The organism is Bradyrhizobium sp. UFLA05-108 (assembly GCF_059803455.1).
Genome location: NZ_JBANAZ010000047.1, coordinates 1 through 53,771 on the forward strand (window position 1 = coordinate 1; position 53,771 = coordinate 53,771).

60 protein-coding genes and 1 pseudogene (1 of these 61 running past the window's edge) are annotated in these 53,771 nt (G+C 64.0%); 25 read left to right on the top strand and 36 right to left on the bottom strand.

All coding sequences use genetic code 11. The features are described 5' to 3' along the window. Nucleotides 1-261: 261 nt before the first annotated feature. Both SO140_RS29255 and SO140_RS29260 read right to left on the bottom strand, forming a co-directional pair. Nucleotides 262-1,635: a PleD family two-component system response regulator gene (locus tag SO140_RS29255; RefSeq protein WP_449379986.1), complete on the bottom strand. Its 1,374-nt coding sequence runs from the start codon at nt 1,633-1,635 to the stop codon at nt 262-264. Nucleotides 1,636-1,647: 12 nt separating this feature from the next. Then, nucleotides 1,648-2,013 (bottom strand): response regulator, encoded by a 366-nt coding sequence (locus tag SO140_RS29260; protein ID WP_027523000.1) that lies wholly within the window; start codon nt 2,011-2,013, stop codon nt 1,648-1,650. A 231-nt stretch (nt 2,014-2,244) separates the two neighbouring features. Between SO140_RS29260 and SO140_RS29265 the strand changes: the two genes are divergently transcribed. Then, nucleotides 2,245-2,556: a DUF3572 domain-containing protein gene (locus tag SO140_RS29265; RefSeq protein ID WP_449379985.1), complete on the top strand. Its 312-nt coding sequence runs from the start codon at nt 2,245-2,247 to the stop codon at nt 2,554-2,556. Beyond that, on the top strand, nt 2,553-3,845 hold the full coding sequence (locus SO140_RS29270; RefSeq protein ID WP_449379984.1) for a DNA polymerase IV: 1,293 nt from the start codon (nt 2,553-2,555) through the stop codon (nt 3,843-3,845). Before SO140_RS29265 ends, SO140_RS29270 begins: the two co-directional genes overlap by 4 nt. 124 nt (nt 3,846-3,969) lie before the next feature. Here SO140_RS29270 and SO140_RS29275 read toward each other — a convergent pair whose 3' ends face one another. Together SO140_RS29275 and SO140_RS29280 are read right to left on the bottom strand one after the other, a co-directional pair. After that, nucleotides 3,970-4,371, bottom strand: coding sequence for a RidA family protein (locus SO140_RS29275; protein WP_449379983.1), 402 nt, complete (start codon nt 4,369-4,371; stop codon nt 3,970-3,972). 250 nt (nt 4,372-4,621) lie between these two features. Next, on the bottom strand, nt 4,622-5,470 hold the full coding sequence (locus SO140_RS29280; RefSeq protein WP_449379982.1) for a cell envelope integrity EipB family protein: 849 nt from the start codon (nt 5,468-5,470) through the stop codon (nt 4,622-4,624). On the opposite strand from SO140_RS29280, the gene SO140_RS29285 reads away from it, so the two are divergent. From SO140_RS29285 to SO140_RS29305, 5 genes are all read left to right on the top strand, one after another. After that, entirely contained in the window at nt 5,469-5,678 is a 210-nt protein-coding gene (locus tag SO140_RS29285) for a hypothetical protein (protein WP_449379981.1), read from the top strand. The two genes, SO140_RS29280 and SO140_RS29285, sit on opposite strands and share 2 nt — an antisense overlap. A 38-nt stretch (nt 5,679-5,716) precedes the next feature. Next, complete coding sequence (locus tag SO140_RS29290; RefSeq protein WP_449379980.1) at nt 5,717-6,184, top strand: RidA family protein; 468 nt, start codon at nt 5,717-5,719, stop codon at nt 6,182-6,184. Between the two features lie 16 nt (nt 6,185-6,200). After that, nucleotides 6,201-6,947, top strand: coding sequence for a glycerophosphodiester phosphodiesterase (locus tag SO140_RS29295; protein WP_449379979.1), 747 nt, complete (start codon nt 6,201-6,203; stop codon nt 6,945-6,947). A gap of 178 nt (nt 6,948-7,125) precedes the next feature. Continuing rightward, nucleotides 7,126-8,367 carry a GNAT family N-acetyltransferase gene (locus SO140_RS29300; protein WP_498543518.1) on the top strand — a complete coding sequence of 414 codons (1,242 nt, stop codon included), beginning with the start codon at nt 7,126-7,128 and terminating at the stop codon, nt 8,365-8,367. Nucleotides 8,368-8,417: 50 nt separating this feature from the next. Further along, nucleotides 8,418-8,843 (top strand): HIT family protein, encoded by a 426-nt coding sequence (locus tag SO140_RS29305; RefSeq protein ID WP_449379977.1) that lies wholly within the window; start codon nt 8,418-8,420, stop codon nt 8,841-8,843. A 34-nt stretch (nt 8,844-8,877) separates the two neighbouring features. Here the strand turns inward: SO140_RS29305 and tsaA are convergent, their stop codons facing one another. The 4 genes from tsaA to SO140_RS29325 form a co-directional block, all read right to left on the bottom strand. Further along, on the bottom strand, nt 8,878-9,369 hold the full coding sequence (tsaA, locus tag SO140_RS29310; RefSeq protein WP_449379976.1) for a tRNA (N6-threonylcarbamoyladenosine(37)-N6)-methyltransferase TrmO: 492 nt from the start codon (nt 9,367-9,369) through the stop codon (nt 8,878-8,880). Between the two features lie 178 nt (nt 9,370-9,547). Then, nucleotides 9,548-9,892, bottom strand: coding sequence for an AzlD domain-containing protein (locus tag SO140_RS29315; RefSeq protein ID WP_449379975.1), 345 nt, complete (start codon nt 9,890-9,892; stop codon nt 9,548-9,550). Continuing rightward, the gene (locus SO140_RS29320) at nt 9,889-10,629 is read right to left on the bottom strand and encodes an AzlC family ABC transporter permease (protein WP_449379974.1); all 741 of its coding nucleotides are present in this window, start codon (nt 10,627-10,629) and stop codon (nt 9,889-9,891) included. Before SO140_RS29320 ends, SO140_RS29315 begins: the two co-directional genes overlap by 4 nt. 133 nt (nt 10,630-10,762) lie before the next feature. After that, nucleotides 10,763-11,734 carry a transglycosylase SLT domain-containing protein gene (locus tag SO140_RS29325; RefSeq protein ID WP_449379973.1) on the bottom strand — a complete coding sequence of 324 codons (972 nt, stop codon included), beginning with the start codon at nt 11,732-11,734 and terminating at the stop codon, nt 10,763-10,765. Between the two features lie 141 nt (nt 11,735-11,875). On the opposite strand from SO140_RS29325, the gene SO140_RS29330 reads away from it, so the two are divergent. Then, nucleotides 11,876-12,523: an HAD family hydrolase gene (locus SO140_RS29330; protein ID WP_449379972.1), complete on the top strand. Its 648-nt coding sequence runs from the start codon at nt 11,876-11,878 to the stop codon at nt 12,521-12,523. 31 nt (nt 12,524-12,554) lie between these two features. On the opposite strand, the gene SO140_RS29335 is transcribed toward SO140_RS29330, so the two are convergent. Next, nucleotides 12,555-13,571 carry a carbon-nitrogen hydrolase family protein gene (locus SO140_RS29335; protein WP_449379971.1) on the bottom strand — a complete coding sequence of 339 codons (1,017 nt, stop codon included), beginning with the start codon at nt 13,569-13,571 and terminating at the stop codon, nt 12,555-12,557. Nucleotides 13,572-13,745: 174 nt separating this feature from the next. On the opposite strand from SO140_RS29335, the gene SO140_RS29340 reads away from it, so the two are divergent. The 4 genes from SO140_RS29340 to SO140_RS29355 all read left to right on the top strand — a co-directional run bounded on the left by SO140_RS29340 (nt 13,746) and on the right by SO140_RS29355 (nt 16,564). Further along, on the top strand, nt 13,746-14,699 hold the full coding sequence (locus SO140_RS29340; protein ID WP_449379970.1) for an AraC-like ligand-binding domain-containing protein: 954 nt from the start codon (nt 13,746-13,748) through the stop codon (nt 14,697-14,699). 15 nt (nt 14,700-14,714) lie between these two features. Further along, nucleotides 14,715-15,866, top strand: a complete 1,152-nt coding sequence (locus tag SO140_RS29345) for a transporter substrate-binding domain-containing protein (RefSeq protein ID WP_449379969.1) — start codon at nt 14,715-14,717, stop codon at nt 15,864-15,866. Between the two features lie 195 nt (nt 15,867-16,061). Further along, nucleotides 16,062-16,295 carry a hypothetical protein gene (locus tag SO140_RS29350; protein WP_449379968.1) on the top strand — a complete coding sequence of 78 codons (234 nt, stop codon included), beginning with the start codon at nt 16,062-16,064 and terminating at the stop codon, nt 16,293-16,295. A 107-nt stretch (nt 16,296-16,402) separates the two neighbouring features. After that, the gene (locus SO140_RS29355; RefSeq protein WP_449379967.1) at nt 16,403-16,564 is read left to right on the top strand and encodes a hypothetical protein; all 162 of its coding nucleotides are present in this window, start codon (nt 16,403-16,405) and stop codon (nt 16,562-16,564) included. A gap of 18 nt (nt 16,565-16,582) precedes the next feature. Here the strand turns inward: SO140_RS29355 and SO140_RS29360 are convergent, their stop codons facing one another. Further along, nucleotides 16,583-17,470: a helix-turn-helix transcriptional regulator gene (locus SO140_RS29360; RefSeq protein ID WP_449379966.1), complete on the bottom strand. Its 888-nt coding sequence runs from the start codon at nt 17,468-17,470 to the stop codon at nt 16,583-16,585. Between the two features lie 180 nt (nt 17,471-17,650). Between SO140_RS29360 and SO140_RS29365 the strand changes: the two genes are divergently transcribed. Both SO140_RS29365 and SO140_RS29370 read left to right on the top strand, forming a co-directional pair. After that, entirely contained in the window at nt 17,651-18,562 is a 912-nt protein-coding gene (locus SO140_RS29365; protein ID WP_449379965.1) for a DMT family transporter, read from the top strand. Nucleotides 18,563-18,730: 168 nt separating this feature from the next. Then, complete coding sequence (locus tag SO140_RS29370; protein ID WP_449379964.1) at nt 18,731-19,186, top strand: PEGA domain-containing protein; 456 nt, start codon at nt 18,731-18,733, stop codon at nt 19,184-19,186. A gap of 69 nt (nt 19,187-19,255) precedes the next feature. Here SO140_RS29370 and clpA read toward each other — a convergent pair whose 3' ends face one another. The 3 genes from clpA to SO140_RS29385 form a co-directional block, all read right to left on the bottom strand. Then, complete coding sequence (clpA, locus tag SO140_RS29375) at nt 19,256-21,670, bottom strand: ATP-dependent Clp protease ATP-binding subunit ClpA (RefSeq protein WP_449379963.1); 2,415 nt, start codon at nt 21,668-21,670, stop codon at nt 19,256-19,258. A gap of 188 nt (nt 21,671-21,858) precedes the next feature. Beyond that, nucleotides 21,859-22,191, bottom strand: coding sequence for an ATP-dependent Clp protease adapter ClpS (gene clpS, locus SO140_RS29380; RefSeq protein ID WP_027523020.1), 333 nt, complete (start codon nt 22,189-22,191; stop codon nt 21,859-21,861). A 726-nt stretch (nt 22,192-22,917) separates the two neighbouring features. Then, on the bottom strand, nt 22,918-23,256 hold the full coding sequence (locus SO140_RS29385) for a phasin family protein (RefSeq protein ID WP_027523022.1): 339 nt from the start codon (nt 23,254-23,256) through the stop codon (nt 22,918-22,920). Between the two features lie 437 nt (nt 23,257-23,693). On the opposite strand from SO140_RS29385, the gene SO140_RS29390 reads away from it, so the two are divergent. Further along, nucleotides 23,694-25,514, top strand: coding sequence for a serine hydrolase (locus tag SO140_RS29390; protein ID WP_449379962.1), 1,821 nt, complete (start codon nt 23,694-23,696; stop codon nt 25,512-25,514). 241 nt (nt 25,515-25,755) lie between these two features. Here the strand turns inward: SO140_RS29390 and SO140_RS29395 are convergent, their stop codons facing one another. From SO140_RS29395 to SO140_RS29410, 4 genes are all read right to left on the bottom strand, one after another. Next, entirely contained in the window at nt 25,756-26,481 is a 726-nt protein-coding gene (locus SO140_RS29395) for a DnaJ domain-containing protein (RefSeq protein WP_449379961.1), read from the bottom strand. A gap of 67 nt (nt 26,482-26,548) precedes the next feature. After that, the gene (locus tag SO140_RS29400; protein WP_449379960.1) at nt 26,549-27,304 is read right to left on the bottom strand and encodes a vWA domain-containing protein; all 756 of its coding nucleotides are present in this window, start codon (nt 27,302-27,304) and stop codon (nt 26,549-26,551) included. Between the two features lie 130 nt (nt 27,305-27,434). Next, on the bottom strand, nt 27,435-28,295 hold the full coding sequence (locus SO140_RS29405) for an alpha/beta fold hydrolase (protein WP_449379959.1): 861 nt from the start codon (nt 28,293-28,295) through the stop codon (nt 27,435-27,437). A 333-nt stretch (nt 28,296-28,628) separates the two neighbouring features. After that, entirely contained in the window at nt 28,629-29,552 is a 924-nt protein-coding gene (locus tag SO140_RS29410) for a division plane positioning ATPase MipZ (protein ID WP_449379958.1), read from the bottom strand. A 311-nt stretch (nt 29,553-29,863) separates the two neighbouring features. Here SO140_RS29410 and panC point away from each other — a divergent pair, with 311 nt between their 5' ends. Beyond that, nucleotides 29,864-30,715, top strand: coding sequence for a pantoate--beta-alanine ligase (gene panC / locus SO140_RS29415; protein ID WP_449379957.1), 852 nt, complete (start codon nt 29,864-29,866; stop codon nt 30,713-30,715). Between the two features lie 19 nt (nt 30,716-30,734). Here the strand turns inward: panC and SO140_RS29420 are convergent, their stop codons facing one another. From SO140_RS29420 to SO140_RS29440, 5 genes are all read right to left on the bottom strand, one after another. Continuing rightward, a complete protein-coding gene (locus SO140_RS29420; RefSeq protein WP_449379956.1) occupies nt 30,735-31,175 on the bottom strand; it encodes a DUF1489 family protein in 441 nt (146 codons plus the stop codon). 41 nt (nt 31,176-31,216) lie between these two features. Beyond that, a complete protein-coding gene (locus SO140_RS29425; protein ID WP_449379955.1) occupies nt 31,217-32,194 on the bottom strand; it encodes a hypothetical protein in 978 nt (325 codons plus the stop codon). Between the two features lie 147 nt (nt 32,195-32,341). Continuing rightward, nucleotides 32,342-32,545, bottom strand: a complete 204-nt coding sequence (locus SO140_RS29430) for a hypothetical protein (RefSeq protein WP_156944292.1) — start codon at nt 32,543-32,545, stop codon at nt 32,342-32,344. Between the two features lie 196 nt (nt 32,546-32,741). Next, complete coding sequence (locus SO140_RS29435; protein ID WP_449379954.1) at nt 32,742-33,110, bottom strand: YidB family protein; 369 nt, start codon at nt 33,108-33,110, stop codon at nt 32,742-32,744. A gap of 117 nt (nt 33,111-33,227) precedes the next feature. Further along, the gene (locus tag SO140_RS29440; protein WP_449379953.1) at nt 33,228-33,887 is read right to left on the bottom strand and encodes a glutathione S-transferase family protein; all 660 of its coding nucleotides are present in this window, start codon (nt 33,885-33,887) and stop codon (nt 33,228-33,230) included. Nucleotides 33,888-34,012: 125 nt separating this feature from the next. Between SO140_RS29440 and SO140_RS29445 the strand changes: the two genes are divergently transcribed. Further along, nucleotides 34,013-34,711 (top strand): DUF599 domain-containing protein, encoded by a 699-nt coding sequence (locus tag SO140_RS29445; RefSeq protein WP_449379992.1) that lies wholly within the window; start codon nt 34,013-34,015, stop codon nt 34,709-34,711. Between the two features lie 8 nt (nt 34,712-34,719). On the opposite strand, the gene SO140_RS29450 is transcribed toward SO140_RS29445, so the two are convergent. Beyond that, nucleotides 34,720-34,929: a hypothetical protein gene (locus SO140_RS29450; RefSeq protein ID WP_449379952.1), complete on the bottom strand. Its 210-nt coding sequence runs from the start codon at nt 34,927-34,929 to the stop codon at nt 34,720-34,722. A 283-nt stretch (nt 34,930-35,212) separates the two neighbouring features. Between SO140_RS29450 and SO140_RS29455 the strand changes: the two genes are divergently transcribed. Continuing rightward, nucleotides 35,213-36,730, top strand: coding sequence for a hypothetical protein (locus SO140_RS29455; RefSeq protein WP_449379951.1), 1,518 nt, complete (start codon nt 35,213-35,215; stop codon nt 36,728-36,730). Nucleotides 36,731-36,736: 6 nt separating this feature from the next. Here the strand turns inward: SO140_RS29455 and SO140_RS29460 are convergent, their stop codons facing one another. The 6 genes from SO140_RS29460 to SO140_RS29485 all read right to left on the bottom strand — a co-directional run bounded on the left by SO140_RS29460 (nt 36,737) and on the right by SO140_RS29485 (nt 41,330). Further along, complete coding sequence (locus SO140_RS29460; protein ID WP_449379950.1) at nt 36,737-37,462, bottom strand: amino acid ABC transporter ATP-binding protein; 726 nt, start codon at nt 37,460-37,462, stop codon at nt 36,737-36,739. Beyond that, the gene (locus SO140_RS29465; protein ID WP_449379949.1) at nt 37,459-38,208 is read right to left on the bottom strand and encodes an amino acid ABC transporter permease; all 750 of its coding nucleotides are present in this window, start codon (nt 38,206-38,208) and stop codon (nt 37,459-37,461) included. Before SO140_RS29465 ends, SO140_RS29460 begins: the two co-directional genes overlap by 4 nt. Then, the gene (locus SO140_RS29470; protein ID WP_449379948.1) at nt 38,205-38,918 is read right to left on the bottom strand and encodes an amino acid ABC transporter permease; all 714 of its coding nucleotides are present in this window, start codon (nt 38,916-38,918) and stop codon (nt 38,205-38,207) included. The genes SO140_RS29465 and SO140_RS29470 overlap by 4 nt, the downstream gene beginning before the upstream one ends. A 30-nt stretch (nt 38,919-38,948) precedes the next feature. Beyond that, a complete protein-coding gene (locus SO140_RS29475) occupies nt 38,949-39,779 on the bottom strand; it encodes an ABC transporter substrate-binding protein (RefSeq protein WP_449379947.1) in 831 nt (276 codons plus the stop codon). A gap of 169 nt (nt 39,780-39,948) precedes the next feature. Further along, complete coding sequence (locus SO140_RS29480; RefSeq protein WP_449379946.1) at nt 39,949-40,632, bottom strand: RraA family protein; 684 nt, start codon at nt 40,630-40,632, stop codon at nt 39,949-39,951. Nucleotides 40,633-40,670: 38 nt separating this feature from the next. Next, nucleotides 40,671-41,330 (bottom strand): RraA family protein, encoded by a 660-nt coding sequence (locus SO140_RS29485; RefSeq protein WP_449379945.1) that lies wholly within the window; start codon nt 41,328-41,330, stop codon nt 40,671-40,673. Nucleotides 41,331-41,512: 182 nt separating this feature from the next. Between SO140_RS29485 and SO140_RS29490 the strand changes: the two genes are divergently transcribed. Further along, nucleotides 41,513-42,412, top strand: coding sequence for a LysR family transcriptional regulator (locus SO140_RS29490; protein ID WP_449379944.1), 900 nt, complete (start codon nt 41,513-41,515; stop codon nt 42,410-42,412). Between the two features lie 187 nt (nt 42,413-42,599). Here the strand turns inward: SO140_RS29490 and tolA are convergent, their stop codons facing one another. The 4 genes from tolA to mgtE all read right to left on the bottom strand — a co-directional run bounded on the left by tolA (nt 42,600) and on the right by mgtE (nt 46,182). Continuing rightward, nucleotides 42,600-43,424, bottom strand: a complete 825-nt coding sequence (gene tolA, locus SO140_RS29495; protein ID WP_449379943.1) for a cell envelope integrity protein TolA — start codon at nt 43,422-43,424, stop codon at nt 42,600-42,602. A 49-nt stretch (nt 43,425-43,473) separates the two neighbouring features. Continuing rightward, a complete protein-coding gene (locus tag SO140_RS29500) occupies nt 43,474-44,292 on the bottom strand; it encodes an aldo/keto reductase (RefSeq protein WP_449379942.1) in 819 nt (272 codons plus the stop codon). A 108-nt stretch (nt 44,293-44,400) separates the two neighbouring features. Beyond that, a complete protein-coding gene (locus SO140_RS29505) occupies nt 44,401-44,697 on the bottom strand; it encodes a helix-turn-helix domain-containing protein (RefSeq protein ID WP_449379941.1) in 297 nt (98 codons plus the stop codon). A 63-nt stretch (nt 44,698-44,760) separates the two neighbouring features. Then, complete coding sequence (gene mgtE, locus SO140_RS29510; RefSeq protein WP_449379940.1) at nt 44,761-46,182, bottom strand: magnesium transporter; 1,422 nt, start codon at nt 46,180-46,182, stop codon at nt 44,761-44,763. Between the two features lie 82 nt (nt 46,183-46,264). Between mgtE and SO140_RS29515 the strand changes: the two genes are divergently transcribed. Together SO140_RS29515 and SO140_RS29520 are read left to right on the top strand one after the other, a co-directional pair. After that, nucleotides 46,265-47,065, top strand: a complete 801-nt coding sequence (locus SO140_RS29515; protein WP_449379939.1) for a polysaccharide deacetylase family protein — start codon at nt 46,265-46,267, stop codon at nt 47,063-47,065. 181 nt (nt 47,066-47,246) lie between these two features. Continuing rightward, entirely contained in the window at nt 47,247-48,512 is a 1,266-nt protein-coding gene (locus SO140_RS29520; protein WP_449379938.1) for a polysaccharide deacetylase family protein, read from the top strand. A 14-nt stretch (nt 48,513-48,526) separates the two neighbouring features. On the opposite strand, the gene SO140_RS29525 is transcribed toward SO140_RS29520, so the two are convergent. Beyond that, the gene (locus tag SO140_RS29525; protein WP_449379937.1) at nt 48,527-48,901 is read right to left on the bottom strand and encodes a hypothetical protein; all 375 of its coding nucleotides are present in this window, start codon (nt 48,899-48,901) and stop codon (nt 48,527-48,529) included. Between the two features lie 342 nt (nt 48,902-49,243). Between SO140_RS29525 and SO140_RS29530 the strand changes: the two genes are divergently transcribed. Continuing rightward, nucleotides 49,244-49,501 (top strand): hypothetical protein, encoded by a 258-nt coding sequence (locus SO140_RS29530; RefSeq protein ID WP_449379936.1) that lies wholly within the window; start codon nt 49,244-49,246, stop codon nt 49,499-49,501. 130 nt (nt 49,502-49,631) lie between these two features. On the opposite strand, the gene SO140_RS29535 is transcribed toward SO140_RS29530, so the two are convergent. Continuing rightward, on the bottom strand, nt 49,632-50,057 hold the full coding sequence (locus SO140_RS29535) for an Lrp/AsnC family transcriptional regulator (RefSeq protein WP_449379991.1): 426 nt from the start codon (nt 50,055-50,057) through the stop codon (nt 49,632-49,634). A gap of 120 nt (nt 50,058-50,177) precedes the next feature. On the opposite strand from SO140_RS29535, the pseudogene ocd reads away from it, so the two are divergent. Next, nucleotides 50,178-51,188: pseudogene (gene ocd / locus SO140_RS29540) on the top strand (ornithine cyclodeaminase); the annotation flags it as partial. A 244-nt stretch (nt 51,189-51,432) separates the two neighbouring features. Here ocd and SO140_RS29545 read toward each other — a convergent pair. After that, entirely contained in the window at nt 51,433-52,251 is an 819-nt protein-coding gene (locus SO140_RS29545) for an IclR family transcriptional regulator (RefSeq protein ID WP_449379935.1), read from the bottom strand. A 152-nt stretch (nt 52,252-52,403) separates the two neighbouring features. On the opposite strand from SO140_RS29545, the gene SO140_RS29550 reads away from it, so the two are divergent. Then, nucleotides 52,404-53,399 carry an ABC transporter ATP-binding protein gene (locus SO140_RS29550; protein WP_449379934.1) on the top strand — a complete coding sequence of 332 codons (996 nt, stop codon included), beginning with the start codon at nt 52,404-52,406 and terminating at the stop codon, nt 53,397-53,399. Next, on the top strand, nt 53,392-53,771 hold the 5' portion of the coding sequence (locus SO140_RS29555) for an SDR family NAD(P)-dependent oxidoreductase (protein ID WP_449379933.1). The gene runs 316 nt beyond the window's last position; only the first 380 of its 696 coding nucleotides appear in the window; the start codon lies at nt 53,392-53,394; the stop codon falls past the right edge of the window. The genes SO140_RS29550 and SO140_RS29555 overlap by 8 nt, the downstream gene beginning before the upstream one ends.

Consider the following 53,771-nt stretch of genomic DNA (forward strand, 5'->3'; position numbering starts at 1 on the left):
CCTTGACGCCCGCCGCACCACAGGCGGCCAGCCGTCTTGAGGTCAGGACCAGCAGACGTCCGCCTCCTTCGAACAAGCAGATGATCTGAAATGATCTAACAACCACTCATCCTTGACCAAGCCCATACAAGTATTCCAGAGACGGTTGTTGGATACTGATAGGCTGCGGCGTACTGGATTCCCCGCTTTCGCGGGGAATGACGGCGGAGTGGACGGCAAGAACAACGCGCCCCTCACCCGCCCTGAATCACGCCTTCAGCCTCACGCCGCCTGGGCCACCACGCGATTGCGGCCGTCGTGCTTGGCGCGATAGAGCGCGGTGTCGGCGCGCTTGAGCACATCGGCCACTGCTTCGCCCTTCGTCTCCAGCGTGGTGAGGCCGATCGAGATCGTGACCTCGATGCGCTTGGTGCCCTTGTGGACGGAGAATGACTCGCCCGCGATCGAGCGGCGCAGGCGCTCGGCGACCATGCCGGCAACGTGCAGGTCGGTCTCCGGCATCACGATGACGAACTCCTCGCCGCCATAGCGGCAGGCGAGATCGATGCCGCGAATTGATTTGCGCACGCGCACCGCGAATTCGCGCAAGACGTCGTCGCCGGCATCATGGCCGTAATTGTCATTGATCGACTTGAAATAGTCGATGTCCAGAATCATCAGCGCCAGCGGCTTGCCGCGTGTCGAGGCCTGTTCGGCGAGCGTTGCCAGATGGCTTTCCATGTAGCGGCGATTGTGCAGGCCGGTGAGCGCGTCGGTGATCGCCATCTCGATCGAGTTCTGCACGTTGTCGCGCAGATGATCGGTGTAGCGGCGACGGCGGATCTGCGTGCGCGCACGCGCGAGCAGCTCGTTCTTGTCGACGGGGCGGAGGAGATAGTCGTTGACGCCGATCTCGAGCCCGCGAAGCAGCCGCGTGCCGCTATCGGCGTCGGCAATGGCGAGGATCGGCACGTGGCGGGTGCGCTCCAGCGAGCGCGCCTGGCTGCATAGCCGAAGCCCATCGAAATTGTTGAGGTCGAGCGAGACGATCAGCAGGTCATAATTGCCCTCGGCGGCGTGGAACAGCGCCTCCGTCGGGTTGGGCTCGACGTCGACGGTGTGCTCGGCGGCGAGCAGGCTCGCCAGCCGTTCATAGGAGGACTGGCGGTCGTCGACCAGGAGGATGCGACCGCCCTTGCCGGTGTCGGCCACCGCGCTGCGCTCCGGCGCTTGCACGCCGATCTCGAGCGAGGTGATGGCGCGCATGCGCAATTCGTCCGTCATCATCTTCAGCCGCGTCAGCGAGCGCACGCGCGCGATCAGCACGACGTCGGAGACGGGCTTGGTGAGAAAGTCATCGGCGCCGGCTTCCAGCCCGCGCACGCGATCAGCGGGGCTGTCGAGCGCGGTCACCATCACGACGGGAATGTGATGTGTCTGCGGATCGGTCTTCAGCCGGCGGCAGACCTCGAACCCGTCGATGTCGGGCATCATGACGTCGAGCAGGATGATGTCGCACTCGGCTCTCCGGCAGATCGCCAGCGCCTCGGCGCCGTTCGAGGCCGTCATCACGTCGAAATATTCGGCCGAGAGTCTGGCTTCCAGCAACTTGACGTTGGCAGGGACGTCGTCGACGACGAGGATACGCGCGGACACCTGACTCACTCCCTACCCGATAAAACGCCGGACCGTCTCGATGAATTTGCCGACCGAGATCGGCTTGGAAAGATACGCCTCGCAGCCGCCCTCGCGTATGCGCTCTTCGTCACCCTTCATCGCGAACGCGGTCACCGCGACGACGGGAATGTTGCGCAGCTCCGGATCATCCTTGATCCAGCGCGTCACCTCGAGCCCCGACACCTGCGGCAGCTGAATATCCATCAGCACGAGATCGGGACGCATCTTGCGAACGAGATCGAGCGCCTCGTAGCCGTTGCTGGTGCCCGACGTTTGATAGCCGTGCGCCTCCAACAGGTCGCGAAAGAGCTTCATGTTGAGCTCGTTGTCCTCCACGATCAGGACGGTCTTAGCCATCCCGTCCCTCCCAATTGTCAGGAGACCTGTTCGACATCTGACGCCTCAGGCGCCTTCCGCGGGCGCTTCGAAAACTGGATTCAAACTAGCCTCAGATTCGCTCTAGTTTCGTTAAACCCGGGGGCCAACTTTCCGCGATGTGGTTTCCAGTTGCTTGTCTGGGCTTACTAGACTCGGGCATGATGATTCCAAATTAGAGCCCGAAAGTTAACGGAAAGGCAAATCGTCCGCTTGAAAAAGCCTGTTCAAAACCCCCGCGAAGTAGCTGAAATCGTTGCGATTCAAGCCTTATCCTTCGTCGCCGGCGATCCCGAGCGGCTGGGCCTGTTTCTGGCCGAGACAGGCATCGGGCCGGAGACGCTGCGGAACGCGGCCTCCGACCCCAATTTCCTGATCAGCGTGCTCGATTTCGTGCTGCGCGATGACGCGACCGTGAAGGCCTTTGCGGGCGCCTCGGAGCTCCATCCGACCAACATTGCCGCGGCCCGGCAAGTCCTTGGAGATGCGCTGGGTGACCCGCATTGGGAGCGTGACGTGCCGTGACCACTCCTGAGGCGGCCGGGCCCCGCTGCTTCTGCCGGGATTGTCTGGCCGACCAGGGCGTGACCGCACGGCGCTGTTCCGCCTGCGGTTCCCCGCGCCTCGCCCGCCACCGCGCGCTCGCCGCGCTGACCATCGCCCATATCGACTGCGACGCGTTCTACGCGACGGTCGAGAAGCGCGACAATCCCGACATCGCCGACAAGCCCGTGATCATCGGCGGGGGAAAACGCGGCGTAGTGTCGGCCGCCTGCTACATCGCGCGCACTTTTGGCGTGCGCTCGGCCATGCCGATGTTCAAAGCGCTGGAAGCCTGCCCGCACGCGACGGTGATCCGGCCGGACATGGCCAAATACGTCCGCGTCGGCCGCGAGGTGCGCCACGCCATGCAGGCGCTGACGCCACTGGTCGAACCACTCTCGATCGACGAGGCATTTCTCGATCTCTCCGGCACCGAGCGCGTTCACGGCATGATCCCGGCCAAGGTGCTGGCGCGCTTTGCCCGCGACGTCGAACGTGACATCGGCATCACCGTGTCGGTCGGGCTCTCCTGCAACAAGTTTCTGGCCAAGATCGCCTCCGACCTCGACAAGCCGCGCGGCTTTGCGACCCTCGACCAGGAGGAAGCGCGCGTGATGCTGGCCGACAAGCCGGTCGGCTTCATCTTCGGTGTGGGACCGGCGACGCAAGAGCGGCTGGTGCAGCGCGGCTTCCGCATCATCGCGGACCTGCAGAAGGCCGACGAGATCGAGCTGATGCGGCAGTTTCCGAGCGATGGCCGCAGGCTCTGGCGGCTCGCGCGCGGCATCGACGATCGCCGCGTCGAGCCCGATCGCGGCGCCAAGACGATTTCCAGCGAGACTACATTCGAGAGCGACATCCGCGACTTCGCGACGCTCGAGAAGATCCTGTGGCGGCTCTGCGAGAAGACCTCGTCACGGCTCAAGAGCAGCGAGCTTGCAGGCTCGACCATCACGTTGAAGCTGAAGACCGCCGACTTCCGCCAGCGCACCCGCTCACAGTCGATCAACGCGCCGACGCAGCTTGCCGCAAAGATATTTTCGATCTGCCGCGAGATGCTGGCCAAGGAGATCGACGGCACCGCCTTCCGCCTCATGGGCGCCGGCGTCAGCGCACTCCGCACGGGCTCGGCCGCCGACGATACCGACATGCTCGACCGGCGCGCCGCCCACGCCGAACGCGCCATCGACGGCTTGCGCAAGAAGTTCGGCAGCGCCGCCGTGATCCGCGGGATTGCCTATGACGGGCCGGAGAAGGCCGAGCAGGAGTGAGGGACAGCATGTCCCTGCCCACATACCGGCGTCATGCCCCGGCTCGACCGGGCATCCAGTACGCCGCGGCTTCTCGATTGATCACGACCGCCTCTGAGCGCGTGCGCCAATCTACGATCGCGCCTCAATCCGCGACCGCCACCGCCTCGATCTCGATCAGCCATTCCGGCGCCGCGAGCGCCGTGACACCGACGAGCGTGCTCGCCGGCGGGTCCATGCCTTCGAAGAAGGCGGAGCGCGCCTTGCCGATGATCGGACGGAGTTCAGGTTTGTAGCCGACCACGAAGGTCGTGATCTTCACGATGTTGGCGTAGGTCGCACCCGTAGCCTTGAGCGCGAGACCAAGATTCTGCATCACCTGCGTCGTCTGCGCTGCAAGATTGCCTTCGCCGACCACCCGTCCCTCCTCGTCCACGGAGACCTGCCCCGAGATGTAGATCGTGCGCGCGCCGGAGGCCGTGACGACGTGGGAATAGGCCGGGTTGTGGTGCAGGCCGCTCGGGCGGAGATGGTCGATTTTCGGCATGTGTGCCTCCCTGATGTTTGTGATTGGGAGGGAGCGTAGCGGGGGACAGAGCTCAAAGCCAGACCGTCATTGCGAACACAGCAAAGCGACGAAGTGCCGGACCCTCAGCCTGAGGAGCGCGCTCTTCGCGCGCGTCTCGAAGGGCGAGGCCACCAGCGGGGCCTTCATCCTTCGAGACGCGCGTTCCGCGCTCCTCAGGATGAGGAATTAAGGTTGGACTATCTCGCGCCCCCCGGAATGATGACGCTTGTCAATTACACGGCTTCGTATCCTTGACGTCGAACTTGCCGAGTGCGCCCGAGATGACGAAATCGTTGTAGTCGAGCACCAGCGCGCGGGAGACACCGTTTTCGTAGAGCTCGAACGACATCGCGTAGACGGGGGTCTGCTCCCCCTCTTTCTGCTGGGCTTCGCGATCGAAATAGCTGACCGTGACCGGCCAGCGCGTCAGCGACTTCATGTGCTCGTCCGCTGTCGACGGATCGGGCGAGGACGCCGCGCGGTCGGCCGGGATCGGCTGCCCGATCACGGTCAGCGTGTTGTAGACCTTCTCGCCATTGTCGGAGCCGTCATAGACGGAAAGCTCGAGCAGCGACTTGCCCTCCTTGGCGGCGGCAATGATGCGCTGGATCTGCTCGGTCGGAAACACCGTCCTGCCGTCGAGCGTGAAAGTCTTCGGCGCCGGCAGCTTCAATTTGACGTTGATGTGGTCGCCATCGCGCTCGGCCGATCCATCGACCTGGCTCGAGTCGACGTCGTTCATTCGCGTCTCGATCTTGAAGCGATAGCTTTTGCCGGCCGCGTCCTCCCAGGAATTGGAGCGGAGGTCGCTGAGCGTGACCTTGCCCTCACCGCTGTCGAGCTCGGAGACCTGGCGGAATTCCGACGTGTAGCCCTCGCAGGAATTGCCGGCGAAATTGTAGAGGATGCGCCCGCGCGCGCTGTTGATCGAACTCGAACGCGACTTGACCAGGCTTAAATCGTACAGGGCCTGATGCGAGAGGAACGGACCATTCGCGGCCTCAGCCCTGCCAGAAACGCCAACAGCCACAACCGCGAGCGCCATGACACCGAGCGACGTCCGGAAAAGGTGCACCATGAATATTCCTTGGGAAATCGAGATTCGTCATTTTAATGACCGGCGCATTGCGTCGCAACTGCGGCCGCTTCACGGAAAGTTGCGCTTTTTCCCAGAAAATCGCAGCCTTGCCTCGGAAACATGCAACCCTGCCGGGCGTCCGGGCCATCGCCTCGCCGCCTTGCATGTCACCGCGCAATCGGCGAAACAGGCGCGCCGGCCGGCTTGAGGCCGGGCAGAATTTCCAGATGACATCGAGGTCGGAACATGGCGGGCACGGTCGAGCAGAAACTGGCGGAACAGGGCATCAAGCTGCACGAGGCCCCCACTCCCGTGGCCAATTACGTGCCGTTCGTGCGGACCGGCAACCTCCTCTTCGTTTCGGGCCAGCTCTGCTTCGATCCCACCGGCACGCTGATCGCCAAGGGCAAGCTGGGCGCCGGCGTCTCCATCGAAGAGGGTGCAGCGGCGGCGCGCGGCTGCGCCATCAACTTGCTGGCGCAGGTCAAGGCGGCGCTCGGCGATCTCGACAAGGTCGTGCGCGTCGTGCGGCTCGGCGGCTTCATCAACTCGGCGCCGGATTTCGTCGACGGGCCGAAGGTGCTGAACGGCGCCTCCGACCTGATGGTCGCTGCCTTCGGCGACAAGGGCCGCCATGCCCGCACCACCGTCGGCGTCGCCTCGCTGCCGGCGGACGCGGCGGTCGAGGTCGAAGGCCTGTTCGAGGTCGCCTGATCCGGGAGCAACAGACGTGCGTGCTCCGGATTGGCTGACGGCGCGGCCGGTCGCGCACCGCGGCCTGCATGACATCTCACGTGGTATCGTCGAGAACATGCCGGGCGCCGTGCAGGCTGCGATCGCGGGCAATTTCGCCATCGAGGTCGACATCCAGCTCTCCGCCGATGGCGAGGCCATGGTGCATCACGACCATGCGCTCGGCCGCCTGACCGAGGACGAGGGCGAGCTGATCAAGAAGACCGCGGCCGAGCTCAGGGCTGTCAAGTTCAAGGACACGCCCGAGCGGATGATGTCGTTGTCCGACCTCTGCGCCATGGTCGCCGGTCGGGTTCCGCTGGTGATCGAGGTGAAGAGCCATTTTGGCGGCGACCGCAAGCTCGTGAAGCGGATGGCGGAGGTGCTGGCCTCCTATGACGGCCCCGCCGTCGGCATGTCCTTCGATCCCGACCAGGTGCTGGCGCTGCGGGAGCTGTTGCCGTCACGCCCGCGCGGTATCGTGGCGCAGCGGACCTATGAGGACGAGTACTGGGCAAAGCTCACGCAGGCACAGCGCGACGGCATGCTGTACTTGCGCCACGGCGTTCAGACCCAGCCGCATTTCGTCGCCTTCAAGGTCGATCATCTGCCGGCGCCGGCGCCATGGATCGCGCGCAACGTGTTCGGCTGCGCGCTGCTCGGCTGGACCGTGCGCACGCCGGAACAGCGGGCGCAGGCCGGACAATATGCAGACCAGATGATCTTTGAGGGGTTCGTGCCGTAGGGAGTCTGCCTTCCCAACGTCGTCCTGGCGAAAGCCACAACCTCACCCTGGATCCTGGCTTTCGCCAGGACGACACGTGGATGGACCTGAGCATTCATCCCCCGGTGTGAGTTCCTGCCCCCTTGAAGTCGCTGCTGCAATGCACGATCTTCGGCTAGTGGGTTCTTCAAGACACGCGATGGCATCATCCGAAATCACGCTCGAGGCCGTGCCTTCCATTGGCGACGTTTCCGCTGAGGGTTGGGACGCCTGCGCCAATCCTGCTCGTGTCTGCAACGGCAAGGACGCGGGAACTTCATCCGGGCTGGCCGGCGCCTCCATCGCGCTCTCAAAACCGGCCTATAACCCCTTCGTCTCCCATGCCTTTTTTTCAGCAGCGGAGAATTCGGGTTCAGCAACTGCGCGGACCGGCTGGGGAGCACGGCATCTCGTTGCCAAGCTCAACGGCCGCGTCGCAGGCGTTGTGCCCTGCTATCTGAAATCGCATTCGCAGGGCGAGTACGTTTTCGACCGCGGCTGGGCCGACGCCTATCAGCGCGCTGGCGGGCGCTACTATCCCAAGCTGCAGGTCTCGGTTCCCTTCACACCGGCAACCGGCCCGCGCCTTCTGATCCGCGACGGGGTTGATCGCGAGCGCATTGCCTCCGCGCTGGCGAGCGGGCTGATCGCGTTGTGTGGGGTGAGCAAGGCCTCCTCGGTCCACGTCACCTTCGCGCGCGAGGCCGAATGGAAGCTGCTCGCCGAGCACGGCTTCCTGCAACGGACCGACCAGCAGTTCCACTGGCACAACGATGGCTTCGCGACCTTCGACGACTTCCTCGCCACCCTGAATTCGCGCCACCGCAAATCGATCAAGCGCGAGCGGCGCGATGCGCTTGCCGCCGGCATCAGCATCCACTGGCTCACCGGAAGCGACATCACCGAGGAGGCCTGGGACGCGTTCTTCGAGTTCTACATGGAGACGGGCTCGCGCAAATGGGGCCGCCCGTATCTGACGCGCGAATTCTTCTCGCTGATCGGCGAGACCATGAGCAACGACGTGCTGTTGGTGATGGCCCGCCGCAATCACCGCTGGATTGCGGGCGCCATCAACTTCATCGGCTCGGACACGCTGTTCGGCCGCAACTGGGGCGCGGTCGAGCATCATCCGTTCCTGCATTTCGAGGTCTGCTACTACCAGGCCATCGACTTTGCGATCAAACACGGCTTGACGCATGTCGAGGCCGGCGCGCAAGGCGAGCACAAGATCGCGCGCGGGTATCTGCCGCGAACGACGCATTCGGCGCATTTCATCGCCGATCCAGGCCTGCGCCGGGCCATCGACGATTACCTCAAGCGCGAGCGCGCCTATGTCGCGGAAGCCGGCCGCGAGCTCGCCGATCTGGGCCCGTTCCGCAAGGGCGCCGAAGAGGCGCCTTGACGGCTTCTTCGAGGTGATGACAGTAAGGCCGCAACTTCAGGAGCTGCCGCATGACCGCCTACGATCCCAACAATATCTTCGCAAAGATCCTGCGCGGCGAATTCCCCTGCTACAAGGTCTACGAGGACGAGCACGTGCTCGCGTTCCTCGACATCATGCCGCGCTCGCCCGGCCATACGCTCGTCATCCCGAAAGCCCCGGCCCGCAATATCCTCGACATCAAGCCCGACGACTACGCCCATGTCGCGCGCGGCGCGCACAGGATCGCTGCCGCCGCGATGAAGGCGTTCGATGCCGACGGCATCACCGTGCAGCAGTTCAACGAGCCCGCCGGCGGCCAGGTCGTGTTTCACCTGCACATGCACGTGATGCCGCGCCACGACGGCGTCGCACTGCTGCCGCCGGCGAGCCGCAAGGAAGACGGCAAGGTGCTGGAAGAGCATACGGCGAAGCTGATCGCGGCGTTGAAGGGCTAGGTCCTTCCCCTCGGCAACGACGACGGTGAGACCGTCACTCCGTCTCGAAATCCCCGGCCTGCGGCGCGGCAAGCGGCGTGAACTCGCAGCGGTCCGGCTTGATGTCGATCAGCGGCGTGTTGTCGATGCAGTCGAGGCCGCGCACCAGGATGGTGTTGCCCTCGATGCCGACCAGCTTGACGATCGAGGTGCCTATCGGATTGGGCCGCACCGGCGAACGCAGCGAAAACGTGCCGCGGGTCTTTTCGTTGTTCTTCGGGCTCTGCAGGATGATGTCGCGACGCGACCGGTCGAGCCAGTAGAGCACTTCGAGATTGCTGTAGAAATCGACGCCCTTGATCGCCGGCACGAAGGGCTCAAAAATCTCCAGCCGGCACACGGGGCCGTCATGCCGCCCCTGCCGCGGCGTCTCCAGCCGCGAGGTCCAGGGCGTGCGGATCCGGCCGATGAAGACCAGGCCGGCGTCCTGCGTCGCCGGCAGCTCGATCGCGACCTCGCCTTCGCGGAGCTCATTTTCGCGAACCATTTTTCTGTTCCTTGCTGTTCGAGCAGAGTCTAACCGATCAGCGCGCTGCGGCAAACACGGCTCTCTCCCCTCATCCTGAGGAGCGCGGAACGCGCGTCTCGAAGGATGAAGGCCACCAGCCGGGGCTGCATGGTTCGAGACGGCCGCTCCGCGGCCTCCTCACCATGAGGAGCAGCAGCTACCCCAGCCACCACCTGCCGGCCAGCATGAACAGCTCGCCGGTGACGACGCCGGCAAAGATCGAGCGGCGTGTCAGCATGAAGACGATGAAGCCCGCAACCACCGCGCCATAGCGTAGCACGTCCGGCACGCTGGCGAGCGCGCCCGGCGGCTGGACCACGATCTGGGCGATGACGCCGGCCAGGATCGCGGTCGCCACCGCCCTCACCCAGACCAGAAGCTCCGAGCCCTCGTCGATGCCGCCGCCGAACCACAGGCCCAGCATGCGCCATATCTGGTTGGGAATAACGCCGGCCACGAACAGCACGGCAAGCGCATGCCAATCGCCGATGAAGGCACTCATGTGCGCGCCTCCCGCCAAAGATGAACGCCATAGGCGATGGTGCCCGCCACGACACCGCTGACGAGGATGTCGAGGCCGCTGTTCATCTTCGCGGCCAGCGGATAGAGCACGAGCCCGAGCACCAGCGCGACGACGTCGGCGATCTCGCGGCTGTTGCGCGCGGTCGAGAACAGGAACGACAACGGCGTGAGCAGCAGGATCGCCGCGCCCAGCGTCTGCGTGAGGTTGGCGGCGAGGAAATAGCCGACCGTATTGGCAGTCAGGCACACCGAGACCAGGCCGCAGCCGAGCCCGTGGACGAAGGCAATGCGTCGCTCGCGCGGCACCTGCGGCAGGAAGCGATGGCATTCGACCCACAGTGTCACGGCGGTGAGATGCGCCGCGAAGATCATTTCGCGCCGTTTTGTCGTCGGCGTGCGCATCAGCGGCAGGACCGACACCACCATCGGAAACAGCCGGATGGCGCTGACCGTAACGGCGATCGCCGACTGGATGATGGTCGCCCCGGAGCCAAGCGTGGTGATCAGGATGATCTGCGCCGGCCCCGCCCAGACGAACAGCGTCGAGGCCAGCGCCCACGCCAGGCTGAAATGCGTGTCGTGGGCGAGCGCCCCGATGCCGAGATAGGTCACGAACAGCACGACGGTGAGGATGGTCTGCGTGATCGAGCGCAGCCCCCACGCAAAAGCGCGGAAGGCACTGTGCCATTCAGGTGAATCGAGCGGAGGAAGCGCCACGGAGAGACTTGGTCGGGAGAGGAATCGTGCCTGCATAACGGGCAATACGAAGCGTCACGTCAAGGAACCAGGCGGCGGGGCTGGCATGCACGCGCACCAACCGCCCGTCATTCCGAGCGCGACCCGGAAGCCCCTACCCCGTAACGCCCCTGTTCTTCAGCACGAAGCAGGCACCGCCGGCTCTACGGATGCGGTTGCAGAGATCATCCGCCTCTGGCCGCGTATCGGCACCGATGCGCACCTGATAGAAGGTGTGGGTGCCGCGGCTGCGCATCACCGAGGAAAGCAAGCTCGGGTCGCGATCGCCGACCACCGAGCTCAGGCGCGTGACCGCGCGGGAATACATCGCGAGCGCCTTGTTGCGGTCGAAGCCGGCGGCGAGCTGCACGCCCCAGATCTTCGCGGCGGCAAGCTCGACGTGCTGCTCGAGCCCGGCGACGAACGGGTTGGGCGCGCGCTTGAGCAGCGCCATCAGTTCGCGGCAGCTCGTCGGCGGTGAGCTTTGCAGCGTCTTGCCGCCGCGCCCGGCCGCCTTCCAGTCCTCGACTGTCGAGCCGGTGATGGCGACGACGTAGTTGCGCGTCTGCTCGGGCATGCCGCCGGTGCCGGCGAGCCACTCCAGCACGCGGCGGGGACCGGCATTGTAGGCGGCCGCCGCAAGCCCGAGATTGCCGAACTGGCTGCGCAGCTCGTTCAGGAATTCCGCCGATTTCGGCAGCGCCTGCACCGGATTGAAGGGATCAAGCAGCCCGCGCTCGCTCGCGGTGCCCGGCATGAACTGCGCGATGCCCTGCGCGCGCTCACCGCTGCGCGTCACCGGGCCGACCGCGTCGCTCTGGAACCGGCTCTCCTGCCAGATCACGCGGGCAAAGAATTCGAGCGGCAGGCTGGCATCGCGCGCCGCCGCCTCGATGATCAGGCAGATCGATTCCCGCGTGTCGCTCTCGCGCGCCGCCTCCGCGGGCTTTGCCGGCGGCATCGCGAGCTCCTCGACGCTCGGCACGGCGACGTCAGTCTTCGCTGGCGAATTGTCCCAGGCCGCCGCCGGCGCAACCAAGAACAGCGAGGCGGCGGCCTGGCAGAGCGCATATCGGGCTCGTGTCATTGGCAGGTACCGGCGATATCGGGCAGATCGGCTTGAACTCCAAGGCCCTTGAACTTCAAGGCACTTGAACTCCAAGGCACTTGAACTCCAAGGCCAAGCCAACTAGCAACTGGCGGCATAATCAACGCAGGCCGGGGCGGAATGGCAACAATCTATTTTGATCTCGACGGCACGCTGACCGATCCGAAGCCGGGGATCACCCGCTCGATCCAGTATGCGCTGGAACGGCTCGGACAGCACGTCCCGAGCGAAGACGATTTGACCTGGTGCATCGGGCCGCCGCTGCATGCGAGCCTCAAGAAGCTCACCGGAACCGACGAGCTCGCCGACCGGGCGCTGCTGCTCTATCGCGAGCGCTTTGCCGATATCGGTCTGTTCGAGAACGAGGCGTATTCCGGGATCGAGGAGACCCTGTCCGCGCTCTCTGCGACGGGTGCGCGCATGTTCGTGGCGACCAGCAAGCCGGCGGTGTACGCGACCCGGATCGTCGATCATTTCGGCCTCAAGCGTTATTTCGAGCAGGTGTTCGGATCCGAGCTCGACGGCACGCGCGTCGACAAGGGCGACCTCCTGGCTTACGCGCTCGACACCGCCAGGGTCGATCCGCAAACGGCTGTCATGATCGGCGACCGCAGCCACGACGTGGTCGGCGCCCGGAGGAACGGCATGACGTCCATCGGCGTGCTCTATGGCTATGGCAGCGAGGCTGAGCTCAGGGAGGCCGGGGCGCATCATATCTGCGCCGCGCATCCCGAGCTGCTCGCCCATTGCGCGACGCGCGCCGCGTGAACGTCAGGCACTGACGATCGCGATCCGCCGGTCAGCTCGCTGCCGCCGCGATATCCGCAGGCTCGACGCTGTCGACCGGCAGCGCGAACTGCTCGACCCGCTTATACGGCCTCTTGTTGAGCAAGAGCCGCGTCACGTCGGGCCGCGAATAGTGCCCGGCCGGATCGGCGGCGTTCTTGGCGACGCCGATGGCGCCGAGATCGATCTCTGCGACCAGAAGCCCTTCCTGATCCGGCGCCAGCTTGTCGCCGATCTGGCTGCCGTCGGGGCCGTAGATCGCGGCAAAGCCGCCACCGGCATGCAACAGCGCATGCTTGTCCGGCCGGTCGCAGAGCTCATCGATCATCGCCTGAGAGACGGTCGCGCAAGGCGCAAGCACGAAGCACGAGCCCTCCACCGCATAGACGCGCGACGCGGCGTTGTTCACCTCTGCTCCCAAGGCGGGCGCGAAAGGATCATAGAGCGAGAAGCTCGGCCAGGACGCCACATGCACCTGCTCGTTCTGGGCGTACATCGCGTATTTCGACAGCGGCTGGAGATGCTCCCAGCAGCACAGCGCGCCGAGCCGTCCGATGTCGGAGCGGTCGTGGACGGCAAGATCGCTGCCGTCGCCTTCGCCATAGACGGTGCGCTCGGCGTGGGTCGGCCTCAGCTTGCGACGCTTTGCAATGGTCTCGCCATCAGGTCCGATCAGCCATTGCGCGATGTAGAGGCTGCCGCCGTCGCGCTCGGAGAGCCCGATGACCGCGGTCAGGCCGGCTCTGCGCACGGCCTGCCGCAGCTTTTCGGCCTGCGGGCTGTCGTAGGCGAGCGAATTGTCGAAATAGCGCTGCACGAAGCCGCGGCCGATCGACCAGGCCGGCGAGTCCAGCCAGATATGCCAGGGGTATCCGGGGATGAACACCTCCGGGAAAGCGATTAGCTTCGCACCCTTTCCTGCGGCCTCCTCGATCAGCGCGATCGACTTGTCGACCGACGCATCAAGGTCGAGCCAGGCCGGCGCCGCCTGCACCACCGCGACCCTGTATTTCGGATGTTCGATGCCCATTCCCGCCTCCATGCTCCCTGGGACAGGGCCGCTTTCCAGTTGATCGAAGGCCCAAGTCCGATGCAATCTTCCGACGCAGTCTATTGAGCCACGGCCGGACGACGCCTGCTCGACCGCCATGGCATGAAAATTCGACCGGGACGACGGCGTGGTATGTGAAAGGAAGGCCTGCCGATGACCATCCAGTTCACGACGGACGGCAGCCCCGGCCACCGGCGCCTGGCGCTCTGGCAGGACATCGTCTGCGACGTCTTCGTCGAGCTCGACTGCAAGTCGGATCTCGGCAGCGCCTTCCGCGGCTCGGTGACACAAGCCTCCCTTGGGCGCGCGGTCTGTTCGGATGTCTGCTCGGACCGTCAGCACGTCTTCCGCACGCCGTCACGGATCGCCCGCTCGGATCTCGACTTCGTCCTGATCGCGCTGGGCAATCAGGGCGTCGGCGGCGTGGTGCAGGATGGCCGCGAGACCGTGATCCATCCCGGCGAATTCGCCCTCTACGACACCACACGGCCCTATGAGCTGAAGTTCGATCACGCCTTCACGCAGACCATCTTCAAGGTGCCACGCGAAATGCTACAGCGGCGCCTCGGAGCCACCGAGGCTCTAACGGCGATATCGTTCGGCGACGCACCGCTGCAAATGCTCGCTTACGATTTCATCTTCAAGCTTTGCCACACCGCCGATCAGATTGATCCGCAGCATGCCGTCGCGCTCTCCGAGCAGGCGGTCGATCTCGTCGCCATGGCGCTGAGCGAACGGCTCGGCAAGACGTCACTGCCCTCCTCGACGCATCGCTCGGCCCTACTCTACCGGCTGAAGATGCATATCCGCAGTCATCTCGCCGAGCCCGATCTGTCGTTGTCGGATACCGCAGCCGCGCTGGGCATCTCGCCGCGCTATGTCAACGATCTCCTCAGCCGGGAGCACACCTCATTCCAGCGCTATGTGCTCGCAGAGCGGCTTGCCCAATGCAGGCGCGATCTCGCCTCGCCCGCGCTCGCAGGCCGTCAGGTCGGCGAGATTGCGTTCGCCTGGGGCTTCAACGACCTTTCGCATTTCGGTCGCGTCTTTCGCGAGCATTTCGGAATGTCGCCGCGCGACTTCCGGCAGAGCCAATTGCCGCACTAGACTGGAAATGATTTGATGCTTTGCGCCAATCTTGCGGTCCGTTTTCGCACAAGGACCGTCCGGCTGATCCTGACGCTCGTGCGCAGCGCTGCGCTGGCGTTGGCACTTTTTGTCTGCACCTCCGGCTCCATGGCCCAGGAGGGGACCACCAAGCTGGAGACCACCAAGCTCCGGGTCGCGACTCGAATAGTGCCTCCCTTGGTCATCGAGAAGAACGGCACCCTGAGCGGCTTCAGCGTTGAGCTCTGGAACGGCATTGCGGAGCGGCTGCATCGCGAGACCGAGTACGTCATCACGCCCGACGTCGCTGAGTTGCTTGCGGCCGTGGAAAGCGGGCGGGCAGATCTCGGAATCGCAGCCATCTCGATCACATCCGAGCGGGAGAACAGGTTCGACTTCTCCCAACCGATCCTGAATTCGGGACTGCAGATCCTGGTGCGCGGTACCGCCGCCAATGTCGAGCCGAATCCGCTGCTCGAGTTCGTGGAGCTCTTCTTCTCCCGCACTCTCCTGATCTGGCTTGGCATTGCGCTGCTCCTGATCCTCATTCCGGCGCATCTGATTTTCCTGGTGGAGCGACATCATCATAACGGAATCATCCCAACCAGCCGGTATTTTCCGGGAATCTTCCATGCGATGTTTTGGGCTGCAGGCACGCTGGCGACCCAGGCGGATCAAATGCCCCGGCACTGGATCGCTCGCATCGTCGCCGTGTTGTGGATGTTCACGGGCGTGGTCTTCGTAGCCTTCTATACGGCGCAACTGACGGCATCGCTGACGGTCCAGCAGATCAGGGGACCGATCAACAGTCCGCAGGATCTCGTCGGCAAGCGCGTCGGCACGACACGGGGAAGCACGGCCACACTCTATCTGAACGAGGTCAAGGCCGAGGTCCGCGAATTCGATAAAGTCGATGACCTCTACAAGGCCCTGCTGGACCAGGAGGTCGACGCGGTCGTCTTCGATTCACCTGCGCTGCTTTATTACACAACCCACGACGGCAGAGGATTGGCACGGACCGTCGGCAGTGTCTTCCATCGGGAAGACTACGGCATCGTCTTTCCGACCGGCAGCCCGCTGCGCAAGCACGTGAACGAAGCGCTTCTCGCACTGCGCGAGAGCGACGCGTATCAGCGGATTCACGAGGAATGGTTCGGCAAGCGCTAGGCCGATCCGACGCGCTCGGAGGAGCCACCACAGATCCCCGCCGTTTTCGACGCCTCGCGGACCGACGCAATTTATCCAATACGAGCGTCGCGCGCGATGCCGCCGATGTGACCGATCGTGAAGCCGCGGGAGATTGCGGCGCCGCGAGGCGAGCCTCACCTATGCTTGGTGGCAGGTTCCATCGGGGAGAACGCAATGCGTCCCATCTTGCTTTTGAGCCTTCTGATCGCGTTGTCGAGTGCTGCCAACGCCGCGCCGGTGCATCACACGCACCGGCACTATGCCGTTGACCCTGCCGCTCGCGTGTTCAGGGATCCCATGTCGAGCTATGGCTATGCGCCGCCTCGGGCGCCGGCCCCCTATCTGTACGCGCCGAGCTATCAACCCGATGCGACGTATGACAGCCCCTACAAGAATTGGGGCGGCTAGCTGATATCGCGTGCAGCCGGTCGTTTCGCACGGTTGCGCGTCACGCATTGACGTGCGTCAAGCCGAGGTTTCCCGAACGTGCCATGGTGCACGCGCGAGGATCGTCGATGCGCCGATTTGCCATGAAGGCACTGTTCACCGCCCTCCGGCTCAACCGAGAGGACAGGACGCGGATCGATTGGGATCGCAATGTCCTGATCTTCTCGACGGCGGTCACTGCGGGTCTGATCACGCTCTACGTCTTCGGCAAGGCGACGGCGCGCTGGTAGCAGCCTCTCCACTTCGGCTCAACCTTTCAGCATGCGCGTGTATTGGCGCGGCGTCATGCCACTCAAGGCACGGAAGCGCTGCGTGAAGTGACTCTGGCTGCTGAACCCGCAGGCGAGCGCGACCTCGGCAAGTGGAATATCGACTGTCGCCAACAGTTGCTTCGCGCGCTCGATACGACGGCGTAAAACAAAGCCGTGCGGGGTTTCACCCGTGGCACGCTTGAACATGCGCGCGAAATAATACGGGCTGAGCTCGGCGACCCCAGCAAGATCCTCGATGCCGAGTGGCCGGTCGAGATGGGTTTCGACAAAGTCGGTGATGCGTCGCAGTCGCGCCGGCGGGATACCGCCACGCGTCCGCAGCGCTGCCGGACCACGCGTGGTGAGGCGCGCGACTACATAGGCAAGGAGCGTCTGCGCGGCATGGCCAAGCGTCACCCGCTCCGCCGGCTCATCCCAGGCAAGAGGCAGCATGGCCTGGCGTATCAACGTCTCGATGTGGGGATCGCGAAAATACGTCTCATCGCGCAGGTCGATGGCGGCAGGATCGGCGTGAAGCGCCTCCACGGCGGCGCGCTCGAAGGCCGCGCGCGCGACATAAAGGTGGAACATGGCGATGGGACCGCTGACGTCCCAATCGCTGGTGAGACCGCGCGGCATGGTGCAGAGGCTGCCGGCGCCGTGACTGCCGATGCGCTCCCCGTCGCGACGACGATAGATGCCTTCGCCGCCACGCAGATAAAGGCTAATCGTGTGATGGTTGGGCGCGGCGTAGCGCGTGAAGGCCGTCTCGTCGCGCTCCCACAATGCCACCGCCAGGCCGCCGCCGAGCGCGACGGCGCTCCGCAACGACACATGGGCACCCTTGAGGCAGTCGAAGACGGTGAATCCCTGGAGACCGGACATCGCTAGCCGTATGGCGGTTGAAGACGCGTCCGATTAGAGCAAAAGAGCCATCGCGCCACAACGTCAGGCGCCTCGGACGCCGCGCTTTTGGAGCAAGATCCTGACAAGAACAGGCAGCGTTGCGACAGACAAGCTAGCAAGAGCCGGACTAGGGATCGCGGACTCCAACGATCGAGTGCCATGACCGCTCTGCTCTTCATCACCGTCGTCCTTGCCTGGGGCTTCACCTGGTTCGCGATCAAGCTGCAGCTCGGGATCGTCGCTCCGGAAATCTCGATCCTTTGGCGTTTCGCTCTCGCGACGGCCTTGATGTGGGCTGGCCTTGCGGCAACAGGGCGGTTGCAGCGCGTCGACTTGCAGCAGCATGGCTGGTTCGCGGCCATGGGCATCTGCCTCTTCTGCGTCAACTATATCCTCACCTATGCCGCGATCGGCCATGTCGCGAGCGGCGTCGCCTCCGTCATCTTCACGACGGTCACGATATTCAATCCGCTCAACCAATGGCTCTTCCGGGGCGAGCGCCCGAGCCGGCGCATCCTCAGCGCCGGTTTGCTGGGAATGGTCGGCATCATCCTCCTTTTCGGCGAGGCGTTCGCGGGCGTTGCGGTCGATGCCGGCACGGCGCTCGGCGTTGCGCTGCAGCTCGCCGCGGCGCTTGTCTTCTCGCTCGGCAATTTCGCCTCCTTGCGTGCCACGGCGAACGGGACGAACCTTCCCAACGCCGTCGCCCGGGCCATGACGTGGGGCACGGTCTTCCTCGCTCTCTTCTGTCTGGCACAAGGCGCAGCCTTCGTGATCGACCCCTCGCCCACCTACCTCCTCAGCCTGCTCTATCTCGCGGTGATCGGCACGATCGCGGCGTTTCTCGCCTATCTCTCGCTGGTGGCGCGGTTGGGTGCCGATCGCGCCGCTTATGTGACGGTGCTCTACCCCGTGGTCGCGCTCGCCGTCTCCAGCGCCTTCGAGGCCTACCCCTGGTCGCCCTGGTCGATCACCGGATTGGCACTCGTTGGCCTCGGCAATGTCGTCCTCTTCGTGCGCCTGCCGCCGAGCCGAGCCGCGACTTTGGAGCGAGCCGCGACGCGGGCTTGATGTCCTGCTGCGCCCGGGGGACGGCTACGGCAGCATTCGCCGCTTCATCCCACCCTGCCCGCGCGTCCGCCGCACAACCTGTGCGTGGCTTAACCATTTGGCATGCCTGCCACTTGCCCTCGCGCACTGGTTGCGCTTGATTTGCGGCGGGGATTTTAGGGGCATTTCATGCGAATATTTGGAATTGTGGCGCTCGGCGTCATGCTGGGCGGCTGCGCGTCGGTCACGCGCGGCACGACGGAAAACATCGCCATTTCATCAACACCATCCGGCGCCGAGGCGGTTGTTTCGGGACTTGACGTGCCGACCACCTGCACCACGCCATGCTCGGTCGTTGCCAAGCGCAACGCCGATATTTCCATCACCTTCCAGAAGCCGGGTTACGAGTCACAGGTGGTCCAGCTGCAACGCGACATCCCGGGCACCGGAGCCGCCGGCTTTGCCGGCAATCTGCTGCTGGGAGGTGTCGTGGGCATGGGCGTCGACGCGGTAACGGGCGCGGCAACCGACCACAAGCCCAATCCAGTCATCGTCACGATGCAGCCTTCGGCTCCGCCGCCGCGCGCGCCGGCGCCGGCTGCGAGAAAGCCGCGTCCGCCGAAGGCGCCCGAAGCCGGCACCTAAGCCTGCTCCGCAGATCGACAAAAAAGGCCGGCTCTTCAGCCGGCCTTTTTCAATTCATGACGCTCCCGATCAAACCTTGACCAGCGGCCCCTTGGAGGTCGGCCCCTTGGAGGGGCCGCCGGGACCGCCCGGCTTGGACTTGCCTGACGGCGGGCGCTTGCGGGTGCCGGGCAGCTTCTCCTGCTTCGGCGTGACCGGGCCCTCGACGAACTCGAAGCCAATCTTGTCCTTCTCGGCGTCGGCCTCGTCCTTGACCAGCACGACGCGGACATGGCCGCCGCCCTTGAGCTTGCCGAACAGGACCTCGTCGGCGAGCGGCTTCTTGATGTGCTCCTGGATCACGCGGGCCATCGGCCGCGCGCCCATCTGCTCGTCATAGCCGTGCTTGATCAGCCAGGCCTTGGCCTCCTCGGAGAGCTCGATCGTGACGTCGCGGTCGCCGAGCTGGGCCTCGAGCTGGAGCACGAACTTCTCCACCACCATGCCGATCACATCGGCATTGAGATGGGCGAAGGAGACGATGGCGTCGAGACGATTGCGGAACTCCGGCGCGAACTGCCGGTTGATCGCCTCGTGGTCGTCGCCTTCCCGCTTGGAGCGGGTGAAGCCGAAGGCCTGCCTGGCAAGGTCGGCCGCGCCGGCATTCGTGGTCATGATCAGGATCACGTTGCGGAAGTTGACCTGCTTGCCATTGTGATCGGTGAGCCGGCCGTGGTCCATGATCTGGAGCAGCACGTTGTAGAGATCGGGGTGCGCCTTCTCGATCTCGTCGAGCAACACCACGCAATGCGGATGCTGGTCGACGCCGTCGGTGAGCAGACCGCCCTGGTCGAAGCCGACATAGCCGGGAGGCGCGCCGATCAGGCGCGACACGGTGTGCCGCTCCATGTATTCGGACATATCGAAGCGCAACAGCTCGACGCCGAGGCTGGAGGCAAGCTGCTTTGCGACTTCGGTCTTGCCGACGCCTGTGGGCCCTGAGAACAGGTAGCAGCCGATCGGCTTCTCCGGTTCGCGCAGGCCGGCACGCGCCAGCTTGATCGAGGCGGACAGCGACTCGATCGCCTTGTCCTGCCCGAACACGACGCGTTTCAAGGTCTGCTCGAGATGCTTGAGCACCTCGGCATCGTCCTTCGACACGCTCTTCGGTGGGATCCGCGCCATCGAGGCGATCGTGGTCTCGATCTCCTTGATGCCGATCGTCTTCTTGCGCTTGTTCTCGGCAACCAGCATCTGCGCCGCACCGGATTCGTCGATCACGTCGATCGCCTTGTCCGGCAGCTTGCGGTCGTGGATGTAGCGCGAGGAGAGCTGCACCGCGGCCTCAATGGCCTCGTTGGTGTATTTCAGCCGGTGGTAGTCCTCGAAGTACGGCTTCAGCCCCTTGAGGATCGCGATCGCGTCCTCAACCGTCGGCTCGTTGATGTCGATCTTCTGGAAGCGCCGCACCAGCGCGCGGTCCTTCTCGAAATGCTGACGGTATTCCTTGTAGGTGGTCGAGCCCATGCAGCGGATAGTGCCCGAGGCGAGTGCCGGCTTGAGCAGGTTCGAGGCGTCCATCGCGCCGCCCGACGTCGCACCCGCACCGATCACGGTGTGGATCTCGTCGATGAACAGGATGGCGTTGGGATGCGCCTCGAGCTCCTTCAGCACCTGCTTCAGGCGTTCCTCGAAGTCGCCGCGATAGCGCGTGCCGGCGAGCAGCGTGCCCATGTCGAGCGAGAACACGGTTGCCGCCGCCAGAACCTCCGGCACCTCGCTGTCGACGATGCGCTTTGCAAGGCCTTCCGCGATCGCGGTCTTGCCGACACCGGCCTCGCCCACGAACAACGGGTTGTTCTTCTGCCGGCGGCAGAGCACCTGGATGGCGCGGTTGATCTCGGAATTGCGGCCGATCACCGGATCGATCTTGCCGTCGCGCGCCTTCTTGTTGAGATTGACGCAGTAGGTCTCGAGCGCCTCGCCTTTTTTCTTGGAGTCCTCGTTGCCCTTTGTCTCGGTTTCCTCGTCGACGCCGCGAACGGGGCGCGCCTCCGAGACGCCCGGCCGCTTGGCGATGCCGTGGCTGATGTAGTTGACCGCGTCGTAGCGCGTCATGTCCTGCTCTTGCAGGAAATACGCGGCGTGGCTCTCGCGCTCGGCGAAGATCGCGATCAGAACGTTCGCACCGGTCACTTCCTCACGACCGGATGACTGCACGTGAATCACGGCGCGCTGGATCACGCGCTGGAAACCGGCCGTCGGCTTGGCGTCGTCGGCTCCGTCCGTCACCAGATTTTCGAATTCGGTCTCAAGATAGTTGACGAGACTGGTGCGCAGCTTGTCGAGATCGACGCTGCAGGCCCGCATGACGGCTGCTGCGTCGGAGTCATCGATCAGCGACAGCAGCAGATGTTCGAGCGTCGCGTATTGGTGGTGACGCTCATTTGCGATCGCCAGCGCACGATGCAGGGATTGTTCAAGGCTTTGAGAAAAAGTCGGCATTCGCGTCCTCTGTGGCCCCCACCATCATGATCGCCATCGCCCGGTCAGGCAACAACAACCTTTGTCACATATAGTTATACAAGATCGCGGCGAAAGAGCGGTTCCGCGACACAGGACTCATGCGCGGTATTTTCGATGCAAAACCCGTTCCGATTTGGGCGGAGGTGACCCCAGGACTCGGGAGGCGCCTACTTCTTTTCCATCACGCATTGCAGCGGGTGCTGGTGCTTGCGGGCAAAATCCATCACCTGTGTGACCTTGGTCTCGGCGATCTCGTAGGTGAAGACGCCGCATTCGCCGATGCCATGATGGTGGACATGCAGCATGATCTTGGTCGCTGCCTCGATGTCCTTGTTGAAGAACTTCTCCAGCACGAGAACCACGAACTCCATCGGAGTGTAGTCGTCGTTCAGGATCAGCACCCGGTAAAGGTTGGGTCGCTTGGTCTTGGGCTTGACCTTGGTGATGACCGAGGTGCTCGGGCCGGACGGACCATTAGAACGGTTCTCGTCATTGCTCATCCGCGGAGCATAGGCGACGGCTGACGTGGGCAGATCGAGGCTGGAAGTTAGTTGCGGCATGGCACAGGCGTTCAAAATCCCCACGGAAGCGTATGGCAGCCCGCCGCGCTGCTCCGTCGTCGGAGCCTCGCATAGGCGAGCCGTCTTGTTCGATCGCCGCTCCCGACCGGTCCGGTCCTCACCGGAACGGCATCAAGGAATATGGGCCTGCCCCCGACCCGCCGCAAGCGTGCAAAGGCTCGACCAATGCGGCCGCAGCGGTCCCGATTCCCGGTCACTGGCGATCCTGACCAAGGTTAATCAATCCGGACCCATTTGACAAAAAAATCCGATCGGCAGGAACCCGGCGTGAATCCCCTGGCGGCCGCGGACCGAACACACCTCCGGTTTTCTACGGTCGAATTAACCAGCCCGCTCTTCACCGACAAAGCACCTCGCTGGCGATGTCATGAACCGCAGCGATCATCAAGCCAGTGTGCGCAAGCAACAGCTCGACGGTTTCGACAATTCCAGTCGACGACGATCCGACACCGTTCTGCGGGACTGCGCGAGCAGCTCGGCAAGTTCTGCATGCTGACCAGCTCGCCTCAGATTGTGACGACCTTCAACACGATCGATACCGCGCTCAGCAAGCTCAGGGTCTCGCAATAGCCCACGCGAACCCACCCACGAAAAAAGCCCGGCTGAACCAGCCGGGCTCTTCCGATTCCAAGACTTGACGAAGTGTTAGTGAGCGGCCGGGGTGAACTTCGAGACGATGGTCTCGACCGGCTTGAACGCCTGCTTGGCGAGGTCGTTGTAGAGGCCGGCGATCTTCTGCGATTCCGCAACGAAGGTCTCGTAGGCGGAGCGTGCGAAATCGGTCTGCGCTTCCAGCGCCTTGTCCAGCGACTTCACGCCGGAAAGCTTCTCAACGAAGGACTTGGTGTCCTCGAACGACTTCTTGGTGTAGTCGCCATAGGCGCTGGCGATCGCCTGGAGGCCGTGCTGCACCGAGCTCGCAGAGGCGACGCACTGCTCGAACTGCTCTTTCCCGTAGTTCTGAAAGTCTTCAACCTTGAACATCATGGAATCCTTTTTTCCCTGGCTCTCGTCCGGAAGCCTTAGATTTCTCAAGCCTTGGATATCTCAAGTCTTGGTTCTCTCCTTGGGGCCGCCTGACGCTGCCCACAAATAGTGCAACGCACAAAAAAGTCAAGAATCTTTGTGCGACGCACAATAATACGTGCAACTTGAGATGATTCCCGGATATCTACGCAAGGGTTCCTTAAGCTTTTGGAAACCGGCCGCCCCTACCCTGATTCCCTGGACGTGTTCAGCTTCCGACAGGCGGTCAAAAGCCGTTTGCGAACATCGCCTTAGCCAGAACAGCGGTTTGAGCCTCGATTGCCGGCGATGAGCGCCGGCGGATTGGCGGCTTAAGCAGGTCATGGTCCCGGATCTGGAGGGCACAATTTTGCCTAACGAACCGGTGATCAAGTCAGAAACGGGGACGGGGTTTCATGCTTCGTAAGAACTGGTCATCCTCGCGCTTGGCGCGGGCTGGGGTTTTCGGGCTTCTTACAGTCACCACCGCAGTCATCTTCACGACCGATGCTGCCGAGGCGCGGCGCCATCGCGGCAGGCATTATGCGCACCGCGTGCATCGCGACTCCGGCGAGAGCTATAGCCCGCAATTCGCCTCGATCATCGTCGACGGCAATTCCGGCACGACGCTGCAAGCGACGAGCCCCGACGGGATTCGTCACCCCGCTTCGCTCACCAAGATCATGACACTCTATTTGCTGTTCGAGCGTCTGGAGTCCGGCAAGGTCAAGCTCGACACCGAGATGCCCGTATCCGAACACGCTGCCGACCAGGATCCCACCAAGCTGGGCTTGCGCCCCGGCCAGACCATCCGGGTCGAGGACGCGATCAAGGGCCTCGTCACCCGTTCCGCCAACGACGCCGCGGTCGTCATCGCCGAATATATCGGCGGCACCGAGGACGATTTCGCCCAGATGATGACGCGCAAGGCGCGTGCGCTCGGCATGTCCAGGACGGTCTATCGCAACGCCTCGGGCCTTCCCAACGACGAACAGAACACGACGGCGCGCGACCAGGCCACGCTTGGCCGTGCGATCCAGGATCGCTTCCCGCGCTACTATCGCTACTTCTCGACCACGGCGTTCAATTTCCGCGGCCGGACGATCACGGGCCACAATCACCTGCTCGGCAGTGTCGAGGGCGTCGACGGCATCAAGACCGGCTATACCCGCGCCTCCGGCTTCAATCTCGTCAGCTCGATTCACCGCGGCAACCACTTCCTGGTCGGCGTGGTCCTGGGCGGCCGCAGCGGCGGCTCACGCGACGCCATCATGCGCAACCTGCTCGCAGAGAACCTCGAGAAGGGCGCCAGCAGCCGCACCGTGGCCGCCATCACCGAGCGCAATGGCGCCGACACCAGCACCGACGTCGCCGATGCCTCCGACACGCCAGCGCGTGCAGCACCGCAGGCCCAGGCCGCCGCAGCCCCCGCCCCCGAAGCGCCCGCGCCGCGCCCCGCCTCACGCCTCGCCACTCTTGCGGCCGCTACCGCGGCCATGCCGCCGGCCGCCAAGCCGGAGCCCAAGGTAGTCGAATCCAAGGTCGAACCCGCGCCGTTGACCAATGGCGTGATCTCGAGCCAGCCGCTCTCGATCATTCCGGGCTCCTCCGAACCCATGAAGCCGGTCAAGGTAAAGACGGTTCAGGTCAAGGCCGGCGCCGTGAAGATCGCCTCCGCGGCCCCGTCGCAGCCGGCACCGCCGATCACCAACACGATCTCCAGCGCGCGTGCCGAAGTCGCGGAAACCTCCGGCGCCGTCGTCGCCAAGGCTGACGTCGTCAACAAGCCGGAGGTCATCGCCAAGCCTGAAGTCGCCCGCAGCGAGTTGCCGCCGCAGCCGCCGGGCTTTGGCACCGGCAACGGCATCCTCGGCGTCCTGCCGGCCTCCAGCGCCGCGGCCCCCGCGCCTGCGCCTGCCGCAAAACTCGCCTCGGCCGAGCCGGCCCCGCAGCCGATCCAGACGAGCGCAACGACCAAGCCGGTCGCCGCGCATAGTGGCTGGATCGTGCAGGTCGGCGCGCTGGAAAGCGAGAACGAGGCGCAGCAGCGCATCGAAGCCGCCCGCAGTTCGGCCCGCGGCCTGCTCAGCAAGGCCGATCCGTTCACCGAGGTCGTCGCCAAGGACAATCGCAAGCTGTTCCGCGCCCGCTTTGCCGGGCTCGAGCGCGACCAGGCGGAGGCCGTCTGCCGCACGCTGAAGCGTGCCGACATCTCCTGCATCACCGTCCGCAACTGACGCCCACCAAATCGATCCGATCCCGATGCCCGCGCCTGGTGCGCGGGCATTGTCGTTTCAGGCAAGTCGTTTGAGACAAGCGCGAAGACTGTTTCGCAACAACCTCTCGTCAACGATTTACGGTTAAGATTTCGCTCAAGGAATCGACCACGCTGACAATGGCGGGCGACATCGGGGCGACGGCAGGCAGAGCAATACGGAGCTGACGCGGTACGGGCGTTTGTAGCGTTAGTTGCCGGAGTTAGCCGTTATGCGTGCGAAGCAGAGTATCCTTGGCCTCGTTTACCCGAGCAGCGAGATACGTCGAGCCCCCCTGGTCGGGATGCAGTTTCTTCATCAAGGTCTTGTGGGCCCGGCCGATCTCCTCGCGCCCCGCTCCCGGCTGCAGGCCAAGGATCTGATAGGCTTCCTCCGCCGTCATTTTGCCGCTCGGCGCCGCGCGACCCTGCCGCCCTGCCGCATCTCCCTGCGCGTTCTGACGCCAGGCGGGAAACCGGCGGTCAAGATAGCTTTCGAGTAGCGCGACGCTCTCCGCGTCGAAGGCGGGGCACATCGCAAGCAGCGCGGCAAGATCGAACTCGTCAAGCGAACGCCCGGCATAAGACCCGGCGACGATCTCGCCCGCAAGCTGGCCGGATTCGTGGTCCAGCCGCATGTCCAGAAATTGCGAGCGGACGCGCGAGGTCTGCCCAGGCGAGCGCGGCGCGCCGCCGAACAGCCCGCCGATATTGCCGAAGGTCGAGTTCGCGAGCGGCGTCCAGCCGAGCAGGCCGGCACCGAAGATGCCGAGCGGGATCGCGACCGCCAGTTCGCCCCGCAGGCCCGTGAAGGCAGCAACCGCCAGCGCCACGACCCCGCCGCCGACCTTGATGGCGCGCGCAAGCACCGCCGGATTGGCGGAACGGAACATCTGCAACAGCAGGTACAGGGTAACGACGGCGACAGCGCCTGCGATCAGGGTCGGCATGATCGGAATATAGTCGCCTTGGTCACAAAAAGCATGCGGGCCGGTTTCGACGCGGACGGCTAGCGCCTCACTTCATCTGCCCGATCAGCTTCGCCGCGCCGCTCGTCGTCTTGGCCAGCCTGAGCAGCGCCTCGCGGCCGCCGGCGGCGTAGGCCGCTGCCGCGCGCAAGAGCTCGCGCAGTTGCGCCGCCGCGCCCGGATCGAACCTGCACCACGCTCCGCCGGTCAGCCGTGCGATCTCGCGGAACGCCTGCTCGGCGGTCGCATCATGACCTTCCTGAAACACGAAGACCGGAACCTTGAGCATGCCGAGCTCGCCCGCCTTGGCACAGAGCTCGTCGACCTTCTCCTCCATGGCATCGCCGACGAAAACCACCGCGCGTACGCCGGAGGATGCCGCTTCGCGCCGTGCCTCCGAAAGCACCCGGCCGATCTGGGTGTCGCCGCCGCGGCAATCGATCTTGCTCATCAGGCGCGCGAGCTTGGTGCTGTCGGAGATCCATCCTGTCGCACGACACTCGTTGAAGCCACGGTAGTAGACGAGGCGGATATCGAGGCTGCCGAGCGCTGCCGCCTCGCGGAACATGTCGGCCTGGAGCGCACAGGCCATGTCCCAGGTCGGCTGCCGGCTCATCGTAGCGTCGAGCGCGAAAATCAACCGGCCCTTCGCACCGGGCGCATGCGGCGACATCGCGCGTGCCTTGGCGACGAAGGCCGCGATGTCGTCGCTGGTGGAGGTCTTTGCCTGCGGCAACCTCTCGTCGGCCTCGGCCCGCGCCGACACGGCATCGCCGCTGCGTGGTTTGGTCGGTTCGCCGGACATCCCTGCTCGCACACTAGACTACATCACCAATATGTGGCGAGCGCGCCATGATCGGTCAATGTGCAAAGGCCCCCGCGGCGGTCAGCAGCGGAGGCCCGGCAGGGCGAAAGTTCGGAGGTCGACGGAAGCGTCAGCTCTTGGAAGGTGCCATCAGCGCGACCGGGCCCGGCTCGAGCACCTTGGGCGGCGCGTTGAGGGTGTCGACGGGCGCCACTTCGCTGTCGGTGTCCGCCAGGAACTTGTCGAGCATGCCCTGGATCGAGTTCTTCGCGTCATCCGGTCCGGTGTCGCGCATGTCGTTATGCTGGAAGTCGGTCTTCACGACGGTGATGCCCGCCTTCTCGCACTCCTCGTCTGTCGGAAGCACGCCAGGATCGGTCTTGAACTGCGGATCCTTCGAGCGGAACGACAGGATCTTGAACTTGCCGGCGGTGACGAAGGGTACGCGCAGATTGTCGAGCGTCACGACCTTCTTGACCTCGTCCGGATACTGCTTGGCGAAATACATGGTGATGTCGCCGCCCATGGAATGGCCGACCATCGTCACCCTGGAATAGTTGGCGTTGGGCTGGACGGTCTTCATGTCATGCAGCGCCAGATGGATGTTGGCCACACCGCGCAGAATTTGCGGCAGGCGGCCGACATAGAGTTCGCCCGGCTTGGTCACCATCGGCGGATCGGTCGGCAGGTCATGCTGCGGGCTCACCACGAGATAGCCACGCATCGCAAAGACGTTGGCGAGGAAGCCATACTCGGTGTTCTTGACGGTGTTGCCGTGGTTGATCACGGCGACCGGCAGCGTGATCAAGCCGCTATCCGCCTGCATTTCGCGGTCACGACGAACGGCGACATCAACCGGCACCGGGCGGTTGTCGCGCGAGGCATCATAGAAGGTGATGGTCTCGTGCTTGATGGCCCACTTCGCCATCGTGAAATAGGCGACGCCTGCAAGGGCGGTGACGGAAACCAGAACGGCAATTCCACGCTTCATCTTCGTCCTCAGCCTCACGCTCAGGCTCTTCTGGCCTGAACTCCCGTTTGAAATTGTATTGCTTGAAGGCTCTTGGGCCCCTTGTCGGTTATTCCTTAATATATGTCACAGCGTCGTGACGGGAAGACCAAAAATTGTGAACCGGCAGCTCTTTCATTGTGCGCCGCACTCGTTTTCTGAGCACGGTATTCCAAGACCACTACGTCAGGTACTATTATCCCTCTGACGCAACCTGTCTGCGCCAGGTTCAATCGCAGATGGTCCCGCCGGTTCCCGTGGAACCCGGGCGCCGATCAAATATCTTTGGTGGAAGTAGCTTCGTACCGCGCCCGGTCAGGCACCGACGATGTCGTGAAGCTCGAGCGGCTTGTCGACCTGGCTGAACCATTCGGCGCGATTGGCGGCGCGGCGGCGGCCGCGCTCGTCGAGCGGCAGCTTGAGCTGGCGGAGCAGGCTCGTCACCTCCTCGCGGGCGGTGACGTGGCCGAGATTGGGCCGCATGCCGAGGGTCGCTTCGTCGATATCGTCGAGGGCGGTCAGGCCGCGCGGGAAAAATTCGCGGTAGACGACGCGCTCGGCAAAGCCGTCGACATAGCGGAAGCCGAGCCGCAGTGACAATTCCTTCAACCCGTCGGCGACGAGCTGCTTGTTGCGTGAGCCCAGCATCGACAGGCGGTTGCGCACGACGATCCAGTCGGTGGTCGAGCCATCGAGCTGGCGGCGCTTGCGCCTGACGTCGCGGACCATCTCGGCATAATGACTCTCGCCGGTCACCGCATAGTTGGCGGGATCGACGGTGCCGAGCACGTCAAAGTCGAGGAAGCTGTCGTTGATCGGGGTGACCAGGGTATCCGCCATCGAGTGCGCGAGCCGCATCAGGTAGCTGTCGGTTCCGGGCGTATCGATGACGATGAAATCGAAGTTGCTCTCGACCGCCGCGACCGCCTCCATGAACTGGAGGAACTCGGAGTTTTCGTTGTCGGCGATCTGCATGGTCTCGCCGAGTTTGATGCAACGATGCACCGGCAACTCGAGGGCGAGGCCGGTACGGCGCCCCCAGGCGGAACGGTTGTTGATGTAACGGGTAAAGCTCTGCTGGCGGCAGTCGAGGTCGATGGTGGCGACGCGTTGGCCGGCCTTCAGCAGCGCGACCGCGATGTGCAGGGCCGTGGTGGATTTCCCAGAGCCACCCTTCTCGTTGCCGAGCACGACAACATGCGCCGAGCCCAATTGGCCTTGGCTAGCCTGCACAAGCATGTAGGAATCCTCAACGCCCCTAACAAATATCTTCAAGTTGACCGGGTCTGCGGTCAAGTGAAATGCGCGACAGGAAATGCAAATCGCAACGCGCGTTTCTTAATCATGAATCGCGCACGTGTTTCGCGTCCATGATCCAGCCCACGCACCCGCGAAACATTCTCTGACTCCTGCACGTGCATGGCGTCCACCCGTGCCGCTTGTTAAGGTTAGCCCTGTCTCGCGGAACGCCGCTCCCGCGGCTACGACTTCAGCAAAGAATCCAGAAGCCGAGAATCCAGAAGCCAAGACTCCAACAGCCAAGAGTCCCGATGCCACGAAGTCCCCTGATCGCCCGCACGGTCCCTGCCCTGCGGCGCAGCCTCGACGTTTTTCACAAGCGCAAGGCCACGGTCGCGCTGGTGCCGACGATGGGCGCGCTCCATGACGGGCATATGTCCCTGGTGCGCCTCGCCAAGCGACGCGCGAACAGGGTGGTCGTGTCGATCTTCGTCAATCCGACGCAGTTCGCGCCGACTGAGGACTTCGGCGCCTATCCGCGCACCTGGAAAGCCGACATTGCAATGCTCGCGGCGGAAAACGTCGACCTCGTCTGGCACCCGACGGTCGAGGCCATGTATCGGGAGGGCTTTGGGACCCGCATCGTGCCGGAAGGACCGGCGCTCGCGGGGCTCGAGGACCGTTTCCGTCCGCACTTCTTTGGCGGCGTAGCCACCGTCGTCGCCAAGCTGTTCACGCAGTGCCGACCGGACGTCGCGATCTTCGGCGAGAAGGACTTTCAGCAATTGCGGGTGGTCACGCAGATGGCCGGGGATCTCGACCTCGGCGTCAAGGTGGTTGGCTCGCGCACGGTGCGCGAGCGCGACGGGCTCGCGATGTCCTCGCGCAACGTCTATCTGTCGGCCGAGGAGCGCAAGCTCGCCCCCACCCTCTACCGTGCCATGAAGGAGAGCGCTGGGCGGATCCGCGCCGGCGAAGCGATCGCGCCGGTGATGGCCGATGGCGCCGGCATGATCGAAAAGTCCGGCTTTGCGCTCGACTATTTTGAAGCGCGCCATGCCGAGACGCTGGCGCCGGCCACCTCGCGCATGGACGGGCCGCTGCGCATCCTGGTGGCGGCGCGGCTCGGCACCACCCGCCTGATCGACAATATCCCGGTGTAGGACGCGTTTTGGCGGCGTCTCAGAGCAAGCCGAGATCGCGCAACTCGCGCCGCATCGGCTCGGGCATCGCCGCGATGGTTCCGGCGGCGGCCTTGCCGAGATCGGGCGGCACGGCATCTTCCGTCAGATAGCGCCAGCCCTGGAACGGCCGCATCGGCCGCGGCGACACCGCGAACACCTTGGGCTGCATCACGATGCGGCAGCGCCCGATGCCGTCCTTGTCGCGGAACGGCTCGATACCGATGATCTTTTCGCGTGCGGCGATCTCGCCCTTGATCACCCAGTAAAGGGAGCCACCCGAGAGGATTTCATCGCCGCGCTTGGGCACCATGCGGGTGACGTGGATATGGCGTTGCGGCAGGCCCTCCTTCTTGGCGGTCTGCATCCGCTCGGCGATCCACTCCTTCAATTCCTTGACGGAGTCGCAGCCGACGGCGAGCTTGATCAGATGTAATGGCATGGCCCAGCATTAGCGGGCCGGCCGCGCCTTTGAAAGCCGAACTAATTGTTATCCGCAGCCGCGGGAGCAGCCGGAGCTGGCGCGGGCTGAGTTGGCGGCGCGATTTGAACCGGCGCGGGCGCAGGCGCACGCGCAGCCTTCGGAGCAGGCGGCTTCTTCGCAGCCGGAGGCGGTGCCGAAGCTTGCGCCGAACTCGCCGCAGCAGGCGCGCGCGGCGCAGCCGGCGCTGCAGCGGTTCCCGACGGCGCCGGCCGGGTGCCCGGCTCCGGCGCCATGATGCTGACCGCCGGCGTCGATGCGGCGCTCGGGAACTCCGCATTGGTCGGCTTGCCAGTCGGCATTGAAGGCGGCAGCGCGGCGACCGCACCCGGCATCGCCGCCACCGGCGTGTTCCAGCTGGATGCGTAGCGCGCGACCAGCCCCTCATAGAGATGGGCGTCCATGTTGGCGGCGACCTGTTGCTGATCCGTCAGCGAACGGAACGCGGCACAGTCGAATTGCGTGCAGCCGTCGCGGGCGACAAGCACTTGCGCAACGAGGCCATAGCGGTCGTGCTCGATGGCCCGCCGCAACGCCTTGAGCTCCGGGGGCAGGTTCTTGCCGGCGGTAGCGGCATCGCCGAGCGCCGTGAGCCGGCTGATCTGGGCCGCAGTGTAGGAGACGGCGGCGGCGACCGCTTCAGGCGAGCCGAACAGCGCCTTCTCGCAGGCCGCCAGAACGGTGTCGCCCGCGAGATCGTCGATGCAGGACAGCGCGGGCAACGCGGCGGTCATTCCGGGCCGCGCGCGGGTTTCGCTCGCGGCTCCTTCTCCGCTCGGTGCATAGGCGCGAATGGTCGCCGCGACCGCTATGCCGATCCCGAGCAGCGTGATCACGGTCAGCGCACCGTTCGCAACCGATCGCTCGGCGCGCAGCAACGTGATCAGAAGGATCAAGCCGAAGAAGCCGGCGGCCGCCAGTGTCAGCCACATCGGAAAGCCCGCTGAGCGCCAGATTTCGTCGGCCCATGCCCAGTTCATGCGCGACGTCCCCTCACGCGAGCCGAGATCAAATTCGGTGATGGCAACTGCCCGCGAAACGGCTGCAGCCCGCTCATCATGTTGACTTGAACCGGGCCGTCTGACGGCGGGTCGACATCCAATTCGTCATCACACCCTTGCGTATCGTCACGACAGGGCGAGCTGGCTTTCCTTGGCAACCCGTTCGAAGGCTTCGGTCGAGCTCTTGATCCGATACTGACAATCGTCGCCCTCGGTCGGCAGCAGACGGATGACCTCGTAGGTGCCGCTGGCAGCCGGGCGCGCGATATTGCTGGCCGTGAACAGGACGCGCGCGCCCACGGGGAATTTGTGCTTCAACACCCTCTCCATCACTCAAACAACGCCTGCCGCGCCCACGTGTCCCGCTGCGGCGGCCGGCCAGAAGCCCGGCGCGGTGTATAGCACGCGGCCGGCCTTCTTGGCCAGCGCTATGCCACTATGGCGAATGTGTGATTTTTGTAATCTTTTCAGCACGATAGCGGGCAGACCGCCCGCCAATGGTACCGTCTGGAACCCGCCAACCGCGTCAGGCGCCGTGGGGCAGCTTTCCGTCGGGGCTCGCATTATCCACAGCCTTGGGCAGCTCCTGGGCCAGGATCTGGCTGATCTGGTCCACCGGGATGTTGTAGCGCGCGGCAAGCTGTCTGACCGTGTCGTTGCCGAGCACCTGACGGAGCTGGTCGGCCGAGATCGGCAGGTTCTGGCCATTGCCGAGCCACGACTTGACCTGGTCTCCGAAGCCCGCCTGCTCGAGCTTGGCGACGATGGCGCCCAAGCCGCCCTGGTTGTTGCTGCCCAGCACCTCGTTGAGCACGGCCGGCAGCACCGCTGAGCCAAGCTGGCCGAGCGCGCTGCGGAATGCGGGATTGTTCTCAAGCGCGTCGAAGATTCCCATGGCCCGTCTCCCCTTGCGCCCGATGCGCATTTCCCATTGCCGATTGAGCGCCGCCGGCCGGCCTGCCGTCAAGCCGCGCCCAATCACATTCCTGTCTGCGCGCCGATCCCGCCCCGCCTACGCGGTTTCGAACTTCTCGATGACCAGCGTTTCGGCAAGGCCGTCCCGCGTCCATTCCTGGAATGCGGGCTGCGCCAGCATGGTGTCCATATAGGCGCGCGTCTGCGGCGCAACCTCGATCGCATAGGTGCGGAAGCGATGCACCACCGGCGCATACATCGCGTCCGCCGCGCCGAAGCGGCCGAACAGGAACGGTCCGCCCGCGCCATAGCGCTCGCGGCACTGCTGCCAGATCTCCTGCACGCGCGCGACATTGGCTTGCGCGTCCGCCGACAGCGTCACGGGACGTACCGGCCGATGCAGGTTCATGCCGCATTCGCCGCGCAGCGCCATGAAACCGGAATGCATCTCGGCGCACACCGAACGGGCATGCGCGCGCGCCGCGGCGTCGTCGGGCCAAAGCTTCTTCTCCGGAAAGCGCTCGGCGATGTATTCGATGATGCTGAGCGAATCCCACACCGTGACGTCGCCGTCGACCAGCACCGGCACCTTGCCGGCGCGGCTGAAGGAGATGATGCGTTGCTTGTCCGCGGGATTGTCGGTGTAGAGCGGGATCACGACCTCCTCGAACGGGATGTCGTTGGCGCGCAGCGCGAGCCAGGGCCGCATCGACCATGACGAGTAGTTCTTGTTGCCGATCGCGAGCTTCAGCGCCATGTGACTGGTCCTTCTCAAATGCTGGTCCATCAAGCCGCTGCTTTTAACGCCATCGCCTGCACGCAATCAATCGTTGCCGCAGCGGAACATGCATGGCAATCCTGCGCGCCAACGAGGGGATCACAATGAGCGGATACTGGGTCGACATCGCCGCCGTCGGCTTTTTCGTGCTGGAATGGCTGGTTTATGCCATCACGCTGGAGCACTCGTCCTATGGCCGCGACAGCCTGTCGGCGCGCATGAATCGCTACCGCGAGGTCTGGGTGCGCCGACTGCTCGACCGCGAGGCGCGCATGGTCGACATGCAGATCATGGCCTCGCTCCAGAACGGCACCGCCTTCTTCGCCTCCACCAGCCTGTTCGCGATCGGTGGCGCACTGGCGCTCTTGCGAGCGACCAACGACGCGCTCGCGATTCTGAGCAAGCTGCCGATCGATCTCAGCCCCTCGCCCGCGCTGTGGGAGCTGAAATGCGTCGGCCTCGTCCTGATCTGCGTCTACGCCTTCTTCAAGTTCGCCTGGGCCTATCGTCTGTTCAACTATGTCGCGATCCTGTTCGGCGGCATGCCACCGGCCTCGCAGCGCGACACACCGGCGGCCGAAGCGCATGTCCTGCGCACCTCCCGCCTGTTCGAATCGGCCGGCAGGCACTTCAACCGCGGCCAGCGCGCCTTCTTCTTCGCGCTCGGCTATCTCGGCTGGTTCATCAGCCCCTGGGTGCTCTTCGTGACGACGGCGGCGGTGGTGATCGTGACGTGGCGGCGGCAGTTCGCATCCAGCGCGTGGGCGGCAATGGCGCCGGACGAGGCGTCCGCGCAGGGCTAGATTGGTCGTCATGACGAGGCGATCAGTTGCTCCAACCTTTGCCCACATACAGCTGTCATGCCCGGCTTGACCGGGGCATCCAGTACGCCGCGGCCTATCGATTCAATCACGCCCGTCTCGGAGTACTGGATCGCCCGGTCAAGCCGGGCCATGACATCGAGAATTTGGCGCGCGCGTGCCCCAATCTCGTCATTGCGAGGAGCGAAGCGACGAAGCAATCCAGAATCCCGCCGCGGAAAGACTCTGGCTTGCTTCGTGCGCTCGCAATGACGGAGTGCGGGCGGCTTGCGATCTCCTCCAACTCGCATTTCGAATTGTGGACGCCTGCTCGTCGTCAGCGGACCGATGATCATAGATATTGACGTGGGATACTTTCCCACATATGTCTCCCGTCGCGAATTCGGACGGTAGCCGGCGCGCATGCATCCTTTCCTATGGCCGGCATCGGCACACACTGCGGTGAGGCCGCGGCAATACAAGCACATCGGCTGCGCAGGCGTCTTGGCAGCGACAATTGCAGTTGTCGCTGCCGCCCTGTCCGTTCGGCTGAATTCGTTTCCCGGCCTGCACGGCGACGAAGCCTGGGTGGGGCTGCGTGCGTTCGAGCAACAGGCGCGCGGGATGTTCACCCTCCGGGGCATGAATGGCTACACGGGATCGCTCTTCCCCGAGATCGTGACGATGAGCTTCTCGATCATCTCACCCGGCGTCGGCAGCCTGCGGCTGGCGGGCGTCGTTCTGAACAGTCTCGCCCTCGGCCTCTCTGCTGTTGCTCTTTGGAGACGAGGAGGAGCAGCAATCTACTTCGTGCTGCTGATGGGTTCCTCGCTCCTGTTCCTCTTCTACAGTCGTGTCGCCTGGGAAGTGAACGCATTGCAGAACCTTCTGCTCGCAATCGTGCTCCTGACGCTCCCGCATGTGGCGGAGCCAGGTCGAGGCCGACCGAAGTGGCTCTTCCTTCTTCTCCTTACCTTCTCGCTGGGATGCTGGAGTCACGCGATCTTTGCGGCTGCCGCGCTGTCCTTTGCCGCGGCGGCAACGTTCGTCGCGCTCAAATGGCCGGGTGAAAGCAGTGCGAGGCTGCTGCTGATCGGGCAGTTGAACCTGCTTGTTCAATTCGTGCTGTCCGCAAGATATTTCGTTGGCGACGGCAGCTTCTCGAGCCGGGTGCTACCAGCGATGCTGGTGGGCCTCGCTTTCCTCGCGCTCGCAACACATGCCTATCTTCGCCTGGAATGCCGCCTTCTTCCACACGCGCTGAGGGCGATCACCGATCGGCGCGTCGCAAGCTGCGTCGATCCCATGCTTGCCGGCTTCGTGGTGCTCTCGCTGGCGGCTTCACCGATCGGCGATGTCAGCTTTTTCGGGACGGCATCGGGCGTGATCCTGCTCGAGCGCGTCGTCTCCTACCTGCCCGGTCCGATCGAGATGACCGCGCTACACGCGCGCATGGCGCTGCTTCTCGCAATATTCGCGGCGATCGCGCTCGGAGCGTTCCGCGGCAAACGGAACGGACCCGAGCAACTGATCCTGCCGCTCTTCGTCTTGTGGACGATCGCCTATTTCCCCGCGCTGCGGCTCTCGATCGCCAGCGTTGCCGATCGATACTACATCATACCGCAGTTCCTTCTCTTCGTTTCGATAGCCTTGGGCCTCGACAGCTTTCGCGCGACCTGGCGGATCCTCGTCATATCGTTGCTGCTGGTCGCCTTCGCCGCCGCGCAAGTCACGGCGTTCCGCGAAGCCCTTCGCGAAAATGACCGGACGCCCTTCGAGCTGTTCAACTATGCCGGCTACACCGACACCTCTCGCCATTTCATGAAGCTGGGTGTCCTCACGGATTACCTGAAGTCGCGGAGCTATTGCCGGGTCGAGTCGTCCAGTTTCTTCATCGCCCAGCCCATGCGCTTCCTGATGGCGGTGGATCGGCCCTGCACCGGCGCCGACACTGTGCGGGTGGAGTATTGTGCAACGTGTCTCGCGCCGGTTCCGGGATTTGCGGTGCAGTTGCAGAAGTAGCCACCCTCAGTGCCTGAGGTCGGAGAGAAAGCGTTTGACCCGCTCGTGCTTCGGTGCCGCAAAGAACTCCTTGGGAGATGCATCCTCGATCAACACGCTCTTGTCGAGGAACCAGATGCGGTCCGCCACCTCACGCGCGAAGCCCATCTCGTGCGTCACGCACATCATGGTCATGCCGGAGTGAGCGAGATTCTTCATGACCGCCAACACCTCGCCCACCATCTCCGGATCGAGCGCGCTGGTCGGCTCGTCGAAAAGCAGGACGGGAGGGTCCATGGCGAGTGCGCGCGCGATGGCGACGCGCTGGCTCTGCCCGCCAGAGAGCTGGTCGGGATAGGCATCGGCCTTCTCTGCCAAACCGACCCGCGACAACAGATCGCGCGCTCGATCCTCCGCTTTTCCCCGGTCGATCTTGCGGATTTTCACCGGTGCGAGCGTGATGTTCTCCAGCACGCTCATGTGCGGGAACAGGTTGAACTGCTGGAAGACGAAACCGATCCCGCTGCGGAGCAGATCAATGTCTACGCCCTTCGCGTGCACGTCCTGGCCGTTGACGACGATGCGTCCGCCTTGGATCGGCTCCAGGCGGTTGATGGTTCGGATCAGCGTGGTCTTGCCCGAGCCGGACGGACCGCAGAGTACGACGACCTCGCCCTTCCCAACGTTGGCATTGATGCCGGCAAGGCACTTGTGTGCGCCATACCACTTGTCGACATTCTCGAATGTGATCATGGCAGGGACTCCGTGGCGAGCGCCTCGTCGAGGCCGGTCTGAGGCTTTGCTGCATTGACCCGTTGCAGCCTGCGACGCAGCATGCGGCGCTCCATGAGGCGGGCCGTCTGCGTCAACGCAAAGCAGAGAAGAAAATAGGTCACCGCAAGAATCGAGAAGACCTGGACGGGCTTTGTGAGCAGCGCGTTGTTGACTTGAGCGGCCGCAAAGGTGAACTCGTTCATGCTGATGACGTAGCCAAGCGAAGTGTCCTTGATCAGCGACACGAACTGGCTGAGCAGGCTCGGCAGCGCGTTGTGCAGGGCCTGGGGCAGGATCACATAGGCCATCGTGCGACGGGCGCCCAACCCGAGCGAGCGAGCCGCTTCGGTCTGGCCGACTGGCAAAGCCAGGATGGCGGAGCGGATGATTTCGGCCAGGTAGGCGCTCTCATAGATCACGAGAGCGCCGATCAACGTCACGAAGCCCGGAATCGCATGACCGATCAGCATCGGCAGCGCGAAATAGCTCCAGAAGATCACCATGAGGACGGGCGTACCCCGCACCACCTGGATGACCACGGTCGCCGCGAGAGATAGCGCGCGAACTGAGCTGAGCCGGGCCAGTGCAAGGCCGAGCGCGCAGGGGAAAGCCAAAACCAGTCCCGCGATCGCGACGATCACGGTCATCGCGAGCCCGCCGAACGGGCCGTTGGGATATTGTCCAACCAGGAACAGAAGCCAGTTGTCGCGGATGATGCCAATCATGGCACGGCCCCCGTCCGCTTCCCGAGACGCGTACGCCTCTCCAGGTACTCGCCAAGCCCCGTGATCAGGAGCGAGATCGCGATGTAAATCCCGGTCGCCACCAGGAACGACTCGAAGGTGCGGAAGGTGTCGCTCTCGATCTGCCTGACCTGATAGGTCAGCTCGTGCACGCCGATCGCCATGGCGAGGCTGGTGTTCTTGAACAACAGCAGCGAATAGTTGACGAGCGGCGGAATCGCGACCCGCAAGGCCTGCGGGATAACGATATAGCGCATCGTGCCGAGATAGCCGAAACCGAGCACCCGCCCCGCTTCGTATTGCGTCTTCGGAATGGCGCGGAGTCCGGTTCGCAGCGCCTCCGACATGTAGGCAGCGAAGCAGAAGGACAGCGCGAAGAAGGCCAGGATGAATTCGCTGTTGCGCTCATTCAGCCAGATGCGGGCGTCCTCCGGTAGCAGCTCCGGAACCGCGAAATACCAGAACATCACCTGGACCAGCAGCGGGATGTTCTGGTGGACTTCCACGTATGCGGCAACGAGCCATTCGGCGGCCTTGAAGCCGGCCGAGCGCACGAGAACGAGGCCGATCGCTACGAGGAAGGCCAGGCACCACGCACAAACCGCCAGCTCAAGTGTGGTGATCAGACCCCCGAGCAGCCATTCCAGGTGTTGCCCGCTGAGCACCGGCCTGAAATCGAGCGAAAGGGTCATGGATCGTCCCCCGATGTGGCGGCCCGGCTATCAGCTCTTGGGGTCGAGGACCGGACTGCGCACCGTTTCGTCGAGACGGAAGGTGCGTTCAAGCTTGTAGGGACTATCCTTGCCGAGCCATTTGGCGAAGATGGCAGCGCCCTCACCCGAAGCTTCGAGCTTCTTGAGGGTGTCGTTGACGGCCGCGAGGAAGCCCGGCTCGTTCTTGCGCACGCCAAGCCCCCAGAATTCGACTGCAACAGGCTGCTTCAGCAATTCGAGGCCACCTGCCTGTTGCTGGAACTTCACCAGGCCAAGCTCACCGAGCGCCATGGCCTGAACCTTCGATTGCTCTAGCGCCAGGAAGGCGCTCGGCGGATCCTGGAACGTGAGGATCGTCGCACTGGGCAACAGGGTACGAACGTATTTCTCCGAGGTCGATCCCTTCGGAGCGCTGACCTTCTTGTCCTTGAGCTGGTCGAGCGACGAGATGCCGCTCGACGACTTCACCATCAGCATCTGGCGGCTGACGAACGAAACAAGGCTGTAGTCGATCAGCTGGGCACGCTCATCCAGATAGCCGAGAGCCGCCGAGAGAATATCGACCCGCCCCTGGGTGAGCTCGGGAATGCGCGCCTCCACCGCCAGGAGTTTCAGCTCCAGCTTTACACCGAGTTGCTTCGCGACTGCCTGGCACAGGTCAACCTCGTACCCCACCGTCTCGCGGGTCTTGGGGTCCTGGAAGCTGAAGGGCTCGAAGGTGCCTAGCGTGCCGCAAATGAGCGTGCCGCGCTGCTTGATATCGGCGAGCTGATCTGCGCGGGCGGCGGCGGTCATGCCGATCGAAAGGCCAAATGAAAGGACGATGGCTAAGGCTTTCATTGCGACGTTCTCCAGAGGTTGATCATCTTTGCGTGCGGCTTCCCTACTCACCAGCGCGATGCCACGTCGTTGATCGGCACGTGTACCGCCGCTCAGGGCGCAGTGCGGGGCGAGCACGAATGTGATCAAAGGAATTGGGCAGCAGCGATCCTCGAATGCGTGGAGCCAATCATTCCTTGCGTTGCAGGGTGTGGTAGCCAAGCGCTGCCCGCGCTTCGCGGATCGACGCACCGCTCGCGATGCGCTCGCGGATGGCTGCTTCGACCGTCTCGATCTTGCGGGCGGCTTCGGCGACCTCGCGCGCGCGCTGGCGCGGCACGACGACGACGCCGTTGGCATCCGCGACGACGATGTCACGCGTGGCGACACGCACCGTGCCAATGGCGACGGTTGCGCTCACGGATTCGACCTGCACACGATCCTTGCCGGTTCGCATGAAGCGACCGGCAGTGAAGAGCGGATAGCCATCCGCCAGTGCCTTGCTGACGTCGCGGCAGACCCCGTCGATGACCGTGGCTGCAATGCCGCGCAGACCCGAATATTGGGTGAGGATGTCGCCCCAAACGGTACAGTCCGTGCGTCCGCCGTTGTCGATCACAACGACATCGCCCTCAGCCACGTCGTCGATGTAGTCGCCGACCGAGCCTGCGGGTACGGTCGCGGGCACGTATTTCACGGTGAAAGCCGGGCCAACCAACACCTGCGAATAGTCCGCCAGTGGCGCAATGCCGAGCGCCTGTCCGTGCAAACCGAGCTTGTCGAGAGCATCCGAGACGCCGGGGGTGTCGAGCCCTGTGAAGAGCGCAACCAGCTCCTGATCTTCGGCGCTTGCTTTACGGGGATTCTGGGTCATTGGAGGAAGTACCTCGTCAAAGAGAGACAGCGACGCCCTCAGGCGCGGCGGATGGCTTCGAATTCCTTGTCGTGCATGACTTCAGCGACCGGACGGCCGGCTCGTACCGCAACGACCATGCCGTCCTGCCGACGCGCGATGCGCTCGCCGAGGTCGAGCACCTCGTCGATGCGGGCCGCCGGTATGAACGCCGTGCCGCAGCGGTCGGCGATGACGTAGTCGTCCTGGCTCACGGTGACGCCAGCCATCTGGACCGGCGTGCCGGAGGCGATCTGGATCACCCGATTGCGCGCGCTGATCATCGTGATGCCGCGGCCATAGACGGGATAGCCGATCGACTCGCTGCCCTCGATGTCACGGCTCACGCCGTCGATGACCGAGCCGCGGATCTGCTTGGCACGCGCGGCATTGGCGATGATATCGCCCCAGCAGGAGATTCCCTCCAACCCTCCGGCAATGACCAAGATGCGATCGTCAGTGGCGATCGCGTCGATGACCGGCGTTATGAGGTGAACCGTCGGCGCCGCATTGGTCTTCGGGCCAAGTTGGATGGTGCTGGCCCGTCCAACGATCTTCGGGCAATCCCACAACGGCCGCAGGCCGTAGGTGGCCCCGGGCAGATCGAGGAAATCCAGCGCATCGGACACGGTGTTCGTGTCGAGCGAGGCCAGACGGTCGAGCAAATTGGATATTGTCATCGCTGAGGTCCCTGTTTCCCCCGGCGGCAAGACTGAGCTGAAACTGCTGATATTGAAATTTCGATTAACTTATGTCTGTGATAGCCATTTCGGATCAGACCGCCGGATCGCGGGCATAATTGCCCACTGACGGCGTAATTGCCCACTGACGGCGGCCAGGTTCGGCGGGGACCCTGCCTGCAATGAGCACGATCGATTTCCGGCTGATCCGGCAGCTATGGATGTTTCTGGCCGTCGCCGAAGAGCAGCATTTCGGCCGGGCCGCGCGACGCCTCGGCATGTCGCAGCCTCCACTGACCGAGCAAATCCAGGTGCTGGAGCGTTCACTCAAGCTCAAGCTCCTGGAAAGATCCCGGCGCGGCACCAAGCTCAGCCCCGCAGGCGCAGCCCTGCTGCCAGCCGTCCGCCGGTTCGCCGGGCATGTCGAGCAACTGGAAACCGTCGTGAGGGAGATTGCCGCGGGGCATTCCGGCGTGCTTCAGATCGGCGCGATCACCTCGGCCATGCTGGAAACCGTTCCGCCCCTGCTGAGTGAGCTTCGGCAACGCTATCCGGCACTGACCATCTTCGTTCGGGAAATCGACAGCTTCGAGGCAGTCGCGGGGCTCGAGGCCGGGGAACTCGATCTGGCATTTGTCAGACTGGAAGGAGAAGTCGGATCGGGCATTTCCACCATGCCGCTGACCGAAGATCGGCTGGCGATTGCCCTGCCCCGAGATCATGCCCTTGCTAGGCTTCCGCGGGTGCGGCTTCGGTCACTGGATGGCGAGCAACTCGTGATGCCATCTCGGCAAGTCAGCCCGATCTATTTCGATGCGCTGGTCGCAGCATGTCGGTCCCATGGTTTCGCCCCGCGCATTCAGCACGAGGTACGCTCGATTTCTTCCCAGATCGCCTATGTGAGCTGCGGCCAAGGAATCGCACTGGTGCCAGCGACCATGCGCAAGCTCGCGCCGGAGGATGTGGTTGTTCGCCCTCTCAAGGAAAGGGTGATGGTGGTAACGGCGGCACTCGCCTGGAATTCAATGCGCTATAATCCGATGGTCGACGCGACCGTCGCATGGTTGAAGGCGCACTACTGAGGTCAAGACGTCTCGGCCAAGCGCGTAGATGTCGCCGTCGCTCGTCCGGGCCACAATATCTTGTGTTGCCAGCCGAAACGGCGATCTAGCCCTACTTTGCATGGGGTTGATTTCGAGGAATCAGATCAGCCATCGGGCAGAGCCTCTCGTCCTCCAATCGGCTTCGCTGCGCACGCCATGACGGGAACTACGACGCTCCGAAGTCCTTCGGTGTAAACGTCAGGTCGAGCACCCTCCACTCCTCGTACTTGTCGGCCGGCAGCATAGTGTAGGGCTGGCAGGCCTGGAGCGCGGCCTTGGCGGCCTGCATCAGGGCAAGGCCCTTGGCGGGCGATGCGCTGGCCTCGATCAGTGCCGGGACGGTGGCGAGCTGGCCGTCGGTGGTCATGAAGGTGCGGATCTTGATGTGGATGTTGTCGGACGGCGCGATCGTGTCAGGCAGCCTGGCGCAGCTTCGCAGGTGACGGCGGAATTCGGCGATGACGTTGGCCGGAAGCTTGGCCGCCTCAGTGGCCGTTTCACCGCCGCTCTCATTTTCCTTGGGGCCCTCTTTCGGCATGGGCGGCAGCTCGGCGGGCAAGCCCAGCATCACCCCGTATTTGAGGGTGACGTCGGGCTCAGGTGGCGTGTAGCTCGGCTGCGGCGCGGGTTGCGGCTGAGGCTGCGGTTGCGCTTCGGCCTCGCGCCTGGAAGGCGATGGCTGCGGCGGCGGTGAGGCCTGTGGCTCCGGCTGCGGCGATGGCTGCTGCGCCGATTGTGGCGATGGAGGTGGTGCGGGCGCCTCCGCCTTGTCCTTCGCGGTCAGCTCGGGCAGTGAAATCTGCGGCGACGGCGTCGGCTCCGGCAGCTTCTCCTTCAGTTCCTCCGGCGTGACGATGTCGACGGCGACCGTGTCGCTCGGCGGGGCATGGAACGGATGCACCTCGCTGATCAGGACGATCAATGCAACCAGCGTCACGTGCACGACGGCCGACGCCGCAATGTCCGTCCGTATGATCCGCCGCCGTTCCATGGCCCAACTTCGGTTGCTACCCACGGTCCTAGCATATGGATGCGGCGCCTCAATCCCATTTCGGCGCGAAGCCGAAATCGGTCAGCCGACCCTTGGGATGTGCGAGAGCGGCAATCTGGCTCATCTCGTCGGGCGACAAGTCGAAATCGAAGATCTCGATGTTTTCCGACAAACGTTCGACGCGCGAGGTGCGCGGGATCGCCACGACGTTCTGCTGCACCAGCCAGCGCAGGCAGATCTGCGCAGCCGTCTTGCGATGGACCCGGCCGATTCTGGCCAGTGTCTCGTCGCTCTTGATGCGCCCCCTGGCGATCGGGCTATAGGCGACGAGGGCAAGGCCGTGCTGGTCGCAGGCCGCCCTCACCTTGGTCTGATCGAGATAAGGATGAAATTCGACCTGATCGCAGACCAGTGGCTCCGGACACGCGGCGACCGCCTCTTCGATCAGCGCCACCGTGAAGTTGGAGACACCGATATGCCGCGTCAGCCCGAGCCGCCGGGCATGCGCCAGCGCGCCGAGCGTCTCGACAAGCGGCACGTGCGGATTGGGCCAGTGCAGCAGCAGCAGATCAACCGACGGCAGCCGCAGCCTGACCAGACTCTCCTTGACCGAGCGTTCGAGATCGTTCGGGGCAAAATGATTGGTCCAGACTTTCGTCGTGATGAAGACGTCGTCGCGGCGCACGCCGGAGGCGCGAACGCCATCGCCGACCTCGCGCTCATTGTCGTAGACCTGCGCGGTGTCGATATGGCGGTAGCCGAGCCGCAGCGCCTGTTCCACCACGCGCGCGCAGGTCCGGCCGCTCAGCTCCCAGGTCCCGAGCCCGAGAGCAGGAATGCTTGCACCATTGGCCTCGACGAACAGCATGAGGAATCCTCTCCTCGCCCGCCCCCGGTTGCATTATGGACCCCACGCACGCGGCTGCCAACCGAGACAGCCGGCATTGGCGTCAGGCCTTGTAGTCAGGCCCTGTAGTCAGGCCTTGGCGAGCGCCTGGAAGACCATATCCGGCGCATGCGCGATCACCGCAAGCAGCGCCCGTGCAGGTCCCCGCGGCGCGCGCTTGCCCTGCTCCCAGTTGCGGATGGTCTCGACGGGCACGCCGAGTTTTGCGGCGAACTCCATCTGGGTGAGACAGGCACGGCGGCGCAGGTCGCGCACTTCGAGCGGGCCGGCTTCGCTCGGCACAGCCGCGCCTTGCAGCGGAAGCTCCTGCCCGTCCCGCAATTCGACGATCCGTCCGTCCGCTTTCAGCCGCAACCGCATGTTCATCCCCAAGCGGGGCGATCATGATCGAGCTGGCTTAAGTTCGGATTAATGATAGCGCGATTGCAGCTATTTCAGCCCGAACCACAAGGTCGCAATGCCGAGGAAGGAGAAGAAGCCGACGACGTCGGTCACCGTCGTGACGAAGGTGCCGGAGGCGACCGCAGGATCGGCGCGCACCCGTTCGAGCCCCATCGGGATCAGAATGCCGCCGAGCGCGCCGGCAACGAGGTTGCAGATGATCGCCAGCCCGATGACGATGCCGAGCCCCGGGATCTTGAACCAGGCCACTGCGGCAATGCCGGTGATCACTGCAAAGGCGAGGCCATTGACGAGGCCGACGAAGGTCTCGCGCATCACCACGCGCCAGGCATTGGAGGAGCCGAGCTCGCGGGTGGCGAGCGCCCGCACCGCGACCGTCATGGTCTGGGTCGCGGCGTTGCCGCCCTGGCTCGCCACGATCGGCGCGAGCACGGCGAGCGCCACCATCTTTTCGAGCTGCCCCTCGAACAGGCCGAGCACGGAAGATGCCAGGAACGCGGTGGCGAGATTGACCAGGAGCCAGTTGAAGCGGGCGCGCGCAATGGTCAGCACGCTGTCGGACAGTTCTTCGTCGCTGGTGACGCCGCCGAGCGCCTTGAGGTCCTCGTCCGCCTCCTCCTCGATGACGTCAACGACATCGTCGACGGTGATGACACCGACGAGACGGTCCTGTGTATCGAGCACGGGTGCGGCAACGAGGTTATATTTGCCGAACATGTGCGCCACCTCCGCCTGGTCCTCCAGGACGGAGACGCGGCGGCGATCCTCGTCGCGGAGGTCGGCGAGCGGCACCGGGCGCCGGGCGCGCAAGAGCACGTCGAGCGGAACGGCGCCCTGCCAGTGCTGGTCCTTGTCGACGACGTAGATCTCGTAGAAGCGGTCCGGCAGATCGGGCGTCTCGCGCATGTAGTCGATCGCCTGGCCCACGGTGAAATCCTGGGGGACCGCAATGAACTCGGTCTGCATCCGCCTTCCGGCGGAGTTTTCCGGATAAAGCAGGCTGCGCTCGAGCGCGACGCGCTCGGGCAGCGGCAGCTTCTCGAGGATCTCCTCCTGATCCGCCTGATCGAGGGTCTCGAGCAGCTCGACGGCGTCGTCGGATTCGAGCTCGCGGACACCCTCGGCAACCGTTTCCGGCGGCAGCTCCTCGAGGATCTCCTCGCGGACGGCCTCGTCGACCTCGTTCAGGGCCGAGAAGTCGAAATCGCGCCCCGTCAGCTCGACCAGCCGGACGCGGTCATCCGCCTCCAGCGCGCCGATGAGGTCGCCAAGGTCCGCCTCGTGCAGTTCCGCGACGATGGCCCGCAACTGGGTGCTGTCGGAGGCCTCTATGGCACGCGCGATTTCCGCGACGAATTCGTGACGAATTTCGCCATCTTCATTGCGCATGGGAACGTGGTCGAGGACCGAGGTCTCGGCGGGTTCGGCAACGTCCATATGTTCGTCCATGGCGCGCCTCGCCGTTTGACAGGATGGATCAATTGGTCTGAGCTGGAGTTGAGGCAATAGTCACAAGGCAACATCGAGCGCAATGACAAAGATGCGTCTGCACCAATGGTCCCTGTCGGTCGCCATCGCGACGGCCGTGCTTGCCGGCAGCACGGCGGCGGACGCGGCCGACTGCCCGCGTCAGGATGCGCTCGGCACCGCGCGCGTGCTCAGCGTCGATGCCAAGACCTATCCGCGGGTCGGGCTGAAGAGCTTTCCGCAGACCCTGCCGCTCGCCGATCACGAGGTCGTGCTGACCTTCGATGACGGGCCCCGGCCTCCGCACACGCAAAAGGTGCTGGCAGCGCTAGCGCATGAATGCGTGCGCGCCACCTTCTTCCTGGTCGGCCAGTCATCGGCGGAATCTCCCGCACTGGTCAAGCGGATCGCTGCTGAAGGCCACACCGTCGCGCATCACACCTGGTCGCACCCGATGTCGTCGAAAATCTCCTTCGAACAGGCAAAGGAGAACATCGACCGCGGGATCGAGGCCGACGAGAAGGCACTCAACGGCGTGGCGACCCGCACGCCCTCGACGCCGTTCTTCCGCTTCCCCTATTTCGACTCCACGCCAGCGACGCTCGATCTGCTCCAGTCGCGCGGCATCGCCGTGTTCGGAGCAGACCTTTGGGCGAGCGACTGGGAGGACATCACCCCCGAGGAGGAATTGAAGAAGGTCAAAGAGCGGCTCGAGGCCGCCAGGAAGGGTATCATCCTGTTGCACGACGCGCAGGCGCGAACTGCGGCCATGATGCCCGCCTTCCTGCGGTACCTGCACGACAATGGCTACCACGTCGTTCACATTGTCCCGGCGGCGACGCAAAAGAGCGCCAATGCGCATTGATGCCGGAATGTCACGGCGGCCCAAAATGGGGTGATCGTGGGGCAATTAAGCCTCCGTTCATGCTAGGCCATGCAAATTGGACGGGGACCGGGCCTGAACCATTTCGGCTGGGCTTCGACCAAGGTTTTGAGATCGCGTGGATGTTCTGTCGCGGATCGCGTACGAGGGCAGACGGAGAGCAATGATCGGTCGTAGAGTTTCCTGCCGGATGCGGTCCTGGATCGTCTGCCTCGGATTTTTGGCCGCTGGCCCTGCCGCTGCGGTCGCCGCCGACTGTCCCGGCCATCCCGACGCGCTCGGCACCTCGCGCACGATCGTGGTCGACCCCCGCGAGCATCCGCGCATCGGCACGATGCAGTACCGGGAAACGCTGCCGCTGAGAGACCACGAGGTGGTCCTGACCTTCGACGACGGTCCGCTGCCGAAATACTCGAACCAGGTGCTCCAGATCCTGGCCGATGAGTGCATCAAGGCGACGTTCTTCACCATCGGCAATCAGGCCAAGGCGAACCCCGAGGGCGTGCGCAAGCTGGTCGCGGCCGGCCACACCGTCGGCACGCACAGTCTCACCCATCCCCTGACCTTCGAGAAGATGCCGATCGAGAAGGCGCAGGCCGAGATCGAAGGCGGCATCCAGTGGACCACCGCGGCGATGACCGATCCGTCGGCGCTGGCGCCGTTCTTCCGGATTCCCGGGCTGCTGCGCGCTGATGCCGTAGAGAACTATCTCATCTCGCGCGGCATCCAGGTCTGGAGCGCCGATTTCCCGGCTGACGACTGGCGGCACGTCTCGCCCGACCGTGTCTATCAGCTTGCCATCCAGCGGCTCGAGGCCAAGGGCAAGGGCATTCTGCTCCTTCACGACATCCAGCCGCGCACCGTCGCGGCGCTGCCCAAGATCATCCGCGAGCTCAAGGCCCGCGGCTATCGCATCGTGCATGTGGTGCCGGCGACTGCCGAACGGGCGGCAACGCCGACCGAGCCGGTTGAATGGTTGCTGCATCCGGCGAGCGAGAATGTGGCCGCGGTGCGCTGGCCGAGGATTCCGAGCTTCGTCTTCACACGGAGCGAAACGCTGCCGGCCCCGCTGCTGTCGGATTTGAACGCCGAGCTGCCGCGCCAGGCCGGCTCGTCGCATTGGGGCGTCGCGAAGGCCGGCGCGGAAAGCCTGCCCGTTCCGAGCCGGGACCTTTTCGAGATCAAGGAAGGCTCGCTCGAAGTGCTGCTGGCCAAGACGGCGTCACGCCAAGTCGCAACAAAGCTCGCGCGGGCCAACACGGCCGATGCGGTCTCCTCGAGGAATGCAAAGGGCCGTGCGGCGGTCGCAGCGCATGGCGGCCAGCATGCGCAGGCCTCGCGCGCTACCTCGAAGCGCACAGCGCGGGACGCCAATGCCAGCGCGTCGCGCCCGACAAAGCTCGCGAGCCTGAAGAAAAAGCAGCAATAAGGCTTACAAGCCGCCTACTGCCGCACGATGGCGGCGACACAGAGCAGCACGATCAGCGCCAGGAAGAACAGGTCCATATAGGACTTGAGCTCACCGTCGCGGCGCAGCCGCGCCACATCGGTCACGATCTGCTTGCGTGCATTGGTTCCGCCACTGCCGTCATTGATCGGCGCTTGCAGGCGCCGCGTCTCGCCTTCCAGCTTCTCGATCTTCTGATAAAAGTAGAACGCGCGCAGCGTCGAGGCCGCGCGCATGCCGCTATAGACCAGCACGAGAATCGCGAGGATCGCGCGGTTGGGGTATTTCTCCATGAAGTTCAGGCTGAAATAGACCATCGCCAGGAACGCGAAGTTGGTCACGAAGCGGTAGACGAAGCTTAGAAAGACCATGCTGGCTCCAGCGAAGGGCGGCGCGATCGTGCGATCGTTGTGAGTTGCGGAGATATTGGACGCAAGCCGGAACTGCCGGCCTGGAATGCTGTGGGTGCTGGTCTACGCCAAGATTGTGCAACCAAGATTAAGGGTGCCCGCGCAGTGCGGGCCGAGAATCGATCGGGGGCCGGACGCGCGCGCCTTTTAGCTACGCTTGGCCATAATGCAAGAGAGCGCAGGCGGCTTGCCGCGACGCCACGCGCGGACGGCGGCGGCCGCGTCGGCTCAATGGAGATTCAGGAAAAGTCGCGTTACACTGCCTTTGCCACCAGACTTTGCCTGACGATGTGGGGTCTGCCGATGCCGAAAAAGGGAATCACGGGCCACGACGAGTGGGTGCTCACCGAGGCGCTGGCTACCGCGCTGGTCGCGCTGGAGCAGCTCGCGCCAAAGCACCAGCCGCGCGCGCATATGGACGACATCCGCAAGATGCTCGCCAGCGGCAAGGAGCCGGCGACGGTCAGCCTGCACCTCGCCCAGGCCAAATGCCGCCTGTTCCCCGACACCGATCCGCTCGAGATCTACCGGGAATACGGGATCGGCGAGGAATATGGCTGAGCGGTCCGCTCGTGAGTCCCCTTCCTGAAGACGTGAATTTTTCGAGATCGCTGCGCCCGGGAGGGGTGGTCGCACTTGCTGCGATTTCAATGGTTTGCCGGGATCGTTGTGACGGGCGTTTGCAGTCCCCTCAGATTGAGCTCAGCATAATGCTGGTCTCGGTATTCAAGATTCCATCGATCGTGCGCACCTTGCCCAATACACGATCGAAGTCGCTGAGCCCCGACGCGCGGATTTCCGCAATCAGATCCCAGCCGCCATTGGTCGTGTGAAGCGCGTGAAGTTCCGGAAGGCCCCGCAGCCGCCGGATCACCGCGGTCGTAGAGCGGCCCGCGACTTCGATCATCATGATCGCTCGGATCGTGTTTGCGTCGTAGTCCTGCCGGACCCGCAGCGTGAAGCCGAGCACGGCGCCGGATTCTAGAAGTCGGTCGAGCCGGCTCTGCACCGTGGCGCGCGACACGCCGAGAATGGTCGCAAGCTTCGAGATCGGAGCTCGTCCATCCTCCCGCAGGGCAGCGACCAGGCGATGGTCCAGATCATCTAGAATGTGCATTGCGCAAATTGCCATCAATGACCGTGCACAATGCGCAATATAGCACGGTAAATTGTCATCTATTCCCATTTTCTATGCAAATTGTGAAAATTAACACTGCTCCTCCCAAAGGAGCAAAAGATGGTCCGATTCGTCGGGGTAGAGAACATGTTGCGGCTGGTGCGCTCGATCGGCGTCGAGCCGTACCTGGTCGGTCTTTCGTCCTATATTGAAGAGGACTTCCGCCGCTGGACCGTCTTCGAGAAGACGCCGCGCCTGGCCAGCCATTCGCGCGATGGCGTCATCGAGCTGATGCCAACCAGCGACGGCAGGCTCTACGGCGTCAAATATGTCAATGGTCATCCCAAGAATACCCGGGCCGGACTTCAGACGGTGACGGCGTTCGGCTTCCTATCCGATGTCGATACCGGCTATCCCCGATTGCTCGCCGAAATGACGATCACGACGGCACTACGAACGGCCGCCACCTCGGCGCTCGCCGCCAAATATCTGGCCCGCGCTGACTCCCGAACAATGGCCATTATCGGCCTGGGGGCGCAGTCCGAGTTTCAGGCACTGGCTTTCAAATCGTTGCTCGGCATCCGCCATCTTCGCGTCTACGATATCGAGGCCGCGGCGACGCGAAAATTTATCGCCAATCTCGCATCCTTCGGCTTCGAGATCGAAGCCGCCCGAAGCGTGCACGAGGCGATCCTTGGCGCGGATATCATCACGACCGTGACTGCCGACAAACTCAAGGCGACCATCCTCTCCGACAACATGGTTGGCAGTGGCATCCATATCAACGCGGTCGGGGGCGATTGTCCTGGAAAGACAGAACTGCAACGCGAAATCCTGCTACGCAGTGACGTCTTCGTCGAGTTTCCCGAGCAGACGCGAATAGAGGGTGAAATCCAGCAGATGCCGCCGGACTTTCCGGTCACCGAGCTATGGCGAGTGATCGTCGGCGACGTGCGCGGACGAAGCTCGCGCGAGCAGATCACTATTTTTGATTCAGTGGGATTTGCGACCGAGGATTTCTCCGCGCTGCGCTTTCTGGACGATCTTGTCGACGGAACAGATTACTATGACGATATCGATCTGCTCGCCGAACCGGCCGATCCGCGCGATCTCTTCGGTTTGTTGTGCAAGAAGAGCAGCGATTTGCGCCGAGCTCGCAGTGCAGCAATTGTGCAAAAGCTCTCCGCGCAGGCGATTGCTGACTTGATTGGCGAGCACCCGCTCGTTGAATGAAATGCAGTCCGGCTCCAGTGCGCCCATTTTGCCTCGTGTCCAGGATGCTTTGGCCTTGGGTTCGGAGAGTGTGCACACAAACTGCGCAGAAAGGCGACTGCGGACCACATGAAAGAGACCATGTTGGTGCACATGGGACATCTCAATACGAGCCGGCATATTGGCCCGGCCTCCGCAAGGCGACATCGAACGGGTTGACCTTCTGTGCCAGCGCCTCGGCCTCGCGCCTGAGCACCTGGACCACAATCGGCAAGCGCTCCGAATTGAGCCGCTCGACTGTGCTGCCGATACTGATCGCGGCGAGCGGCCGTCGTTCGCGATCAAGGATAGCAACGGCAACACCAGCCATGCCCGGCAGAAGCCCGGTACCGCGCGCTGCGTAACCGTTCTCCCGCACTCGATCGATTTCATTGCGGAAGAACACCTCGTCGAACAGGCCGAAATTGAGGAGGCGCGGCAGGTTGAAACGGATCACCTCCTCACGCTCCGCCTCAGGCAGGTGAGCGAGGATGGCCATGCTGCCCTGCCCGACCCCAAGGATCACCTTGCCCCCGATATCGCCGGTGAAAGAGCGGATCGGCACCGGTCCTTCGCAGCGATCGAGGCAGACCGCATCATATCCACTGCGTACCAGGAGAAAGACCGTGTCCCCCAAAGCCGCCGACAGCCGCAACAGCGTCGGCCGGCAAACCTCGCGCAGATTGCCGGGGTTTCCGGCCCGGGCGGCAAGCGCAAAAAACTCGATGCTCAGTCGGTAATACTTGCTGCGCCCATCCTGCTCTACCAGGCCTTCGTCGATCAGCATGCGCAGCAATCTGTGCGCCGAGGCCGGTGTCAGTCCGGCCGTCTCGGCCGCATTCGTCAACCGCGTCCCCGCGCTGCCGCACGTGGCTAGCGCACGCAGCAAGGCGACGGCGCGCGGCAGACTTCCGGAAGGTCCAGCACTCGAAGTATCATCCATCAGATGAAAATATCCTCTCCGTCGCCGCCTTCAAATTACACATACCGAAAGAGTCGTGTCGGATGTTTGCACATATCGGAATATGGCATTGACATACCGCGGATCAAAGACCTGAATGGTGAGTAACGCCCTCGCTCTGGCAGTCCTGCTCCATGCGCGAACCGGTCTTGCGTGTCGAAGATCTTCGGACCGAATTTCGCATTCGTGCCGAATGGTATGCGGCCGTCGATGGGGTGTCCTTCGCGCTCGACCGCAACGAGACGCTGGCCCTGGTCGGCGAGTCCGGCTGCGGAAAGTCGGTCACGGCCCTCTCTATTATGGGTCTCGTGCCGCAACCGCATGGTCGCGTGCCGGCGGGCCGCATCCTGCTCGATGGCGTCGATCTGCGAACTCTTGATGAAGCGAAGTTCGAGGCTCTGCGCGGCGATCGCATGGCGATGATCTTTCAGGAGCCGATGACGAGCCTCAATCCGGTAATGAGCATCGGATCGCAGGTTGCCGAAGCGCTGCGCGTCCATCGCGGCCTGCCCCGGGCAGCCGCCGAGGCGAAGGCGCTCGCGGTTCTCGAAGAGGTGAAAATTCCGTCCGCCAAGCAGCGTTTCCACGATTATCCGCATCAATTCTCGGGCGGCATGCGCCAGCGCGTGATGATCGCGATGGCGCTCGCGTGCGAACCGACGCTGCTGCTCGCCGACGAACCGACGACCGCCCTCGACGTGACCATCCAGGCGCAGGTGCTCGGGTTGCTCGCCGATCTGAAGTCGCGGCACGGCATGGCCATGCTGTTCATCACGCATAATCTCGGCGTCGTTGCCCAGATCGCCGATCGCGTTGCGGTGATGTATGCGGGCCAGATTGTCGAAGAGGCGCCGGTGCACGAGATCTTCACAAAGCCCGCCCATCCCTATACGCGCGCGCTGTTCTCGGCTATCCCGCGCATGGATCGCGCGGAGCAGACTCTCGCCGCCATTCCCGGCCGCGTGCCGCCCCTCAACGACATGCCGAAGGGATGCCGTTTCGCGCCGCGCTGCCCGTTGCGCCGCGAAGGTTGCGAGACGCCGCAAGTTCTAGCCGCGGCTGCCCCACGGCATCTCGCCCGGTGTCATATCGCGACCAACACTTTTGCGAAGGAGCTTGCCCATGCTTGAGGCGGCCGGTCGCGTGGTGATGGTCTCTGGCGCTTCGCGCGGGATCGGCCGCGCCGTGGTGGAGCGCCTGGGCGCAGGCGGCTATCACGTCTCGGCCGGCGTGCGCGATACCCGCGGGCTGGTCGGATCCGACCGGCTGATGCTGCAGCGCTACGACGCCGAGTCGCTGGCCTCGGCGGAAGCATGGGTTGCGGCGACGATCGAGCGTTTCGGGCGCCTCGACGGCCTCATCAACGCTGCTGGAATCAATCCGGATGCCAATCTGACCGATCCGGACGAAACGGCGCTCGACGCCATGATGCTGATCAACGTCAAGGCGCCGATGCGGCTCATGCGACTCGCGCTGCCGCACCTCGCCGAGAGCGGCGAAGG

What these genes read in the sequence shown, in the direction of transcription:
- SO140_RS29345 (WP_449379969.1), top strand. Translation starts at nt 14,715, where the DNA reads ATGCTTTGCGCCAATCTTGCGGTCCGTTTTCGCACAAGGACCGTCCGG.
- SO140_RS29500 (WP_449379942.1), bottom strand. Translation starts at nt 44,292, where the DNA reads ATGCTGTTCGTCGAGGCCAATGGTGCAAGCATTCCTGCTCTCGGGCTC.
- SO140_RS29405 (WP_449379959.1), bottom strand. Translation starts at nt 28,295, where the DNA reads ATGAAGCGTGGAATTGCCGTTCTGGTTTCCGTCACCGCCCTTGCAGGC.
- SO140_RS29515 (WP_449379939.1), top strand. Translation starts at nt 46,265, where the DNA reads ATGACAAAGATGCGTCTGCACCAATGGTCCCTGTCGGTCGCCATCGCG.
- SO140_RS29445 (WP_449379992.1), top strand. Translation starts at nt 34,013, where the DNA reads ATGAGCGGATACTGGGTCGACATCGCCGCCGTCGGCTTTTTCGTGCTG.
- SO140_RS29285 (WP_449379981.1), top strand. Translation starts at nt 5,469, where the DNA reads ATGAATATTCCTTGGGAAATCGAGATTCGTCATTTTAATGACCGGCGC.
- SO140_RS29300 (WP_498543518.1), top strand. Translation starts at nt 7,126, where the DNA reads ATGGCATCATCCGAAATCACGCTCGAGGCCGTGCCTTCCATTGGCGAC.
- SO140_RS29425 (WP_449379955.1), bottom strand. Translation starts at nt 32,194, where the DNA reads ATGAACTGGGCATGGGCCGACGAAATCTGGCGCTCAGCGGGCTTTCCG.
- SO140_RS29435 (WP_449379954.1), bottom strand. Translation starts at nt 33,110, where the DNA reads ATGGGAATCTTCGACGCGCTTGAGAACAATCCCGCATTCCGCAGCGCG.
- SO140_RS29350 (WP_449379968.1), top strand. Translation starts at nt 16,062, where the DNA reads ATGCGTCCCATCTTGCTTTTGAGCCTTCTGATCGCGTTGTCGAGTGCT.
- SO140_RS29340 (WP_449379970.1), top strand. Translation starts at nt 13,746, where the DNA reads ATGACCATCCAGTTCACGACGGACGGCAGCCCCGGCCACCGGCGCCTG.
- SO140_RS29260 (WP_027523000.1), bottom strand. Translation starts at nt 2,013, where the DNA reads ATGGCTAAGACCGTCCTGATCGTGGAGGACAACGAGCTCAACATGAAG.
- SO140_RS29545 (WP_449379935.1), bottom strand. Translation starts at nt 52,251, where the DNA reads ATGGATGATACTTCGAGTGCTGGACCTTCCGGAAGTCTGCCGCGCGCC.
- SO140_RS29475 (WP_449379947.1), bottom strand. Translation starts at nt 39,779, where the DNA reads ATGAAAGCCTTAGCCATCGTCCTTTCATTTGGCCTTTCGATCGGCATG.
- SO140_RS29490 (WP_449379944.1), top strand. Translation starts at nt 41,513, where the DNA reads ATGAGCACGATCGATTTCCGGCTGATCCGGCAGCTATGGATGTTTCTG.
- SO140_RS29520 (WP_449379938.1), top strand. Translation starts at nt 47,247, where the DNA reads ATGATCGGTCGTAGAGTTTCCTGCCGGATGCGGTCCTGGATCGTCTGC.
- SO140_RS29365 (WP_449379965.1), top strand. Translation starts at nt 17,651, where the DNA reads ATGACCGCTCTGCTCTTCATCACCGTCGTCCTTGCCTGGGGCTTCACC.
- SO140_RS29355 (WP_449379967.1), top strand. Translation starts at nt 16,403, where the DNA reads ATGCGCCGATTTGCCATGAAGGCACTGTTCACCGCCCTCCGGCTCAAC.
- SO140_RS29385 (WP_027523022.1), bottom strand. Translation starts at nt 23,256, where the DNA reads ATGTTCAAGGTTGAAGACTTTCAGAACTACGGGAAAGAGCAGTTCGAG.
- SO140_RS29525 (WP_449379937.1), bottom strand. Translation starts at nt 48,901, where the DNA reads ATGGTCTTTCTAAGCTTCGTCTACCGCTTCGTGACCAACTTCGCGTTC.
- SO140_RS29550 (WP_449379934.1), top strand. Translation starts at nt 52,404, where the DNA reads ATGCGCGAACCGGTCTTGCGTGTCGAAGATCTTCGGACCGAATTTCGC.
- SO140_RS29335 (WP_449379971.1), bottom strand. Translation starts at nt 13,571, where the DNA reads ATGGGCATCGAACATCCGAAATACAGGGTCGCGGTGGTGCAGGCGGCG.
- SO140_RS29530 (WP_449379936.1), top strand. Translation starts at nt 49,244, where the DNA reads ATGCCGAAAAAGGGAATCACGGGCCACGACGAGTGGGTGCTCACCGAG.
- SO140_RS29360 (WP_449379966.1), bottom strand. Translation starts at nt 17,470, where the DNA reads ATGTCCGGTCTCCAGGGATTCACCGTCTTCGACTGCCTCAAGGGTGCC.
- mgtE (WP_449379940.1), bottom strand. Translation starts at nt 46,182, where the DNA reads ATGGACGAACATATGGACGTTGCCGAACCCGCCGAGACCTCGGTCCTC.
- SO140_RS29505 (WP_449379941.1), bottom strand. Translation starts at nt 44,697, where the DNA reads ATGAACATGCGGTTGCGGCTGAAAGCGGACGGACGGATCGTCGAATTG.
- SO140_RS29280 (WP_449379982.1), bottom strand. Translation starts at nt 5,470, where the DNA reads ATGGTGCACCTTTTCCGGACGTCGCTCGGTGTCATGGCGCTCGCGGTT.
- SO140_RS29330 (WP_449379972.1), top strand. Translation starts at nt 11,876, where the DNA reads ATGGCAACAATCTATTTTGATCTCGACGGCACGCTGACCGATCCGAAG.
- SO140_RS29460 (WP_449379950.1), bottom strand. Translation starts at nt 37,462, where the DNA reads ATGATCACATTCGAGAATGTCGACAAGTGGTATGGCGCACACAAGTGC.
- SO140_RS29290 (WP_449379980.1), top strand. Translation starts at nt 5,717, where the DNA reads ATGGCGGGCACGGTCGAGCAGAAACTGGCGGAACAGGGCATCAAGCTG.
- SO140_RS29400 (WP_449379960.1), bottom strand. Translation starts at nt 27,304, where the DNA reads ATGTCCGGCGAACCGACCAAACCACGCAGCGGCGATGCCGTGTCGGCG.
- tsaA (WP_449379976.1), bottom strand. Translation starts at nt 9,369, where the DNA reads ATGGTTCGCGAAAATGAGCTCCGCGAAGGCGAGGTCGCGATCGAGCTG.
- SO140_RS29370 (WP_449379964.1), top strand. Translation starts at nt 18,731, where the DNA reads ATGCGAATATTTGGAATTGTGGCGCTCGGCGTCATGCTGGGCGGCTGC.
- tolA (WP_449379943.1), bottom strand. Translation starts at nt 43,424, where the DNA reads ATGGAACGGCGGCGGATCATACGGACGGACATTGCGGCGTCGGCCGTC.
- clpA (WP_449379963.1), bottom strand. Translation starts at nt 21,670, where the DNA reads ATGCCGACTTTTTCTCAAAGCCTTGAACAATCCCTGCATCGTGCGCTG.
- SO140_RS29535 (WP_449379991.1), bottom strand. Translation starts at nt 50,057, where the DNA reads ATGCACATTCTAGATGATCTGGACCATCGCCTGGTCGCTGCCCTGCGG.
- SO140_RS29440 (WP_449379953.1), bottom strand. Translation starts at nt 33,887, where the DNA reads ATGGCGCTGAAGCTCGCGATCGGCAACAAGAACTACTCGTCATGGTCG.
- SO140_RS29465 (WP_449379949.1), bottom strand. Translation starts at nt 38,208, where the DNA reads ATGATTGGCATCATCCGCGACAACTGGCTTCTGTTCCTGGTTGGACAA.
- SO140_RS29395 (WP_449379961.1), bottom strand. Translation starts at nt 26,481, where the DNA reads ATGCCGACCCTGATCGCAGGCGCTGTCGCCGTCGTTACCCTGTACCTG.
- SO140_RS29390 (WP_449379962.1), top strand. Translation starts at nt 23,694, where the DNA reads ATGCTTCGTAAGAACTGGTCATCCTCGCGCTTGGCGCGGGCTGGGGTT.
- SO140_RS29420 (WP_449379956.1), bottom strand. Translation starts at nt 31,175, where the DNA reads ATGCCATTACATCTGATCAAGCTCGCCGTCGGCTGCGACTCCGTCAAG.
- SO140_RS29410 (WP_449379958.1), bottom strand. Translation starts at nt 29,552, where the DNA reads ATGCTTGTGCAGGCTAGCCAAGGCCAATTGGGCTCGGCGCATGTTGTC.
- SO140_RS29480 (WP_449379946.1), bottom strand. Translation starts at nt 40,632, where the DNA reads ATGACCCAGAATCCCCGTAAAGCAAGCGCCGAAGATCAGGAGCTGGTT.
- clpS (WP_027523020.1), bottom strand. Translation starts at nt 22,191, where the DNA reads ATGAGCAATGACGAGAACCGTTCTAATGGTCCGTCCGGCCCGAGCACC.
- SO140_RS29315 (WP_449379975.1), bottom strand. Translation starts at nt 9,892, where the DNA reads ATGAGTGCCTTCATCGGCGATTGGCATGCGCTTGCCGTGCTGTTCGTG.
- SO140_RS29325 (WP_449379973.1), bottom strand. Translation starts at nt 11,734, where the DNA reads ATGACACGAGCCCGATATGCGCTCTGCCAGGCCGCCGCCTCGCTGTTC.
- SO140_RS29470 (WP_449379948.1), bottom strand. Translation starts at nt 38,918, where the DNA reads ATGACCCTTTCGCTCGATTTCAGGCCGGTGCTCAGCGGGCAACACCTG.
- SO140_RS29305 (WP_449379977.1), top strand. Translation starts at nt 8,418, where the DNA reads ATGACCGCCTACGATCCCAACAATATCTTCGCAAAGATCCTGCGCGGC.
- SO140_RS29485 (WP_449379945.1), bottom strand. Translation starts at nt 41,330, where the DNA reads ATGACAATATCCAATTTGCTCGACCGTCTGGCCTCGCTCGACACGAAC.
- SO140_RS29430 (WP_156944292.1), bottom strand. Translation starts at nt 32,545, where the DNA reads ATGGAGAGGGTGTTGAAGCACAAATTCCCCGTGGGCGCGCGCGTCCTG.
- panC (WP_449379957.1), top strand. Translation starts at nt 29,864, where the DNA reads ATGCCACGAAGTCCCCTGATCGCCCGCACGGTCCCTGCCCTGCGGCGC.
- SO140_RS29275 (WP_449379983.1), bottom strand. Translation starts at nt 4,371, where the DNA reads ATGCCGAAAATCGACCATCTCCGCCCGAGCGGCCTGCACCACAACCCG.